Source organism: Phormidium tenue FACHB-1052 (assembly GCF_014696675.1).
Taxonomy (GTDB): Bacteria; Cyanobacteriota; Cyanobacteriia; order Phormidesmidales; family Phormidesmidaceae; genus Nodosilinea; species Nodosilinea tenuis_A.
In genome coordinates this window covers 113,648-170,272 of sequence record NZ_JACJQN010000015.1, presented here as the reverse complement: position 1 = coordinate 170,272, position 56,625 = coordinate 113,648, and the positions used below count along the sequence as shown (strand labels likewise).

Here is a 56,625-nt window from a genome sequence, read left to right as displayed (position 1 = left end):
AATGAGGTCAAAGCTCTGGGGGTGAAGATGGGCACACCGCTGTTTGAACTGCGATCGCTTATTCAAGAGCACCAGATTCAGGTGTTTTCCAGCAACTACGCGCTCTATGGCGACCTGTCGCGACGGGTGATGGAGGTGCTTGGACAGTTTACCTCCGAGGTTGAGGTGTACTCCATTGACGAGGCGTTCTTGGGTCTCGCAGGACAGTCCTGTGAGATAGTGGCCCACCACATACGACTGACGGTGAAGCAGTGGACGGGCATTCCGGTTTCGGTCGGGGTGGCCACGACCAAAACGCTGGCCAAGATCGCCAATCATCAGGCTAATCAGCAGGGTGGTGTCTGTGTGCTGCAAGAGCCTGAGCCGGTGCTGGCTCAATTGCCGGTGTCGGACGTGTGGGGCATTGGGCGGCGGCTGACTCAACGTCTGGAGACTCACGGCATTACTACGGCCCTGCACCTGCAACAGGCTGACCTGGCTCTGGTTCGGCAGCTGCTGGGCATCGTTGGGGTCAGGACTGTTCTAGAGCTGCGCGGTTTGGCCTGCCTGCCCCTGGAGCTATGTCCTCAACCGCGTAAGAGCTGTTGTGTCTCTCGCGGCTTTGGGCGGCCTGTGGCGTCTCTGGCGGAGCTGAAGCAGGCGATCGCTTCCTATTCAGCTACAGCAGCGGCTAAGCTCAGGCGCGATCACCGGGTGGCTCAGACCATGCAGGTGTTCATCACCACCAACCGCTTTCACCCCCAGGAGCCGCAGTATGCCAATTCAGAGACGTTGGTGTTGCCTGACCCCACTAATGACACTCTGACGATCGTACAGGCAGCGCTGGGGGCCACTGAGCGGTTATATCGGCCTGGGTACTGCTATCACAAGGCGGGGGTGATGCTGTTGGATCTCAGCGACGGGGCGATCGCGCAGGGCAGTTTGTTTGTGGATGAGACGAAGAGAGAAAGGGCGGGGCGGTTGATGGTGGCGGTGGATTCGCTCAATCGACAGTTTGGGGCCGGAACCGTGCATTGGGCCGCTGAGGGCTTACAGCAGGGGTGGAAGATGCGGGCGGAATGGCGATCGCCCAGGTTCACAACTCGGTGGGATGAACTAGTGGTGGTGAGGTAGATGGCGGGGATTGAGGGCGATGGCCCCTTGGGCCGGTCTTTGACCATCGCAACATTGTTGCCGATGTAATTCGCCTGACCTGGGGGAATTTGAGCCGTAAAAAGCCCCCGGCACAGACCAGGGGCTGAGGTGAAATTCTATGGGGCTATTCTACCCATCACCCATGGCCATGTCCTCCTCCAGTCCGATCCACTCCTAATCCTCACCTAGCAAAAACCCCAGGTTGACCGATATAGATTTATTGACTGCTATAATTAAACCTTGTAGATGATGCCGCTCACTAACGTACCGTTCCGACAACAGCTATGGCCTCTCTATCCCAAACCTTCGACACCACCCGAGCCGAAATCATCGCGGCGATGGAGGCGCGCATTGAGAAGGGCGATCGCACGAAGTTGACCAAGAAAGAACTGGAGGAGTTGATCTCGATCCTCGTCGCCAAGCTGGTGGAGATGAATACCCTCGGTACCGACACCAAGGCGGCAATCGATCGTCTCTGTGCAGCAGAGCAGGCGCTTTTGGAGCGGGCTTATCCCCGTAGCAGTATCAATTCGGTCTATTTCCCTCGCTACACAAAAGCTATAAAAGCTGCGATTGAGGCGGGACGCATTACCCTCAATGGCAAAAATTCGTACCCTCGACGGTGGACGAAGCGCAATCCGCTGCCAGGGGAGCCCAGCAGTGGCTCTGAGGAACGACACTACGCTTTAGACGGGTTCACCTACCCGATTGAGGTGCAGTCGCAGCTCAGAGCCGCTACCACCCAAAATGCCAATGCTCGTCAGGACGATCGCCAACCGGTTGATCTCGATGCCTATATGGGCAAAATCAACGTTCTATTGGCCTCCAATGACCCCATCGACTTGATCATCGCGATCGCTGCCGTCACCGGAAGGCGGCACACAGAGGTCGTTAGCCTCGGGCAGCTTCAACCCCATGTGGGCGAGATGGCGCAGCTCATTCCCCAGGGCCATCCCTACCTGCTGCACTTTACCGGGCAGCAGAAGGCCGCGAAGCCTGCCTACGATTTGCTGACCCTGGTGCCTGCCCAGGATGTCTTGCTGGCGATTGAAAAACTCAGGGCCACCGCTGACATTCATGACCTGGATGGGGTCGCCTCGGAGGATCCCAGGATGGAGGCGCTGAACGCTCGGGTGAATCGTCGGGTGGTCAAGGTGCTCGGTGAGGTGCTGCCGACACCTCAAGGGTTTACCAATATCTCGATCCATCGCTGCCGCGCGGTCTATGTGCCGATCGCGCTCCACTACTTCTGCCCTCCCAATATGGCGGAACAGCGCCTGGCTCAGCATCTCCTCGGCCATGTGCTACTCGATGACACGACTACGGGTAATGCGTCGGTGACGGGGCATTACTACCAGTATTATTTGACTCGTAATGGGAAGCCACTCACGGCACGGGGGGTGAAGCTAGCGGCGAGTGGCCCCATTCCTCTGCCGCCTGATGAGCTGGATGCACCTATTGAACAACCTTTTACAGACACCGAAGGAGCACTGATTGTGGCTGATTCTCTTCCTGCAAAAACAACGTCTAGTCCGCAGGTGAATGGGGCTGGGGAGGGTGACCCGGTGTGGGCGACGATCTCTTCTCAGGCGGCGACGATCTCGACTCAGGCCCAAACCATCTCGGCTCAGGCGGCAACCATCGATCGCCTCGCTCGCTCTGGCGGCGGGCAGGGTGACGACTCGGAATTCAAGGCGTTGAAGGTTGAACATGCACGACTGGTGGCAATGCTGGATGAGTTGAGGGCGATCGCTGATGACCCTAATCAGCTCCAGGCTGCGCAGCGCTTCTTTGCTTTCAACTTTGACCGGGAAGGCGATGCGCTCGATGGCGAGGGGAGTGTGCCAGCGGCGGCACCCGTGGCACCGGCTGCGCCTAGAGCAGCTCGGGATGAGGATGAGGATGAGGACAATGGCCACGACAAGGCGCAAGGCACGAAACCCTATCAGCGCGGGGTGCGGCTCCTTGAACTCGCTCAGCTGTGGGCTCAGGAACATCCTGATGCGACGGTTAAGTTCTCCGGGGCCTTACTCAAGGCAGTGGGGGTTCATGCGGCGGCGATTAAAGCCATCACCACTGACCTTGAGGATGACATTGAGGCCTTCAACAGGTCTCTGGGTGATGATTCCCTCAAAACCCACAACAAGGGGAAAACCGAGCCTTTCCTCAAATTCGCTAAAGATAAACTTCAATCAGAAGGGCTATATCAACCTAGAAGCTAAGACGGAACGGAATAAAGGCTCGCTATCCAATCAGGCGTCGTCTTCATTGCCCTCATCGTCAAGTTTAACCAAGTGAATGTGTTTATAGCCCAGCTTAATTTTGAACTCATCGCCCGTCTTCAGACCCATCTCTTGCGTATAGGCCGCACCAATCACAATCTGTCCATTCTTGTGGACAGTTAGGGTGTAAGATGCTTCCCGACCCCGGCCATCTGCACTCTTTTGGGGTTCAAGCTGAATGCCTTTGGCCGCTAGTAACGCATCGTAGAACTCGGCTAGAGCGACACGGGTCTGTCCATCTTTGCTGACGGTGCAATACCCACATTCCCGAGCTAGTTCTCGCTTGCTCAGGCCATCATTCTCTTTCACCTTGGCCAGAAGCGCTTTGCCTGTCAGTGCTTCTCTTTCTTGTACTGCCATATCTTAGAACGCCCAAAAAATATAGGTCAAAATGCTAAACAATCCACAAGAAAATTATTCTAGAGTTGCTTAAAATTCCTTTCCTACTTTATCTAAAAATTTGAATAAAGGACAGAGACTTTCATCTGATTTCCACATATGATATAGATCGCAAATGCCTCCAGAAATCGTCTTGCTGACTCAATTGATCGGCTCATCCTCTACTATCCCCAGCCAAATTTCAATTCGCTCTAGACGGCGATCTACCGTTCCGCCACTGGCGCGGACTTCGGTAAGGGCTGACTGAAACCCGCTGCCTTGGAAAATCAGGTACTGAAGCACTCCCATCACCGCTGTACCCATCAACAACCACACCACCGCCGCTCTCCATTGCGCGAGTTCAGTCCAAATCGACGTTCCGCTTCCGCTTCTTTGGCTGGAGCTGCGCTGAATCGAGCGACGCAGCGCCTGCAAATCCGCCTTGACCTCGGTTGTGATCTGCGGAGCGTTCACCTGGCTCCCGAGTTTCTCCAGTTCCGATATCAAGTTGGGCAGCGATGTGGCTAAGGTCGTGAAGGGCCCTTCCGCCCGCTTCAACATCACTTCTGATGACACCAAGTATTGACTGAACCTGACCAAGTGTTCTCCGAGTGTCCTGTAGCCGCTGCTCACCTCCGCTGTCTCTTGGGTGCGCACCTCCAGCAGCCGCGATAGGCTTTGGGTGATCTCCTGCCATTGGTCTAAACTCACACGAATGTGGGCAACGTCCTGCTGGTGAACTCGCTCTAGGGCCTCCATCCGCAGCAGCAGCTCATGCAGAACGGTTTCAATGCTGGCAATATCCTCAACGCTTAGCGCTCCCATTTACGCCACTCCTGCTACAGGAACCGGTAGCCCGAGAAACTGTCCGGCTGTCTCTATTTGGGCACTACCACGTCGAACAAACGACCGCGCCAGCAGCTTATCGCCTAAGGGCAGGCTGTCGAGTGCAGTAAATGCGGTGTAGTTGGCTTGCATGGCCTTAAAGGTGGTATCAGCCAATCGTGGCAGCTCAATCTCGACTCCCCCATACTTCTTGACTCGCTTTCGTTCCTTTGACTCGTCCCATAACGAGAATGAGTCTTTCTGGCCGTCAGCAGCAAAATACTGGTTCTTAACCACCACCCAGCGAACTGCGTCGCCGCAGAAGTCTAGCATTCGGCTAATCGACTCTATCGGCGCGTAGCTGGTGCTAATCACGCTAATGATCGTCACGCCATATCCCATCTCTCCACAGGCTGGGATCAGGTCAAAGACATCAATTTGCTCCCGTAATCGGGTGCTTGAGGCAGCGGGCATATCCAAAATCACCACGTCAGCGGGGCAACGACGGGCCAACGCTGGAAGCCGACTAGCAACTGAAGTCGCTACCTCACCCGACAGCATTGTCACCAAGTTTTTACCGCCATCCAACGACAGGCAATCCATCGTCGGCACCGCAAAGCGCTCTGGGTCGGCGTGGAACGATGAAAATTCTGGGTTCTCTTGATCTGAGTCAATACCAATTACTTTCGACCCAGTTTGATCTAAGGTCGCGTAGAGCAACCGGGCAAACAGTGTTTTACCCGTTCCACCCTTCGCACCATTAATGATATTGACAGTTTTATTCGCCATGGGACAATCCCTCTAAACGGCACGTTGAACATCTAGCTTTGTCTAACCATCCCAGTGAGTGGGTGGTCTAATACCAGGTCGTCGTGGCACCTGAAACCCCGAATCTCTTCCATTAGCCGCTTTTTTTCGGCCTCTACCGGGGGTGGGAGTTGAATCTTTTGGCATGACAGCAGTAGCCTGTGATTTACCCTCATCAGCACCAACCTCCTCACCTACCTCAACAGGCTCAACCTCAATCGACGTCCTGTCTACATTAGACTTACTCTTACTCTTGCTCTTCTTCTTTTTCTTGCTGCTAGAGCTAGCCTTAATTGCATAGTAGTAACACCTCAGAGTAGATGAACTAATAGAAATTTTTTGACCTGTAACAGCCTCAAATGAACTCATCACTTGCTTTGCAGTAACAGCCCAATCCTTCTCTTTTGCCCTAAAAAGGGTAATCGAATCAAAACATGAATTAACAACATCATAGGCCGTTATAGACTCACTTCTGACTATTGACACCTGCGGAGAATGGGCAGCAATATGATCGCTGATTTTGTCTCCAAGAGACTTGTCTATAGACATAAAGAACTACCTTAGATTACTTGAGAATCATTCAAGCTTCCTATCGACTCTCCTAGTCTTTCCCTATTGACTCCTCTTATCGACTCTCCCAGACCTCTCCCATCGACTCCGTTTAAACTTCTCTTATTGACTTTCTTGGACTCCTCCTAGACTTTTCATGTTGACTCCTCTTATAGACTCTCCTATTGACTTCTCCTATCGACTTTTCTAGATTTTTCTCATTGACGCCTCTTATTGACTCTCCCTTAGACTTCTCTTATTGAATTTCTCTAGACTTTCACATTAACTCCTCTTATCGATTCCCCTATCGACCTTCATAGACTTCTTTTATAGACTTTTTCATTGACTCCCTCTAGGCTTCTACTGTCGACTTTTCTAGACTTTTTTAAGGTCTTCTTATCGACTCTCATGACAGCATTTTTTCTTTGGCAAGTTGTGGCTACCCTAGCACCTTGTCATTGACTTATACTGGCAACTACAACAGAGAAGTTTTCCTATATTCTTCCTGCTTACGACCTGGGGGCCACCCCTCTAAAGTCACCTTGGATAGTAGCTTTCGAATATCTCCCCCATGTCGCAAATCGACCTTTTGGGGCAAAGAATTGTTAAGCATTTCCTGAGTCAATCATGACTACCTCACGTAATACCCGCATCGTGGTCAACGTTTCTGAGGCTGAGGCTAGAGCCATTCAGCGGGCGGCCAATCCAGCACACCCGGCCACCTTCCTCCGCAACCTGGGACTATGCCCGCCACCGGCTACGGTCACGCATCGAGAGGTGTATGCCCATCTCAGCCAGTGGAATCAAAAAGTGGATGACCTGGGGCGACGTTACGCCACGGCAGCACCCCCCTCTCTACTCCAAGAATTGAGAGACCTGCGGCAGTCGATCTTAGAAACACAGCGCAGCTTAATCACACCTGTCCCCGAGGGCGATCATGCTGATCAAGATCGTTAAAGGCAGCAACGCCCACGGGCTCTGTTCTTATCTACTGAACCCGGCCAAGCAAACGGCAGTCAGTAGCGTTAACCCAATCATTGCCACCAATATGGCGTGGAGTAATCCAGAGGGCTTGGCTCATGAATTTGACTGGGTAACCTCTCGCCCTCGGCAACGTCTTGTGAAGCACACCATCGCTCACCTGATGGTTAGCCTCTCACCAGGAGAGCACGTTGCTCCAACTCAGATGGCTGACATCTCCCTGAAAATTTTAGACAGCATGGGCTACGGGGATTGCCCTTTCTTTGTCACCCAGCATCATGACAAAGCGTCTGCTAATGGGGTGCAGCATTGGCACATTGCTACCACCACCATTGATGTAGAAGGTGCTTGGGTCAAGGACAGCTTTAGCAAACTCAAACTTCAACATCTGGCTCGACAGCTAGAGCACGATATGGCCCTCACGCCCCTCTCTATTGCCCCACCAAGCCAGCGCCATAATCTCACCACTGGCGAATATCGACGCAAAGAACGCACCGGAGAAACGTTGCCAAAAGAAACGCTTTGGGATGAGATTGACCGTGCTACAAATGACAATCCTACGTTGTCTATGCTGGTAACCCGGCTCAAATCTAGCGGGATTGAGGTTCACCTGCGCCAAGCTTCAGACCCTGGGGATGGGCCTGCCTTTATCGGTATTTCCTATGCTGTTGATGGCCATTCGTTTGCCGGTCGCCGTCTGGGGCCTGCTTACTCTATCAACGGTCTTCAGAAGCACCGACAGATTGAGTATCGTCCTGACCAAGATGCCGTGCTGACTCAATTAATGGCGATGAATCAGGCCCAGTGTCAGCAGCATCTCACCGATTATGAGGCGCTTCAGCAGCTTTGGAGGGAACGCTACGCGCTTTATGCCAGAGCCGTCCAAGGCGGCTCTGGTGAGCCCCAGGGGGGACAATTAGATGTCGCTGTTGCCCGGCTTGCTGTCTCAGATGGAGAACCCACAAAAGACGTTGTGGGCATCCTCCGGCAGGGGCCAACGGCGCAAGCCCAACGCCTGAACCAGGGGCACTATGCAGCGCTGGAGTACTGCCAAGCCATCGCTCATCCACTGTCCCACCGCCAGAGTGTCCCCGGTCTTCAGTCAACACGAAAATCTCTAGAAATTGAGCTTTAGCTAAAGCTTCGATGGCTGCCAGTACGCTGCCGAGCTTTCCCATTCCGAGACTTTGGCCATGAGCACTTATACTCTGTGCCAGTTGCGCTCAAAAGTGGACTAGCTTTAGACTAGACTGCCTTGTGCCAGTTGTCTCAATGCCTGGTTTTCCCGTTCTTCCTAAACGTTGCAGCTAAAGCTCTCGATTGGCCTGGATGCCTTGCGTAGAAAGAACTTTCGCATAAGATGCAGCTGCGGAGGGGTTGCGGCGCGGAGCAGCTATCCAGACATATACAAAGGAACTAAATTGTCCCAAATCTCAGCTGCGCCGCTTTAGGGCCTGATAACCCATCCTATTATCGTCCGAATTGCATCAACGGCCACGTTGAAGCGTTGTAAACTCTTCGCTGCATCCTTCTACAGGCTCGAAGGCAATGGGGAGAACGCCTAGGGAAACGGCATGGATCGCTCGCCCATGGAGCAATTGAGCCTAGCCTATCGCTGGTGCAGCTGCTGATCTCGGCTGGGGGCAGGAGGGGCTTGCCAACGATCCATCACATCTTTGACCAGCACTTCTTGCAGCCAAATCTGCACCACGATCAGTAGTGGAACCGCCAAAAATAGCCCCAGCAACCCAAACAATGACGCAAATACTACGACCGAAAGCAGCGTAAACAGGGGCATGAGGGATACAGCCCGTTTCATGAGTATCGGCATTAAAGCCAGGCTTTCAAACTGCTGGATCAAGAAGTACAGGATCAGCACGGCAAACCCTTTCCAGGGAGCATCTAGCAGGGCTAGTAGGATCGGTGGAACAGCACTAATAATGGGACCGACGTTAGGAACAATCTCTAGCAGCCCGGCGAGAATAGCGTTGACCAGGGGCAGCGGTACCCCCAAAATTAGCAGCCCAATGTAACTCAGGGTACCAATCGTAACCATGCCCGCCAGGGTGCCTTGAAACCAGCCCACTAGGGAATGTTCGCACTTGTTTAAAATCTCGTTCACGCGATCGCGGTAAAAGACAGGAAAGGCAGCGATGACGGTGCGCCGGTAGGAGCCAGGATTGACTAGCAGCATGACGGTAGCCGCTAGCACGAGAAATAGGTTGACTACCGCATTGATCGACGAGTTGAGGATGAGGAAAAAATTGCCAAATGTGCTAGATATCAGCGCCTGGACTTGATCTAGCAGGCGGTCTACCCCCTGGTTTTCTCCTAGAGCCATGCCAGGAATGCGGCCCTGAAACCATTCGTAACTGGTACTTAGGCGTTCGAGTGCCGCTGGCAGTAGCCCACTCAAATTTTGAAGTTGGTCAATAAATCGGGGCAGAATAATGGCAAAGAGGCCAAAGACGGTAAGCAACAGTAGGGCAATGGTGATCGCGATCGCAAGTCCCCGTTTAATTCGCAGCCGCCGTAAGACTCGCACCACCCGGTTTAACACGGTCGCTATCACGACTGCTGCAAACAATAGCAGCAGCACCTGACGAATTTCCCAAAGAAAATAGATAGAGACCCCCAAAGCCAGCAGGCCGACCCATTTTCCTAGCTGCATAGGTCTGTCTCCAGTAGTCCATAGGTGAGGCTTGTGAGCTACCTCGGATGACAAGTCACTACCCCCCTAAACGGTGCTCACTTGGCCGATAGTAAGCGGTTTGAGTCAGCCTCGCTTCTGTTTAAGGGAACAGTTGTGGAGCATCAATCTGTAGCTTTTGCTCGTTTTGGCCCGTGCGATCGCGGCTGGATTTAGAGGGTTGGTCATGCTGAGTTTTTCAGCGTTGCTGATTTTAGGTATGAACCGGTTGTTGTAGCTACTGGAAGCTCGTTCAAATTTCTGCAAGTCATATCGCTATTCAGCAACGCCTAAAAAGAGCTGGCCTACTGAAGGATCTCCCCAAGGGCACCTGCCTAGGCATGGTCAGCGTTAGCACCGACATTTTGCGGGCAGCGGTGATTAGCTACAGCCTGCGGGGCGACGAATTTTTGCTGATGTCGGCCCAAACCGATGAATCCTACAAGCTCAACGCTGTGAGCCACGGCGCTCGGACCATTGTGGTGTTTGACGAGGCAAGCTTGCCCGTGGTGAAGGATGCGATCGCCACTGCCCGCGAAGATCTGATTTGTCCGCCCAATCTGGTGGTCTGCGACAACTACATCGGCGAAAAATCTATTCTCTTGCTCAAGCGCGAGTTAGGGCTAGACTAACGATCGAGGTACGGCTCCCTGCTGCCCCCAGGCTGAAAACATTTATGAGTCAAGATCGCAAAAGCCTGAAGCCTATTGAAGGTGCCAATCGTGCCCTGCGCCGCCGGCTGAATCTGAGGGGAGAACTCGCCCTAGCGATCGCCCCAACGGCGGTGGTTTTAGCAGTTTTAGCCCTGGTCGAAGCGCTCAGCCAGCAGCGGCTGCTGTTTGCCTCCTTGGCCTCCAGCGCCTTTTTGATCTACCTTGACCCGCAGCACGGCACTAACTCGGTGCGCACGCTACTGATCTCGCAGCTGATGGCGGCGGGCTTGGGCTTTATCACCTACACAATGGTAGGACCGGGCTACCTGTCGGGCGGCTTGGCAATGGTGATCACCATCGTGTTGATGATTGTGCTGGACGTGGTTCACCCGCCTGCGGTGGCGACATCGTTGAGCTTTGCGCTGCGATCGGGCGATCAGAGCAACCTGCTTTTGTTTGCCCTGGCGGTGGGCATTACCGCCACGCTGGTCATGCTCGAAAAGCTGTCATTGTGGGTGCTGGCCCGCCACAGTTCTTAGAGTGTCATCGACCCCGATTGTTTGGGATGCTGCCACCTTGCTTAGCTGTCTTGTCGGGTAAACGGTCAAGGTTCTAGGTTTCAGGTTTATGGACTGCCTTGAACCTTGAACCCGATTAACCTATCCCCTTTGGTCTAGTAGACTACTGGTCCTTCAGGCGATGTTATGGCCGCCACCCATACCGAGGATAGAGAGCGTGTTGAAACGATTTCTACCCGTGGATTGCCATGCGCCAACTGTTGATTCAAGTGCCCTGGGGCAGCGGACAGATTGTGCTGCAAAAGGCCCAAGCTTGCCAAGGCACCAACCTGGCTCAGTGGCAGACTATGGGTGATACCCCCCAGGATATGGTGCTGGTGCATGTCTCCAATCAGCAGGTAGAGCCGCTGCTAGAGGCGCTTCAAGACCTATCCGACCTAAAGATTACGCTGGTGCCCACCGGGGTAATGGCCTTGCATCCCCCAGCCGATCAGGCAGCGGAGCAGGTCACTCAGGTGGAGGAGCGCAGCCCGATCGAGATTTTTTTGGCCGGGTTGCAGAGTGTGGGCTCGTGGAAGGGGTTTTTGGGCTATGCCGCGATCGCAGGCGTCATTGTTTGGATTGGGCTGTTTACCAACACCAACTACCTGCTGGTAGCGGCGATGCTAATTGCCCCCTTTGCTGGGCCAGCCATGAATACAGCGATCGCTTCGGCTCGGGGCGATCGCCACTTAATGGGTCGCAGTGTGCTGCGCTACTTCACTGCCCTTCTGCTCACGATTGGGGTAGCGGCCCTGCTCAGCCTGGTGTTTCGGCAGCAGATTGCTACACCGTCGATGCTCGATAACAGTCAGGTTTCTGTGGTGGCAGTGCTGCTGCCCCTGGCAGCGGGGGCAGCGGGGGCCGTCAACCTGGTGCAGTCGGAGCGCAGCAGTCTGGTTTCGGGCACAGCTACTGGCATGCTGGTGGCGGCCTCGCTGGCTCCTCCAGCGGGCATTATCGGCATGTCGATGGCCATTGGCCGCTGGGATCTGGTCGTCAATGGGGTGTTTTTGCTGCTGTTACAGCTCAGTGGCATCAACCTGTCAGCGGCGATTTTGTTTCGCAGCTTTGGGCTATCGACTAAGGGTGCGCGCTATCGGCGGGGGCAGCGCGGGGTGTTTCCGGTGGCGCTGGGGGTGAGTGCGATCGCGATCGCCGCCCTGCTCACCTGGCAGTTGTCAAACCCGCCCAGTTTAGAGCGCTCCAGTCGCGCCCAGCGGGTCAATGCCGAAGTGCAAACTGTCATTCAGCGGTTTCCCCAGGTCAAGTTGGTGGAGTCGACGGCGCGGTTTACGCGATCCACCATCGCGGGCCAAAACACGCTGCTGTCGGAGATTTATGTGCAGCGCCAGCCCGGCCATGATGATTCCGACGCAGTAATTCAAGCGGAGTTAACTCAGGCGATTCAGGCTCACCTGCTCGACCTGGAGTTTAATGTGACGCCGCTAGTCAGCATCAGCGTTTTAGAAGCCCCACCTTCAAAAAATGATTCACCAGGGCTATAACCCACTAGAGATAAAGGTTAAAGCTGCCACTTGTCTATAGGCTGGCAGAGATATTATGTGCTAATTCTTGATGAATTTTGACTATTCTCCCATTTGGGGAAAGTTCAGGCGATGGCCGACGGTTTTCTGGCGTTACTGCCGATTATTGTTTTGGCTATTGTCCTAAGCTGCGTCTGATAAAGCGTGAAACCTGCTACCTGAGAGTATAGGTAAATCGCTCAATGTAAATTGTCTTACCAGCGATCCAGTGCCATCTACGATGTGCACATTTTGGTAGACTTCGCAAGTACCGATATAGATGAATAAATGACCTACCGTTTTATAGATAACTGTAGCTTCAAAAATAATTAGAACAAGTGTGAACGGAATTCCCAGAGTGGAATCCACAAGCTACCGCTTGAACAATACTCCGGCCAGGAACCTTCTATTCCCTGATGTATGAGAAGAATAATCTCATATGGCAGTTGTTCACGGTAGTTGTACTGAAGAATTTGGAGCCTATTATGGCTAAGCTAACAACCAACAAAAGACAAAATAAACTTTTTCAAAGCACTCTTGCAATCGGTCTAATTGCCGGGTTAGTGGGCGCTTGTGGTACCCAAGACGCACCCGTAACTCAGACTCCTTCTGGTACAACCAATGTGCAAGCTGACGATGTTGCTGACGACGCTGAGAATTATATTGGCCAAGTCGTTACCGTTCGGAGTGAACCTCTGGAAGTTGTGGGCGATAGCTCCTTCACCATCGGTGATGAACAGTTTTTTGGCACCGAACCCATTCTAGTGATCAATACTTCGGGTGAACCTCTGCTGCTGCCAAAAGACGGTGTTGAGGTGCAGGTTACTGGGGAAGTTCGCAACTTTGTGATTGCAGACGTTGAACGAGAGTTTGGTCTAACCCTAGACCAAACTCTTTATGTAGATTATGAAGAGCAACCTGCCATCATTGCTCAATCTATTGCGTTGGCCCCTGACCCAGGCGAAATTACCAGCAATCCTGAACAATACTATGGCGAAACACTAGCCGTTACTGGTGAAGTCGAAGATATTCAGAGTGGTTTTGCCTTTTCGCTGGATGAAGAGCAGCTGATAGGGGCAGAAGATTTACTGGTTATCTATGCCCCACCTACGGGCACCGATCAATCTGAGGCTCAGGCCCCGCCTGTTGCCGTGACCGATGGTGAAAAGGTTGCGGTTACCGGCACACTACGTGCCTTTGTGGTCAGCGAGTTTGAGCGCGACTATGACATGGGATGGGATCTAGAACTGCAGGAACAGCTAGAAGCCGAATACAGCAACAAGCCGGTACTAGTGGCGACTGACGTTTATGCCTCGGCTATCCCCGAAGACTGATGGAATCAGCTAGCAACAGCGAGACACGACAGTCTTACTTAGGCCATTATCTAGTCCACATCTGATCCTTGGTGGGTGAGCGCAGCCGCCCCCAAGGATTGCTAGGTCGACATGGCAAGAACGCGCCTGAAACCATCGCCTCGCCCTCGTCCTGCCGTTTTGTCGGCGCCCTAAGAGCAACGTACACCATGAGTGGTTCTCAACCAGCGCGATCGCCCAATCAAACCAGTACCAAACAAACCAGCGCTAATCAGTCTCAGCAGATACCTCAATCACCGGAGGGCAAAGACTGGCTCAAATGGCTTGGCCCCAGTTTTATCTGGATGCTGTCGGCAGCTGGTTCAGGGGAGTTACTTTTTACCCCACGAATTGCGGCTCTCTATGGCTACGCCCTGCTGTGGGCACTGGTGGCGGCGGTTGTGCTTAAGTGGTTTATCAACCGTGAAGTTGGGCGCTTTACCGTTTGCACAGGCATAACCATTTTAGAAGGTTTCAAACGGTTACCCGGCCCTAAAAACTGGGCGATCTGGCTAATTTTAGTGCCCCAGTTTGTGGTGGCTATCTCAACCGTGGCGGGCATGGCTGGCGCGGCGGCCACGGCCCTAATCCTCATGACCGGTGGCACTGTTCAGATGTGGACGGTGATTATCGTCTTAGTCACGGCCGCCATTGTATTTTTGGGACAGTACGACGGTGTCGAAACCGTTTCGTCTTATATCGGCATTGGTCGCACACTGGCCGTTGTGGCAGCGGCCATTTTTGTTTTTCCCAATCTAGGCAGCCTCAGCAGTGGGCTAGTGCCGCAGATTCCAAGCGAGGTTCAATACCAAGAAGTTTTGCCCTGGCTGGGGTTTATGCTGGCAGGGGCCGCTGGGCTAATGTGGTACTCCTACTGGGTAGGGGCTAGGGGGTATGGCGCGGCAACCGCCCACCGAGATACTCCGGTTGACTTTGAGCAAATCGATGACGACCAACAGCAACGACTGCGGGGCTGGCTCAAGCTAATGACGTTTTCTAATACGCTGGCTGTAATTGGAGCTTTGCTGGCTGCGCTGGCCTTTTTAATTTTAGGGGCCGAGCTATTGCAGCCCCAAGGGTTAGTGCCCCAAGAAAACCAGGTTGCCGAAACCTTAGGTAGTCTCCTGGGCAACCTGTGGGGACCGTTTGGCTTTTGGTTTATGGTGGCGATTGTCTTTGTCACCTTTTGCAGTACAGCTATGTCGGTGCAGGACGGGTTTGGCCGCATGTTTGCCGACGGCACCCAAATTTTGGTGCAAGGTTTTGGCGGTAGCGGTCGGTGGGCCAACGAAAATTTTCTCCGCAAATTCTATATTGTTACGCTGCTGGCCGGTCTTCCCATTGCCGTTTACCTGAGATTTGGCGAACCCGTCGCTTTGCTAAAAATGGCGGGAGGCATTGAAGCCGCTCACATTCCAGTTATAACTGGACTCACCCTCTACATTAATCACCGCATGTTGCCGCGATCGCTGAAGCCTTCTGCGCTGACTTTTTGGGCAACAGTGCTGGCCGGCGTCTTTTTTGCGGTCTTTGCTGTAATCTATCTTGTCCAGCTAATGAGTGGGGGCGAGTAGTCCGTATCTGTTGCACTCCATCCCCTTGTCAGATCTCATCTGCCAGTGGAAACTCTGTCATTGAGAAGTGTTGGGGCTGGTTGAAAAGCCAGATTCGAAAGGCTCTTCCCCATCGTCGTGGGGAAGGCTGCCATTGAGGTCGTTCTCAAGCAAGCTGCGTTTTAACCTGAGTGGCTGTAGCTGCTGTAGCTATAGCACTCAAACCCAATAACAACTCTATTTTTAGCGCGGTTTCTATGCTATAGGTACGTTGCCACCCGTTAAGAAATGATGGGCTACCTATGAGGAGCAAACAGTGTTTGCCCTGCTCAATCTGGGTTGTCTAGGCTGGATCTAGTATTACTGCGATCGCGGTAACCGGCTAAAACCGCGACTCATACTCAACCGTGAAAATGTTGTCCCCGGCAAAGTTGGTGGTACCTCTAGCCCGAATCTGGTCGGTGATGCTGTAGGACAACCCATACTAAGGCGATTTGCTGTTGCCAACTCGTTTCAATGCAGTCTCTAAGGAGTACACGAGCTATTCTCCAAGCTCTTTGGGCAGTACCTCTTTAGCTAGCAAAAAGGTGGCCAGCTGAGATCCTTAGAAGGGAACAGTTGAAGGAGAGATTACCCGATCTTGGTTAGAACTTGAACAACTCGAGTACTGAATTAAGGCTAAGTCATCATTTCCTCGGGGAAGCAATTGCTCCCTGAACTATGACATTCAATTATCGTGATGCAACCCTTGAATCGAGTCGAAAAGAAAGCAATAGAACACGAGCAACAGCAAATCTTGCAGCAACTTGAAGATTGGCTGGAAATGCCAATGCTCGTGTTGAGTTTTACTTGGCTCGGTCTATTTGTGGTGGAACTGATTTGGGAACGAGTTCCTCTTTTAGATGCAGTTGGCATCCTCATTTGGGGCGTGTTTATTCTGGAATTTATTCTTAGAATATCGCTTGCCCCCCGCAAGGCTGCTTATCTTAAAACAAATTGGATTTCAGCTATTGCATTACTTTTACCCGCCTTGCGCGTGTTGCGGTTTATGCGTGTGATGCGAATCTTACAAACCACGCGAGCAGTTCGAGGTTTGCGGCTGTTACGTGTGATGACTCGCACCAATCGCAGTATGCGATCACTCTCAGCCACCTTTGCGCGGCGTGGCTTTGGCTATGTGGTGATGATGACAGCAATTATCACACTGGTTGGAGCTGCGGGAATGTATGCGTTTGAGCAAGATGCTCCAGATTTGCCGGGATTTGATAGCTACGGCACTGCACTTTGGTGGACAGCAATGCTGATGACCACAATGGGCTCAGACTACTTTCCCAAAACGGTAGAAGGTCGCATCCTCTGCTTTCTGCTGGCGCTGTATGCATTTGCCGTATTCGGTTATGTAACAGCAACGTTAGCTACGTTCTTTATCGGACAAGATGCTGACGATGACGAAGCAGAGATTGTCGGAGCAAAATCGATCGATGCCCTAAGAGACGAAATTACAGCTCTGCGAACTGAGATTCAAAGCTTGAGGCAGGAGAATTAACAACCTCAGAGAGAAGTTGGTCTTCCTGACTTCTACTAATATACAAGTGCTTTCTATGACAGTTGGGTGATGAGTGAAGAAATGTCAACTCTCCTAGACAGGATGCAGGCAATAGTGAATGGCATCATCATTTTGTTGCCAAACGTAGTGCTGGCATTAATTGTCTTTGCGATCTTTTTCTTCGTTGCTAGAGCGATCAAGAAAATAGTTAGAAACTTAACGCGCGATCGCCGTCAAGCTCGCAACTTGGGAATGGTGCTGGGACGGTTGGCACAAGGCACAACTATTTTAGTGGGCTTGTTCATTGCGCTGATTATCGTGATTCCATCGCTTAAAGCCAGTGACTTAGTGCAGCTACTTGGAATCAGTGGTGTCGCGATCGGCTTTGCGTTTCGAGATATTTTGCAAAACTTTCTAGCGGGTATTTTAATACTGCTGACTGAACCCTTTCAAATCGACGATCAAATCGTGTTTAAAGATTTTGAAGGTACTGTAGAGAATATTGAAACTCGTGCCACCACCATTAGAACTTATGATGGACGGCGAATTGTAATCCCAAATTCTGAGTTGTTTACAAATTCTGTCACAGTCAATACTGCGTTTGAAAATCGCCGCCTAGAGTACGATATTGGCATTGGTTACGGTGATGACATTGACGAAGCACGACGGCTCATTCTAGAGGCAATGCATGAAACAGGCGGGGTATTAAAAACTCCTACTCCTGATGCGATTGTGGTTGAATTAGCAGGCAGCACTGTTAATATTCGCGCTCGCTGGTGGGTGCAACCCCCTCGTCGTGCAGATGTGCTAGACCTACAAGATCGAGTGTTGACTAACATTAAAAATAAGCTAACAGCAAATGGTATTGATTTGCCCTTCCCGACACAGCAAATCCTATTTCATGACCAGACTGAAGCAACGGATGGCGATCGAGCTGGTCAACGCGAAGGCTGGCCCGCCGGGAAAGGTCAAGTGCCACAGCCACGCAGCATTAGTAGATCGCTCAATCGCCTTGCCGAGCTTAAAATTCAAGGAAATGGGTCAAGCCGCACGAAGACTGCTCCACCAGCAGAGGAATAGCAAATGGGAACCAAGTTTGGCAAGCTTTTGGACTCATTGCACTCTAGCTTCTGGTTCATCCCGACCCTAATGGTTGTGCTAGCGATTGGGCTTTCATTAATCACTATTGGCATTGACCAAAAGCTAGAAGCCGACATTATTAGTAATTTAGGTTGGGCGTATGCACTGGGTCCCAATGGTTCACGAGCCATTCTCTCTGCGATTGCAGGTTCAATGGTGACTGTTGCCACGACTGCATTCTCTATCACCATTGTGGCGCTTCAGCTAGCGTCTTCGCAGTTTGGTCCGCGCCTGCTGCGTAACTTTATGCAAGATACCGGTAACCAAATTGTACTAGGAACTTTCATCTCCACCTTTGTTTACAGTCTAATGGTGCTCCGAACCATCAACGGTGTTGCCGAGAATGAGTTTGTGCCACATATTGCAGTCACCTGCGGGATTGGACTGGCGATCGCCAGTATTGGCGTTCTAATCTACTTTATTCACCATTCCGCTACTTCCATCCAGGTTGATCATGTCATTTCTAGGGTGGGATGTGAGCTAGATGAAGTAATTGATCGGCTCTTTCCCCAACAGGTAGGACGCGGCACATCGGAGCATCGGGCAGAACCGCTTTCCTCAGAGATTCCACCTAATTTTGATCACGAGGCAACTGCCATTCAAGCGACTAGCAGTAACTATGTGCAAGCAATTGATACAAAGCAGCTAATGCAAATTGCAACAGAAACCAATATCCTGCTTCAGCTTCAGCGTCGTCCTGGAGACTTTGTGGTTAAGGGAAGTCCACTGGCACTTGCTTATCCGGCAGAATCGGGTAGCAAAAAGCTAGTTAAACAAATCAATGGTGCCTTTGTCTTAGGTTCGCAGCGCACCGATCAGCAAGATGTTGAGTTTTCGATTAACCAACTGGTTGAGATTGCAGTCCGTGCCCTCTCACCCGGCATTAATGACCCGTTCACAGCCATTCGCTGTATTGATCAACTCAGCGCGGCGCTTTGTCACTTGGCACAAAAAGAGATTCCCTCTGCCTATCGTTATGATGACCAAGATAAGCTGCGCGTCATTGCAGCACCCGTAACGTTTGCAGATGTTACGGATGCTGCTTTTAATCAGATTCGGCAGTATGGGCAAACAAGCGTAGCAGTCACGATGCGGTTGCTAGAAGCGATCGCCGTCATTGCCCTTTTTACCTATACCAAAGCTGACCGAGCTGCACTGTTGCGTCATGCCAATATGATTGAGCACGGCAGCCAGGAAGGAATCCCCGAAGAGTTAGATCGCCAGGACGTCAAAGAGCGTTATCTAGCCGCCGTGAAAGCGATTAGGCAAGCTTGATATATGGAGAAAAGATAGTGTCTATCAACTGGAAAGGGTACCGCTTTGCTGCCTGGATCGGGCAAACGCTACTTGGAATCGCTGTTCTTACCACTACTATTCAGGGAAAATGGCAAGATGCGATCGCCCTAGCTCTTTTTCTAATCGTCTCTCTTGTGTTTGTGGTGAAAGATGACAGACTACCAACCCTGTTTGATTTTCTGTTTGTCCTCGCAGCTTTACTCAACGCCGGAGGTTGGGTGTGGGGATGGTTTTATGCCCCTGGACTTTATGACGAGCTAGTTCATGGGTTCACCATGTTTTCAATTACACTAGCTCTGAGTTTTTTGGTGTACGGTCCCATGCTACCGATTTTTCGTCAACACAAACTGCTATATCTAGTAGCAATTACTAGCTTTGGTATTGCAATCGGAGCTTTGTGGGAAATCGCTGAATGGTTAGCAGGTAAGATTTTGGCAGTCGATGTGATTGGCAACGTCGATGATACGGTCACTGACATGATCATGGACACATTAGGATCAGGATTGGCAGCCATTACCAGCCTTTGGGCATTGCAAAAGTGGACAGATTTAAGTGTAGAGAAAGAGGCAGGAAGAAGTCATTTGAGTCATCATAAATAACGAGTTAATAGTCACTTTGTGATTAACATTGATACTGTTGAGAGAAAACAATGAAACACATATTTTCTATTTTTTTGACCGCTGTTCTAGTTAATATATTTGGTCTATTGCCAAGTTCGCCAGCAACCGCTCAATCTGGCTACTGCGCTGATCCGGGCCCAATTTCAGCGGCTGAAACTACCCGAGAATTGGAGCTACCCCAGTTTGGCGTGACACTCACAATTCCTTCTAATTTCAGAGCAATTCTTCGCAATAACGGCGCAGTTGAGATTGTAAATCCTGGAACTTATCAAGTTCTTACCTGTGTTGCCCAAGGTGGACAAGCATTAGGGCGGGGATATGCCTCCATCATTGTTCGCTCAGTCAATAATTCTGAGAATCTTGAGTTGCAGAAATTCGTTGAGCAGAATACCCACTTTCAAGGGCAGATTTCTCCTTACGCTTTAGACGATCAACTAGGATATTTAGTGCAATCACGCTCAGATAGCAGCGCTCAATTCTGGCTACAATTAGTAGATCGCTCAGACGTTGTTGTAATTTCAGCAGGCTGTAGCTGTAGAGGGATGCGCGAGCACTTAATTTCAATTTTAGATCAGTCTAGCCTGACTACGTCCAGATAACTCTTTATCTCCAGAGAATGCCTTCCCGTTAAATAAGCAGACTCCAAGTTTTTAGAAGCAATTGTGGTTATGTTGCTCGCTGCGATTGCCGATCGGATCACGAGTCTGCTAATCGTTTTGGGCTTAGTACTTTTAACAGCAAAACCTGGGCGAGAACAAGACAATTTACGTCTCAAGGTAGATGTCAGTGAACCCTGGCTTTGAGATTCTGGATGTGCAATGTAACTGTTTATACTAGTGCCACATGTTTTGCTGATAGACGACGAAGCCCCACTCTGTGAAAGTCTTGCTTACTCACTGAGAAAAGAAGGTTATGAGGTCACTACAGCATCAGATGGACAAAGCGCAATCAAACAATTCCATAAACAAGTACCCGATGTCATTCTGCTCGATCTGATGATGCCAGAAGTTGATGGCATGGAAGTTTGTTGGCGTATTCGAGCTTTTTCTGATGTCCCTATTCTGATGCTAACGGCTAAAGACCAAGACATCGATAAGGTTCGGGGCCTAGAGGCAGGGGCAGATGATTATGTGACCAAACCTTTCAATACGAGTGAGTTGCTCGCACGGATTAAAGCTGTGCTGCGCCGCCATCATGGAGAATCTGCATAAAAGCGGTTAAAGCATCACGCAGGGGGTAATGGCTCGGCTGGCTCAAGCCATAAAAACTGTTGCGCCAGGTTAGATCACTTGCGACAGACGCGCCATTAACCCGAGCCTTATTCGAACCGATGAAACTGTTTCCCCAAGATTCCTTCACGAGCAGATGGTTAGCGTCCCTTCGGTGGAATTCCATCCATATGAAGCTTTTGTCTACCTACCTGCTCCTGATCGTCTCGGGAACCTCGCTCATGTCCGGTTATATCCTGTGGACGTTTTATGCCTTTTTCATGCAGTCTCGTCAGACGGATCTAGAAAACTGGTCAACGGCACTGAGCGAGAGCGTTACAGATGTCCTCGAAGCAAAAGATACGCAAGGGGTGCAGAGCATTGTGCAGCGCTATGGGGCACCTGCCAACATCACACTCCGCGTCTTTGATGCCCAAGGTTCATTGCTAGCTACCTCTGACCCTCAAACGGATCGACAAGTCACCAATTGGCTGTCGATCCCTGGCGTTTCAGAAGCACTACGCGGTCATGAGGCGCAAGGCGTTGCTAAAGGGGTTTTATCAACGAGCGATCGCATCTATATTGCCAAACCGATAACTCACAATGGTCAGTTATTAGGAATATTGCGCATCTCGATTACCTTAGAACAGTTTCAGAAACAGTTTGCCAGCGTGACCTGGACAATTTTAGCCGCCCTTGTCCTTACCATTTTTCTTTGTGCCTTAGTCAGCGATCGCTTAGCTCGAAGTCTCTCTAAACCCATTGAGGTGATGCGAAGCTTTGCGATTCGCGTGGGTGGCGGTCAGTTTGATGACAGACTTACGATTCGTCAAAGCAATGAACTAGACCAGCTGGCGACGGAACTGAATCGCATGAGTGCACGATTGAAATCATTGGATGAGGAGCGCAGAGTTTTTCTCGCTAATGTTTCCCATGAACTGCGAACCCCTGTGAGTAATGTTCAGGTCACTATCGAGGCGTTGGAGCGTGGCGCTGTGGATGAGCTAGAACTGCGCGATCGCTTCTTTCAAACCATCAAAGAGGAGACGAAGCGACTTTCGGGCTTGATTCATGATTTGCTAGACTTGGGACGCTTAGAAGCGGGCATCACGCTATTAGAAATCCAAGCCATTACCATAAAAAGTGTGATTAGCCGTTCGCTCAGAGCCATGGAAGTTCGCATGCAGGCTAAAAACATGACTGTGCAAGTCGATGTTGAGGATCTTCGAGTGATGGGCGATTCGGAACGCTTATTACAGGCGTTTCTAAATCTTCTAGACAATGCAATTAAGTACTCTACCCCCAATGCTTGTATTTTCATTACGGCCTCTCGTAACAAGCAACAGGCCCTGATTTCAATTCAGGACCAGGGAAGTGGCATTCCTGAAATCAATTTACCTCGCGTCTTTGAACAGTTTTACACCACAAGCCACTCTACTAAGCACAGTGGGGTTGGTCTAGGGCTGGCGATCGCCAAACGCATTATTGAAGCCCATGGCGGCAACATTACAGCCAATAGCAAACCTGGTCAAGGGGCTGTATTCACGCTTTCGCTGCCTTTAGAATCATAAGTCGTTGATCCCGTTCTGCCTCGCTTATCTATCTTCACCTTCTGCTGTCTGCTGCAAAAAAGGTGAAAGTTCTCGGGTAAGTTGCCCTGCCCGAACAAACTCAGCGTAGGTTTCTGCTTCAATTGCTTGCAATTCTAGTCGCACTTGGTTCATAACAAAGTTTTGCAGATCAGGATGTTCATTTACAAGTTGATCAAGTTCTGTTTGGAGAGAAGCCAATTCACCTTGCACCAGTGCTGTTTGATATCGATAAAACTCTGGGTCAACGCCCGGACGAGTTTCGATCTTATCCAGATACTGCATCACTCGCTGGAGGGCAGTCTGACGAGCAAGTGCCTCTGGATAGCGTTGGCGTAACGATTGGTTGCCCAACAGATTTAACATCTTCAAGAGCGGCTGAATGGTTAAGCCTTGCACCAGTAGCGTGAACAAAACTACGCCAAACACGGTGGCAATAATTTCTTCTCGTTCTGGTAAAATCACAGGCATACTCAACGCTAGCGCGATCGAAACTGAACCTCGTAAACCACCCCACCACAAGATTGTTTGATCTGGGACAGGAATGTCAGAGTGGACAACGCGATTGCTGATAAAACTCAACCCGTAGATGGCGATCGCTCGTGTCACAATCATCGCGCCAACCGTGAGGGCGATCGTGTCTAAATTCTCACCCAAAATGGCGAACCTGATTTGATCACCAATCAGTAAGAACACGATCGAGTTAACAAAAAATGACAGAAACTCCCAAAATTCGCTGACGATTGTCCGAGTCCGGGGATTCATGCCGATGCGAGAACCAAAGTTACCGAGAATTAGTCCTGTTGTGACGACCCCAATCACGCCTGATCCGCCCAGATCTTCGGTAATTAGGTAGGTTCCGTAAGCCGAAACCAGCGTCAGAGACTGTTCAACTAGGGGTAAATCAAAGCGTTGAGTTAGGTAAGAAATGCCAAACCCTATTAAACAACCAACGCCGATGCCAATACCGACTACTTGCAAGAACTGAAGCAGAATCGGCTGAACTGCCAGTTCACCTGTGCCAAGGGAAAACGCGACCAGAAAACCAAAGGCAACAACTGCTACGCCATCGTTGAATAAGCTTTCTCCCTCCATCAAAACAGATAGGCGCTTCTCCACGCCTAGTTCTCGAAACAAAGCCGTTACAGAAACAGGATCAGTGGCAGATAGGCTTGCACCCACTAGAAGCGCCGTCGTGAGGGATAACCCTGACAGTTGGTATAGCCCAAACGTTACCCCAGCGATGGAGATCAGTACGCCTACAATCGCAAATAGGCAGATAGGAATCAGATCGTGTTTCAGTTTTGACCACTGCAAATTCCAAGCCGCTTCAAACAGCAGCGGCGGTAGAAAAATCGATAAAATCAACCCCGGTGAAAGGTTGACCAGCCGCACATCTACGAAGGCTAATCCTAGCCCGACGATCACTAGCAGCAGCGTATAAGGAATGTGGCGAAACCAGCTAAAAATTTGAGGTAAGGTTGCCACACTTAACGAAACCGAGAGTACCAGCAGAAACTGCTTGAGATTGGTTTCGATCGCGACTTCACTCAATGAGGATTCAACTGCCATAGTGTCAAAAGTGAATTATTTTCATAGAGAAATTGCATTTAAACTTAGTCTATTTCTACATGACCGCTAGCTCTAGATGACCGTTAGAATCGCGGGTAGGATGTTGAGGATAAACGGGAACTTGAAGCTGAGAAGGAGAAGGATTTGCTAAATGACCTGCGTAGACGTTTCCGGCACTTTCGGCGCAAAGGGGCAGAACTAGTCCAGTTACAACAGCTTCAGTCCGACTTGCTGGCAGAAGCCACACTGGACTCATCCTACCTAGCTCTAATTATCGGTTCCTGTGCGATTGCTACCTTTGGCTTACTGGCAAACAGTGCTGCTGTGATTATTGGGGCAATGATCATTGCCCCGCTGATGCTGCCAATTCGAGGACTTGCCTTTGGTGCTTTGCAGGGAGAAATCACTCTATTTCGTAAAGGCATAATTGCCATCATCATTGGCACTCTATTAGCAGTCGCAATCGCGTTTAGTCTCGGGAAATTGGTCGGTATCCCTAGCTATGATAGCGAGGTGCTTGCTCGCTCAGCGCCTACCCTGCTGGATTTAGGCATTGCGATTGTGGCAGGTGGCATTAGTGGCTATGCCAAAGTGCAGCCTAAGATCTCGGGGAGTTTGGCCGGAACTGCGGTTGCGGTCGCTTTAATGCCACCTATTTGTGTCATTGGCTTAGGTCTGTCGCAGGCGAACTGGTCGCTGAGTTGGGGGGCCATGCTACTCTACCTCACAAACCTGCTGGGCATTACGCTGGCTTGTATGCTCGCGTTTTTGTTCACTGGCCATGCCTCGCTGCGACGCGCTCATCGGGCCTTGCTCTGGACACTGGCATTAACCGCCATGCTGTTTGTCCCGCTGGGTATTGGGTTTTTTCGCCTTGTGCGACAGGCACAGCTAGAAACGAGCTTGAAACAAGCACTGCTCAATCGCACTGTAACCTTTCAGCGCTTGGGGTTGTTAAAAATTCAAACCAATTGGTTAACGGATCCACCAGAAGTGTATTTAGATGTGCGTGCTCAAGACCCGATTACGCCCAAGCAAGTGTCTTTGCTGCAAGCCTTTGTCGAGCGCGAAACAAAACAATCCTTTACACTTATTTTCATCGTTGGTCAGGTGCAAGAAATCCGAGCAAACGATGTGTCACCTGTAGGTGAAAGCGAGGAAAACTATGCAGGCAAGACAAAGGCACTGGTCTCTTAAGAGGAGATAAGACGCTATAAGCCTTGCCATATAGGGGTTACAGCCAGTTGGCCTCAAAATCCCGAAAGTAATTACCAAGCAAGGCTTTCGGCCATTTGTCACCGATTAGCAGACCAGTGCCAAGACAAACAGCGGAAGTCGACTAAACATCAAATCTTTATCCGATTAGATCGTTTGCAATACAGGTTGAGAGGCAAAGCTGTAAAAAACTGCTTGCTACACAAAAAACGATTAGGCATTGAGCCAAGAGGAGTAGTTGCCTGCGCGCGCAGCTAGCCGTTCTGGCTGACCACCCCACATCTGTACCCATGGCTGACTTAGCTGAGTGGAAACTGTCCAGCACAGTGTTGGACAAATTTTGGAACGTTTCACGAAAGAGCTGCAAAGAGAGATTGTGACGCTGCTCTGTGGCGCGTGGACAACTACTCCATGACGTCTTTCATCCATTCAGCTCGCACTGCTTATAGTTTTGCCAGCGAGCATAGGACGGCGCTGACGTTGCCCAGAACTCATTAGCTTTTCCCCAGTAGTTCATGAGCTTTGAGAAAAGCTGTGCATCGGTCAAACCTGTAACTTTAGTCAATGCTTGGTATAGACCTTTTCAAATGAGCTTGCAAGCTTAAATTCTCTTTGCTTTATATCCCTTACCCCCGGATTGTTGATTAGAGCAGGCGGTGGTAGCCTCAAAAGTCGTGAAACCCCTCCTGCTGCTCAGGATGCTTGATTAAGGCATAGAGGGCAACTCATTCTGAAAATTGATAGGTGCAGCTATGGCGTTAAGTCTTAAAGTGCCGGCCTGGTCTATGGGGGTGCTCCTACTGGGGCCAATTCTGGCCGGGTGTGCTTCAAACTCAACTGGGTCAAGTGCTTCTGCGCCAGCCTCCAATGCTTCTGCAGAGCAGATAGTCCTGGCGATTGGAGGAGAGAGCGAGGAAGGGTATGACCCTACATTAGGCTGGGGCCGCTACGGTTCACCTCTGTTTCAGAGCACCTTGCTGCAGCGCGATGAAAACCTTGAGATCGTCAATGACTTAGCGACCAACTACACCGTTAGCGAAGACGGCAAAACTTGGACGGTGACGATTCGCCAGGATGCTCAGTTTTCTGATGGGGAACCGCTAACGGCAGCCGATGTCGCCTACACCTTCAACAAAGCAGCAGAGAGCGGTGGCCTGACCGATGTGACGGTGCTAGAGGAAGCTGTCGCCACCGACGATTACACAGTAGAGCTGCGGCTGAAGCAGCCCCAAAGCACTTTCGTCAACCGCCTGATCACCGTGGGCATTGTGCCGGAGCACGCCCACGGTCCTGACTATGCTCGCAACCCCATTGGCTCTGGCCCCTATCAACTTGTCCAGTGGGACGAGGGGCAGCAGCTGATTGTCGAAGCCAACCCCAACTATTACGGCGAAGCTCCCGGCATTGGGCGACTTGTTTTTCTGTTTACTGAAGAAGACGCGGCCTTTGCGGCCGCCCAAGCTGGGCAGGCTCAGGTGGTCAGCGTGCCTCAGTCGCTGGCGGTGCAGAGCATTGAGGGCATGAAACTCTATGACGTCGCCAGCGTGGACAACCGGGGGCTGATGTTTCCCTTTCCTGACGAGGGAAGTAAGACTACGCCAGACGGTAAGCCCGTAGGCAATGCCGTCACGTCGGATCTGGCGATTCGGCAGGCGGTGAACTACGCCGTGGATCGGGAGGCGCTGGTAGATGGCGTGCTGGAGGGCTACGGATCGCCCGCATACGGTCCGGTTAGTGGTTTGGCCTGGGAGGAACCGAGCGCCAATATTGAGGATGCTGACCCAGAGCGTGCTCGCCAGATCCTGGCGGAGGGGGGCTGGCGCGACAGCAACAGCGACGGAATTGTTGAGAAGGATGGCCTGAAAGCTGAATTTACCCTGCTCTACCCGGCTAGCGACAGCACCCGCCAGGCGCTAGCTCTGTCGGTGGCAGAAATGCTCAAGCCCGTGGGCATTCAGGTCAACGTTGAGGGCAAGAGCTGGGATGAAATTACTCCCCTGGCGCATAGCAACGTGGTGCTGTTTGGCTGGGGCAGCCACGACCAGACGGAGATGTACAACCTCTACCACAGCAAAGCGGCTCAGGGGGATTTTTACAATGCGGGCTACTACGCCAATCAGGCCATTGACCAAACGCTAGATCTGGCGATGGGTGCCCCTTCAGAGGCAGAAGCGATCGCATTTTGGCGCGCCGCTCAGTGGGATGGTCAGCAAGGCTTTACCGCCAAGGGCGATGCCGCCTGGGCCTGGCTAGTCAACCTCGATCACACTTATTTTGTCGACGAGTGTCTAGACATCGGCCAGCCCCAGGTTGAGCCCCACGGCCACGGCTGGCCCGTTACTGCCAACATCGCTAGCTGGACGTGGACATGCAACTAAAGCCAATCCTGCTGTTTTTCAGCTACAAGCTGGTGCGGCTGGCACTGCTGCTGGTCGCCGTAGCGGTGCTGACCTTTGGACTGATGAGCCTGTCACCCATTGACCCGGTGCAGGCCTATGTTGGGGCCGACATGCTGCAGGTCAGTGCTGCCCAGCGAGAGCTGATCGCCCAGCGCTGGGGCCTGGATCAGCCGATGATGGTGCGCTTTTGGGACTGGTTTGGGCAGATCATTCAGGGCAACTGGGGCACCTCAATGGTGTTTAACCAGCCGGTTTTGCAGGTAATCGGCCAGCGGTTTCAGGTGTCGCTGCAGCTGCTTGCGATCGCATGGCTCCTGTCTGGTCTGCTGGGGCTAGGGCTGGGCGTGCTGGCCGGAGCCTTTGAGGGCACCTGGATTGACCGGGGCATTCGTCTCTATGCCTACACCCTGGCGTCGTCGCCAACGTTTTGGGTGGCGCTGCTGCTGCTGATTTTCTTTTCGGTGTCACTGCGGCTTACCCCAATTTGCTGTGCTGCTCCGCCTGGTGTGCTGGCTCAAAACGTTACCTTCTGGCAGCATCTGCACCACCTGCTGCTGCCCGCCCTCGCCCTGAGCATCATCGGTATTGCCAGCATTGCCCTACACACCCGCCAGAAGCTAATCGATGTGCTGCACAGCGACTATGTGCTGTTTGCCCGCGCTCAGGGCGAGAGCCTCTGGGGTATCTTGCGGCACCACGGACTGAGGAACATCCTGCTGCCCGCGTTAACCCTGCAATTTGCTTCTCTCAGTGAGCTGTTTGGCGGCTCGGTGCTGGTAGAGCAGGTGTTTGCCTATCCGGGGCTGGGGCAGGCGACCGTGCAGGCAGCGTTGCGCAGCGATGTGCCGCTGCTGGTGGGCATCGTTTTTTTCAGCGCCCTGTTTGTTTACACCGGCAATACCCTGGCCGATCTGTCCTACCAGGTAATTGACCCGCGCATCCGCATTGGCGGCAGGAGGACCGCATGACCACCCTTGCACCTCCCCAAATCCGCGCTCCCAAGCAGCAGAGCAATCGGCGGCAGCAGACCCTTTGGACCATTGGGCTGTGCGCCTTCTTTTTGGCGGCCATTATCCTCAGCACCTGGGTGATTGGCGATGCCGGACTGAGCCCGGTGTTGATCCAACGCAACCAGCCTCCCTCCCTGGCCCATCCCTTCGGCACCGACTGGCTGGGGCGAGACATGCTGACGCGATCGCTCCACGGTATGTCCCTTAGCCTGCGGGTGGGTTTGCTGGCCGCCACCGCCAGCGCGCTGATTGCCACCCTGCTAGGGTTGGCCGCAGGCACGCTAGGCGGCTGGGTTGATGCCGTCATCTGCTGGATTATCGACGTGTGCTTTAGCCTGCCCCACCTGGTGCTGCTGATTATGGTTGCCTTTGCCGTTGGAGGCGGCACCCGGGGCGTAATCATCGCCGTAGCGCTGACCCACTGGCCTAGTCTGGCCCGCGTCATTCGGGCAGAGGTGCTGCAGGTCAACAGCTCCGACTATGTGCAGCTCTCCTACCGGCTGGGCCACTCCCCCGCCTGGATTGCCCGCCACCACATGGTGCCCCACGTTGTGCCGCAGCTACTGGTGGGGCTGATTCTGCTGTTTCCCCACGCCATCTTGCACGAGGCGGCGCTGTCGTTCATTGGCATTGGCATCTCGCCGCATCTACCTGCCATTGGCATCATTCTGGCTGAGTCGATGCGGCACCTGTCCACTGGCTATTGGTGGCTGGGGGTAATGCCTGGGCTACTGCTGCTGCTGTCGGTCAAAGCATTCGACTGGCTGGGCGAAAATCTGCGCGCTTTGCTCGATCCACGCACGAGTCAGGGGTAGCTATGTTGTCAGTCTCAAACCTCAGCGTCACCTTCAAACAGTATGAGAAAGGGCTGCGCCGCAAACAGCTCACAGTTATCACCGAACTGGATCTGGAGGTCAAGGCCGGGGAAGTAGTGGCGGTGGTGGGCGCTAGCGGGTCGGGCAAAAGCCTGCTGGCCCACGCCATTCTGGGCATTCTGCCGGAAAATGCCACCGTTGGCGGCACCCTGCTGTTTCAGGGTCAGCCGCTGACGCCCCAGCGGTGCCAGCAGCTGCGCGGTAAGGCCATTGCTCTCATTCCTCAGTCGGTCGGCTATCTCGATCCGTTGATGCGGGTGGGCCAACAGGTGCAGCGGGTGGCCCAGCTCAACGGGCTTTCTAAACCAGCGGCGCGAACGGCGGTGAAGCGCACCTTCCAGCGGTATGACCTGCTGCCTCAGGCAGAGCGCTGCTATCCATTTCAGGTGTCGGGGGGCATGGCGCGGCGGGTGCTGGTCTCTACGGCGGTCGTCAGCCAGGCCGAATTAATCATCGCTGATGAACCCACCCCTGGCCTGCACCCTGACGTGGTGGTCGAAACACTGAACCACCTGCGGGAGCTGGCTCAGGAAGGGCGCGGCGTGATTTTGATTACCCATGACATCGAAGCGGCGCTGCTGGTGGCCGATCGGGTAGCGGTGTTTTACGCCGGCACGACGGCAGAGATCGCCTCGGCTCAAGACTTTGCCACTGGGAACTTGCGCCACCCCTACACCCAGGCGCTCTGGCAATCGCTGCCGCAAAACGATTTCACGCCAGTGCCAGGTAACCAGCCCAACCCTGAGGCGCTACCCATGGGATGTTTGTTTAGCGAGCGCTGTCCCAAAACGACAGAGGCATGTCTGCCCGAGCGACCGGCACTGCGGGCAGTGCGAGGTGGTTTAGTGAGGTGTATTCATGCTGACCGGTAAAGAACTTTGGTTTCGCTACGCGTCTCAAATGCCTTGGGTGGTGCAAGACCAGACAATTTCCGTAGCACCGGGCGAAGTGGTTGGGCTGATGGCTCCTTCGGGCTTTGGCAAAACCACCCTGGTCAAACTCTTAGCAGGCTATTTAATTCCTACCAAAGGCCAAGTAAGCGTGGACGGCCAGTCCCTACCTAGGCGGTGCTACTGCCCAGTGCAGCTTGTCTTTCAAAATCCGGAGCTGTCAGTTAATCCGCGCTGGCGCATCGACCAAATTTTGCGCGAAGGTCATCCCCCCCAAATGCACCAGCTCGATGCCCTAGGTATTCACGCGGGCTGGCTCACCCGCTACCCCCATGAGCTGAGCGGTGGTGAGCTACAGCGGATTGCGATCGCCCGCACCCTCAATTCCCAAACCCGCTATCTGATTGCCGACGAAATGACGGCCATGCTCGATGCCAACACCCAGGCGCTGATCTGGCAGGCCGTTTTAGACTACACCCGCGCCCACCAGATCGGGGTTTTGGTGGTTAGCCACGATTGGCCGTTGGTGAGGCGGCTGTGCGATCGCATCCTCGATTTGGCCGCCACGCAAGACCACCGCACCTTAATTTCTCAGTAGCCGCAGCCCGCTTAGCGTCACCATGTACCGTTGCTCCTTCGTGCCCCAGCACCTCACCGCAGGTCAGTGCACTGGTAGGTGAGGTCAAACAATTACTTTTTGAAGTGGTTGTAATATTTGACTGCCTGTCTTTTGACTTTATTTAGGTCTATGGGACACGGTTATCAGGTCCATTCTTTTAGCTAAAAACTGCTGGCATGACCAGATCTGTACAGACTCCGGATCACCTATCAGGTGGGGAATCTCCTGGCAATCGCTTTTATCGAACGGTTTGGCGCTGGCACTTCTATGCTGGCCTGTTTGTCATCCCGTTCATGCTCATCCTGGCAGCTACGGGTATCATCTACCTCTTCAAGCCGCAGCTAGACGCGGCCATGTATCCTAACCTGATGTTTGTGCAGCCAAGTACCAGCTTGGTGCCTTACACGCAGCAGGTGCAGGCTGCTCAAAAGGCCTATCCTGATGCCACTGTCACTCAAATTACGCCAAGTGCAGCTTCTAATCGCAGCACAGAAGTGCTGCTAACGACTTCAGATAAGCATAATCTGATGGTCTTTGTGGACCCGTACACGGGGCAGGTGCTGGGGGAGCGCGATGAGGACAACAACCTACAAGCGATCGCCCGTAAGATCCATGGAGAGCTGCTCATTGGCAAGCTTGGAGATTACCTGGTTGAACTGGCTGCTTGTTGGGCTCTGGTGCTGCTTGCTACAGGACTTTATCTATGGCTACCGCGTAAACGATTCTCCCTCTGGGGCACATTGATCCCGCGGTTGTGGAGCAAAAATAAGCGGGTGTTTTGGCGGGATTTGCACGCGGTTCCAGGGTTTTACGGCATTCTTCTGATTGGCTTTTTGATTCTTACGGGTCTGCCATGGACGGGTTTTTGGGGAGAAACGTTTGCTCAGGTTTATGGCAAGTTTCCGCCTCAGATGTGGGATGAGGTGCCGCAATCAACCGTGTTGACAGGTTCTCTTAATCAACAGCGAGGTCAGGCGGTCCCTTGGGCGGTTGAGCAGTTACCAATCCCTCAATCCACTCCATCTGGGCACGAAAATCATTCTGGTCAGAGCCACACAGACAGCTCAGAATTACAAAATAGCAATGCCCAAGTTGACCTGAACGCTGTCGTTGCCCTAGCTCAGGCGAAAGGGGCACCTCCTGGCTTTAACGTAACGCTACCAGAGAGTGAAACAGGAGTTTATACCGTCTCAGCGTTTCCCCCTGACCCCACTCAAGAAGTCACCCTGCACGTTGATCAGTACAGCGGCCAAGTGTTAGCAGATGTGCGTTGGAAAGATTATGGTCTTGTTCCCAAGGCAGTAGAGATGGGAACTGCAATCCCTATGGGGAGGTACTTTGGGTTCGCTAACCAACTCCTTATGCTGGTTGCCGCGTTAATCGTCATGCTGCTCTCAGTGACAGGAGCTGTGATGTGGTGGCAACGTCGTCCTCGGGAAGCAGGGCTATTGGGTGCTCCAGCAATGCCACCCTTTGCACAGAACTGGCGCGTTCCCTTAGCAATAGTGGCTGTGTTGGGGTTAGCGTTTCCTCTGGTAGGGCTTTCCTTGGTGTTGGTTCTGTTGCTGGACTACGTTGTGCTTTCTCGCATTCCTGGGCTCAAGCGGGTTGTTAACTAGGATATGAAACATGGGCGCAAGTCCAATGCTTCCTTGCAAATGACGCTATGCGCTCTTTACTACTTAGTAGTTCGCTACGTGGCACTGATGAGCGTCCCTGCCCTAGGCTAGGCAAAGCCTTGACGCTCTCTTCCGCTAAAGCAATGTCGCTCTGAAGATGGGTGACTATGGCCAGCCGTCATAACTGATTTGCGTCAGCCTGCAGCGCTATTTTAGGCCTAAGGCGATCGCTCTGGCTATCAGCAAACTCTATGCTTCATGCAGCAGGGGAGCGAGCAAACCCCGCGAGGCCAACACTCTCATCACTGAACAGTTGTTCAGTGGTAACGATTCTCAGTATCATAGAGAAAAAGCCAGGAAAGAATCGATGGCTAGTTCTCGCTCTACAGAGAAACCCCTCATTCAGGCGGCTGACGCCCCTACCTGTGACGAGTCGCTGGTGCATTTAGACAACGTGCGCCAGGTGAAGCCCGAGGTGCTCAGCACCGCTAAGGCTCAGCGGATGGCAGAGTTTTTTAGCGCTCTTTCTGACCCTCACCGGCTTAAGCTGCTGTCGGCCCTGGCTCGACAAGAACTCTGTGTGTGCGATCTGGCCGCTGCGGTGCAGATGGGTGAATCAGCGGTGTCCCATCAACTGCGGGTGCTGCGATCGCAGCGTCTAGTCACCTACCGCCGCCAGGGCCGCAACGTTTACTACGGCCTGGCTGACGACCATATTATGGTCCTTTATCGAGAAGTGGCTGACCATCTGGATGAGTAACGTGATTCTTTTGGATTAGGTAGTAGACCGCCATCAGCCTTCCATGCATCTTAGGTGTCTGGCGATGGGCTGGGACACTAGCTTAGGGCAACCCCTTGACAGGCATACTGTATTATCTGAATAGATCTTCACATATTCAGTAGCTCGTTAAAGGTGTCTCCATGGCAAGCTCTCACTCTCACTCTTGTTGCGATAGCCATGAGGCACCGATTAATCCACCATCTAAGATTCAATCGGCCAGTGATGATGACTGCTGCGGGGCTGACCATGGTCACGGCCATGATTCAGCAGAGTTTAACCTGTGGCAAGAGTTAACGCCGATTGCGATCGCTGCCGTTCTCTTCCTCACCGGGCTAATTTTCAATCAGCGGCTGCACAACACCCCTTACGCGATCGCCGAATATGCCGTGCTGATTCCCGCATATTTAATCAGCGGCTGGACGGTGCTGACCACAGCGGGGCGCAACATTTTGCGGGGGCGCATCTTTGACGAAAACTTTCTGATGACGATTGCAACTCTGGGGGCGATCGCCATCCACGAAATTCCCGAAGCCGTAGCGGTAATGCTGTTCTTTCAGGTGGGAGAACTGTTTCAGGGATACTCGGTGGGGCGATCGCGCCGCTCGATCAAAGCTCTGCTAGAGGTACGGCCTGACACCGCTAACCTCAGCGTCGACGGCGACATCCGTGCTGTTGCTCCCCAGACCGTGGGGGTTGGAGATGTAATTGTGGTGCGTCCCGGCGAAAAGGTGCCCCTAGATGGCGACATTCTGGAGGGCAAATCCCTAGTCGATACCTCCGCCTTAACGGGCGAATCAGTGCCCCGCACCGTTGCCCCTGGGCAAACCGTGATGGCCGGGATGATCAACCAGTCTGGGCTGCTCACGGTACGGGTGACCAAACCCTTTGGCGAGTCCTCGATCGCCAGAATTTTGGAACTGGTTGAAAACGCCAGCAGCAAAAAAGCTGACACTGAGAAATTCATCACCCGTTTTGCGCGGTATTACACCCCAGTGGTGGTGTTTCTGTCCCTGGCGGTGGCGATTCTGCCGCCCTTGTTCATTGAGGGGGCGACCCAGGCCCAGTGGACCTATCGTGCCCTGGTGCTGCTGGTGATCTCCTGCCCCTGCGGGTTAGTGATTAGCATTCCCCTCGGCTACTTTGGCGGGGTGGGCGGTGCTGCTAAGCGCGGCATTTTGGTCAAAGGTTCAACCTATTTAGACACCCTGGCCCAGGTGAAAACGGTTGTGTTCGACAAAACCGGCACCCTCACCCAGGGCAACTTTTGGGTTACCGATGTGGTGACCCAAAACGGCCTGAATCAGCATCAGCTGCTGGAGCTCGCTGCCCTAGTCGAGTCGCAGTCGAACCATCCGGTCGCCCAGTCGATTCGCCAGGCCCACGGGCAGACTGTCGATGCCTCTGCTGTGGAAGACTACGAAGAAATTGCTGGCCACGGCATTCGCGCCACGGTGAATGGTCGGGTAGTCTTGGCGGGCAATGACCGCCTCCTGCATCGGGAAGCGATTCCCCACGATGTCTGTGTAGTAGACGGCACCGTGGCCCACTTGGCCGTGGATGGCGAATACAGTGGCCGCATCTTGATCGCTGATGAGCTAAAGGAGGATGCTGTCGAAGCTATTCGGGCACTCCGTGCTCAGGGCATTCAAACCGCGATGCTGACCGGCGACAGCCAATCCGTGGCCGACAACATTGCCCAAAAACTGGGCCTCAACCAGTACCGGGCCGAGCTGCTGCCCGAAGATAAAGTGGCAGCGCTGGAAGACTTCTTGCGGCGCGCCGGTCGTGGCAAAGTGGCCTTTGTGGGTGACGGCATTAACGATGCGCCCGTCATTGCCCGAGCCGATGTGGGCATCGCCATGGGTGGGCTGGGCTCCGATGCGGCGATCGAAACCGCCGATGTGGTGATCATGACCGATGCACCCTCAAAGGTAGCTGAGGCGATTCAAATCGCCCACAAGACCCGGCGGGTGGTCTGGCAAAACATCATTTTTGCCATGGTGGCAAAGGCTATTTTTATTGTCCTTGGCACGTTGGGCATTGCCACGCTCTGGGAAGCGGTATTTGCCGATGTGGGCGTGGCTTTACTGGCCATCTTGAATGCGGGGCGAATCATTCGGAATCCTCGGTAGTGGGGGGCGGCAGGCAGGCAAAGCCTCCTATGCGCTCTACAACCCAGGGACTGATAAGGTTTATTTTCAAGCAGGTTCAGGACAGCATGGCGAAGGGGGTTGGGGCCTTAAAGGGGCTGTCCATCGCTGAAAATCAGTAGTGCCCTAGCCACACCAAAATCTATGTGTTAAGATTTGCAACATAAGCTTGAACGACTAAAGCTTTTACACATTCGGAGATTGGCGATTATGGAAAGCAGCGAAAGCAAGTTCGGGTTTGTTGATTTTGCAGAAACCTGGAACGGTCGCCTGGCTATGTTGGGTTTTGTGATTGGCGTGGCTACTGAGCTTCTGACCGGCCAAGGCATTTTGTCTCAAGTCGGCCTGATGTAAGTATTTGAGTCTAGTTAAGATTTCTTGGCCGGGATGTGCAGTCATTGTGCATCCCGGCTTTATACGTGCCTAGTCGTTGACCAAGCTGATGGTGCCAGCGGCATGAACCCCACTCACTGGTCATCTTTAACTTGATAGTCCGCTTGGGTGTACCGATCGTATTACTTAGGTACGTCTACCACCACCGTCGATTCAATCGCCTGACCGTTATGAGTAAAGGCTTCGTGGCCATTGGCATTGAGGCTGACGGTAATTTCGTTGCGGCCAGGGGGCAGATGGGGCAAGTGCAGCCAGGGGCCGTAGACCCGCGAGATGCTTTCGCCATTGATCGACAGGTGACCGTGGCCCACGTTGGGCTGGTTGGCCTGGTTGACCTGCTCCGGCGCAAACCGAAAGTTCGTGGTTTGAATTTCTAAATTCCACCCCCGCACTGGGTCAGGGTGGGCCACCAGGGTAACCGTTGGCACCGGCTGCCCGGCGGGAATTTCAACCGTGCCGTGCCTGTGATGGTGGTCCCCTGCCTCTGAATGGCCAGAATCAGCCTGATCACTGGCGCCATGGCTGTGGGGTTGGCTATCGGCAATAGTGGGGCCGCCATCGGTGGCGTTGGGGGCTGGGCTGCTACAGCCGAGCGTCAGTCCCACGGTGAGCAGCGCGAGGAGAAGATTGGAGTTAGCGGTTAAAAATCGGCAAAAGGACATGGTTTTCTGTCGTAAATCGGGTCACATGGGTTGAGGTGAGCGTGTTGGTGATGGCCAAAGCGTCATCTGGATGGGCCAAAATCAGCCTGGAAAGGCAATCAGCCGCATCACCCCATCGTCGTCACAGGACTTTGCCACTCGTTGAGCAACGTCAAAATGTAGTGGTGTAAATGCTGTTCACCTTGGGACTGCGCGCAGTCTGCCGCCTGCTGTAAATCAGCCACCCCGCCCCCCTGGTCTCCCAGCGATCGCCGCAGCAAACCCCGCTTGAGGTAGGTGCGGGCATGGCCAGGGTCGAGTATCAGCACCTGGTTGAGATCTGTCAGGGCGTCGTTGAGACGCCCCATCTGGTGGCAGGCGCAGCCGTGGTTAAACAAAGCGCGAATATTCTGGCTATCGATGGCTAGAGCCTGGTCAAAATCCTGCAAAGCCTTCTGGGGCTGGGCTGCCATCAGCTTGGCCAAGCCGCGATCATCATAGATATCGATGAGTGGGGTTGGGTCTGAGGTGAGCGCTGCCGCCTGGTTAAAATCTTCGATCGCCGCCTCGAAGTGGTGCAGCGCTACTTGCACCAGCCCTCGGTTGTAGTAGCCCCGAAAATCGTCGGGATTCTGAACCAAGGCCTCAGTGTCATCAGCCAAAGCCTCAGCAAAATTCCCGGTGCGATAGAGGGCAATGCCTCGGTTGAGCCGATGTTCTGGCCTGCGGCCATCGAGCTGCATGGCCCGACTACAGTCGGCAATGGCCTCGTCGTAGCGCTCTAGCTGCACAGAGCTGAGGCAGCGATCGCCCCACGCTGCCGCCCGGTCGGCAGAGCTGCTCAGAACCGCTTGACCGTCTACCAAGTGCGCCGTAGTAGAGGCCATGGGTGCGGCTGTGGTCAGCCCCGGCCAGCCCAACCACAGCACCAGCGCCAGGCAAAGGCCAACAATTTTGGATGAGCCCACGGTGATGCCTCCTAGGCAAACGAGAAATAAAAAGCCCCAACCCTTTGCAGAACTGGGGCGATTGAACTGGAAACCAGTGGAAAAACTACCAACCCTGCTCCGCCTGACTGAGCACGTAGGCCGCCACATCGGCAATATCGTCATTGCTGAGCCGCCCCTTAAAGGCAGGCATGGCATTTTTGCCGTTGGTGACTTGGCTCGTAATGGCTTCTATCGACGCCATCTCGTACTTTTCTAGGTCGGCCTGCTTCAGAGTTTTAGCTCCGTTGACCACGTTACTGCCGCCGATGTGGCAAGCCGCACAGTTGTTGCCAAAGAGCTGGCCACCGTGATCCAGATCTGCCGCCTGAGCCACTGGAGCCATCCACAGGGTGAGGACGGTTACGACCGCCGCTATTGCTAAAGCAAGTTTTCGCATAGGTTCTATCGACAAAATTTCCCTCGCGAAGCATTGTCTGGGGAAGGCTCTTGGGAGTCAAAAGACAGCCTGTCAACTATTGCAGAGTGCAACGCTAACGCCGATCCTGGGATAGAAAAAAGGAGTGTAAAGTATCAAGAAACAGGCCCCTCACTTCATCACCTATCACCCATGGCCCCCCTCCCTCGCCATCGACCTCGTCAACTTTCTCTTGGGCCGCTAGAGGCCGAAATCCTGGCCATCATCTGGGCTAAGGGCAGCGCTACGGTGAAAGAGATTCACGACCACATCCTGGCCGACCCGGACCGCGACTTGACCCAGGCTTCGGTGACCACAGTGCTCCAGCGGCTGGCTAAAAAAGGCTGGCTCCGCCGCGAGGCGAAACCCCAAGGCGAAGAGGGGCGCACCCGCCGGGTCTATTGCTGGCAGCCCATCGTGTCTCAGCAGGATGCTAATGTGTTGGCGGCTCACCAGCAACTTCAGAGTTTTTTGGCGGTCGGTAGCCCTGACTTGGTAGCTGCCTTTGCCGATAGCCTCGACATCGCTGAGTTGGATCAGCTCGATGCGATCGCCGCCCGCCTGCGTGCCCTACGCCATGCTCAGCAGCCCAGCCGAGGGGAGGAGGAGTAATGCACGGCAGTCTACTATTGCTTACTGGATTAGTAGCGGTGGTGTGGCGGTGGCAGTGGCGCTCAACCGTTGGCCCCTGGACAGCTCGCTGGCAGTCGGCCCTCGTTGCTCTTTGTCTACCGCCGTTGATGGTTATGCTCTCCGCCGGAGCGGTGCTCTCCATGGGGCACCACGGCACCATGATGGGTTGGAGCGTTAGCCCCATAGGCTGCTGGGTCAGCCTGGGGGTGTTGGGTTTTGCCAGTGGCGTTGTAGCTCATACGCTGATTAGGACGGCTGCGACCCAGCTGCGGCTTAGACAATACCAGACCGTTACGTTGCCCACTGGCGGCCATGCCCGCTGTTTGGAGACTGACCTACCGGTTGCGGCCCAGGTTGGGCTGTGGCATTCGTCTCTGCTGGTGAGCCGGGGCTGGTTAGAGCATCTGACCCTTGCAGAGCAGCAAGCTATGGTCGCCCATGAGCAAGCCCATGCCGACTACCGCGACCCTCTCTGGTTTTTGGGTTTGGGTATGATCCGGCGATTTTCCAGTGGGCTGCCCAACACCCAAGCGCTTTGGGAAGAACTGTTGCTGCTGCGAGAAATTCGCGCCGACCATAGGGCAGCTAGCACGAGTGACCCACTGCTTCTGGCAGAGCTGCTGGTTAAGTTATCCCGGCAGATGACCCTAGCCACTCAGGGGTATTCGTCTGATATGGAGCTTTGTGTGGGGTTCCATGAATCCCTATCCCTCAGTCGTCTAGAGCAGCGAGTGAATGCTCTGCTAGAGCCTGGTTTAGTAGCGGAACCAGCTGTTCAAGCGCCGGGACGACTGATGTGGCTGATGGTTACTCTGCTCCCCTTGACTGCGACCTGGCTCCACTCTTGATGGACTTGGATTAGGAGTGGCAATTAGATTTTTGGCGCATCTGGTTTTCTAGGATTCAGTCCCTCCGCTGTCAGCTACCGCCTTGGGAGGTAGCGTCATACCAAATCCCCCTTGGTCACCCCCGATTTAGAAGAGCGAATGCGATTCACCCCTACAGTTTGGCTGTTTGAGAATCCGGGTTGTGCGATTCGGATTTAGTATCAGGCGTCAGCATGAAGGTTTTGCCCTGGTCTTTGGGGTGTACCCCGTTGTTACGGTACTAGGCATGGTGTTGGTTTTGAACTGTAGCAGGCAGCGAGCAAAATCGTTTTCTGCCGCAATCCTGGCCTAGAATCTCAGTGGCCATGCCTCCACAGGCCTAATCCTTGTGGTGCTGGGATTTTTGACGTTTTTTATTGATATGTAGTCATGCCGCGTACACAATCAGCTCCCTGGCTTCATCGCTATGCCCGCCCTCTAATGGCTGGCATAGCGGCGGTTGGCGCTGTTGTCACCGCTTACTTAACGATCAACAAGCTCACGGGCAGCGCCACAGCCTGTCCTACCAAGGGCTGTGACATCGTGCTCTCTAGCCCCTATGCCACGGTGTTTGGCCAGCCGCTGGCCCTATTTGGGTTTCTAGCCTACATGGGCATGGCGGTCATCGCGATCGCTCCCCTGCTGGTCAATGGGGCCGAGCAAAAAGACCTCAGAGATAAACTCATCCGATTGACCCAACCCCTGCTGCTGATCGGCGGCACCGCCATGATGGTCTTTAGCGGCTACCTCATGTATCTGCTCACCGCAGAAATCAAAGCTGTCTGCCTTTACTGCGTCGGCTCAGCGCTCCTCTCCACTAGCCTGTTTCTGCTTGCCCTCATCGGCCAAAATTGGTCTGATCTATCTCAACCCTTCTTTATCGGCGGCATCACAGCATTTCTGGTGGTGGTGGGCACCCTCGGCGTCTATGCCAATGTCAACAACCCAGTCGCTGCCGACGGCTCGGGCGATCAGCTAGGGCCTGCCATCACCACCCAGTCTGGCCCGGCTGAAATAGCCCTGGCCCAGCACCTGGCTGACACCGGTGCTATTTTTTACGGAGCCTGGTGGTGTCCCCATTGCCACGAGCAAAAGCAGCTTTTTGGCCAGGAAGCCAGCCAGGTTATGCCCTACGTAGAGTGCGCCACACCTGAGGGGCAAGAGCAAACCCCCGAATGCCAGGAAGCCGACATTGCTGGCTATCCCACCTGGGAAATTAACGGTGAACGCCTGTCGGGGAGACAAACCCTGGAGGAACTTGCCCAGATCTCAGGCTATACCGGTCCCACTACATTTCAAAATTCGATTTAGCGCAAGGAGAACCAACCCCCTTGAGACCTATAGATATAGAGAATGTCTTGGCTCCCAAAACGCGAGTGCGCGCCTAATTTTCAATAGTCGCCTACATCCGAATTTAGTACTGAGCTCGCCATCTTCCATCCAGACATTGCGTGATTTCAAGCATATTTGTCCGAGATAGACAAAACAGGCTGAAATCACACGACCTGTACTAGCGATAGTGAGAGTTGAATAGTTACCTGCGCGCACAACTAGCCGGTGCTAATTTTTAGCCCCAAGCTCCATAGCCGATCGCACCTCTCCCCGCGATCACACCCTGAAATCGGGGAACCCTAGTGGACGAGAGCGCTACCGACGGCGGTAGAGACACAACTTGGTATAACCCCTACAGGCCCTGATGCCCCGTGGGGGTTTTGTTTTGGGTCGGTGTGACGCCATTTACCGCCAAGGCGCTTTGCCTCTACCTCCCTGGACGTTATAGGGCGACACCGAGCGCTGAATGGCGCAGCAGCCCCAGCCGCGAGAGTGGCTACGATTTCGAACCATTCATACCCTGCGCCATCGGTAATAGGCCAGAACCCTCCTAAACCCTATCCATAAAGTGGTTTACCGCGTTATGGGTGGCACCAACAAAATGCCCCCAGCGCGATTCCCCTTCGGGGACACGGTGTGAACGTCAGGGGCAAAGGTGAAATTCCATTGGGGTTATTGTGCCTCAAATATTACCCTGGCCTTGGTTTCTGCCGGTGCCAGCTAGTTGCTTGGGCTGTTCCGTCCATTTGCAAAATCGCATGAACTTCGGCACCTGAATCGCGCCAACTATTAGGCTGGAACAAGGCTCCTGCAATATCTTTCTAAAATCGACTAATCCAGCAATCCGCTCAGGCTGAAATCACACCAAACGCCAAAATGATCAGAAAGACGATGACCTGAAGAATGTTGTCTCGTTATCACTCCTCGATCTGTTGCATTGAGATGGGGAGAGGTCGCAATGTGGTCAATCGCTAGATAGCCATCCTCATCAGTCAAACCCTCCGTCCAAATCTTTGTGCCCACCAATGTCTTGCGCAGCAAGCTTTCCATCTGTACTGGCGATCGCTTGCGAGGCAACTGCTGGTTATAGTCTCCCAACACCACCAGAGGCTGCCCAGATTGATGCATAACCGGGTCTGACGACAGTGCTCGGAGATAGGCCTCATGGTCTTCCCATGGAGCCTTGTTCTTTAGCCCCGTGCGAACGTGCGCGTCTTTCCAGGGGATGCAAACGCCATAGACCAGCACCTTACTTACTGAAGTGTTAGTTATTCCTGCGACAAAGCGGCCAGGGGGCATTTGAGGCGGCCCTTCACCTCTTACCGATTCCCAGGGCGCTCGGCTCCATAACAGCACTTTACGACGGCCAGTCGCGGATTGGTAGCCCCAGTCCTGGCCTCCAGTGATGGTGTAGCCACCTAGCTGCTCTAGAAAATTCAGGTGAGTTTCGGTAAGGCAAACGACTTCGGGTTGCAGGTTAAAGATTGCCTCCCGTATAAGCTGTGCACGAGTGCTTATAGGCGATGCCCACTCTACATTCCAGGTGGCTATCCGAACACGGGACATAGACAATATTGCTTATTGCTACCTTTATTTTCAGCAGCTCGCTCTAGAGTATCTAGCAACTCAGTTTGAGCCGGGTGTCCTCTATACCGAACGCGAGGTTAATGCTCTCCCCAACCAGCATCACACCTTTGGCGATCCAGCCTTACTGCGTCGAGAACTCTTTGAATGAGGTCTGGTGGATAGAGTCCCCAATGAGTCAGCTTACTGGCTTAACAAGTAAGGGCTTTAGCGGTAGTGCCATGCTACTAACTTGGGTCAAGCTGTTCCATACCCTCGTTTTCGTGGTGATGTTTGGGGCCATCCTGTTCTTGCTGTACTGCGGCCCAACGAATCAACTCACGGTCTGGACTGCGATCGCCTTTGGCCTCATCAGCATCGAGGTGGTGATCTACGCTGCCAACGGATTCCGCTGCCCCCTCAGAACCTGGGCTGAAACCCTCACCCCGCCAGGTCAAGCCATCCAAGACATCTACCTGCCGCCTTGGCTCTCGGCCCGTGTAGTAGCTATCTCTACTCCGCTGCTGGGGGTTGCCTGTCTGCTCCTGCTGGGGCGGTTGCTGTCGAGATAACAGCATTCACATAGGACAGCCGATTACTCCGCCCGAATAGAACGATGCTTGGCAATGATTTGGTGCATTTCTTCCCGAACTAAGCGATGAATTCTGGGATCCGCTTGAATCGGCTCTGAAAAGTCTGGGGCTACCAGGAATGCCTGCCCATCTTTGTCGAAGGTCAAACGCATCTCCTTCACGTCCACAAAAGGTTCTAAGTCCTTCAAGAGGTGATGGAAGGTATTAAAAATCTGTCCAACGTCCGATGAAGCCATAGGATGTTAAAGTTCCAGCCAACTCTCCCAGGTAAACACAAGACAGTCTCACGAGACAACGAGACAACCTCGCCCTAAGGCGAATAGCATGGACAAACCTCTCTCGCTTCCCCTATGGGCTTCCCCGTCCCCGGCGATGCTATCGAGCAAAGCCTAGACCTGAACCAACACCTGATCCACAACCCTGCCGCCACCTTCTTCATGCAGGTAAAGGGGGATATGGCGGCTGACCAGGAGGTGCAGCCGGAAGATCTGCTGGTGGTCGATCGCTCACAGGCTGCCCAGGATGGCTCTCTAGTGGTGGCGGCGATCGCAGGCTCTCTCCAAGTCCTCAGAGTCCAAAAGCACCACGGCAAGCTAGTCCCCACTACAGGATGGGAACCAGGGCAAACGCTAGAGATGGAAATTTGGGGTGTCGTTACTAACCTGATCCGCAAAGTTTAGGCGACAAAAAACCCCACTGTCGCCAGCGGGGTAGTCAGGAGTGTTGAGGTCGTTGTCTGTTGGGAGGAAAGCTGTTGTCTACCGGGTGTAGCGAACGCCGCGATAGGTCAGGTCTGCAGGCTGCTGGCGTTGAGTAACCGTGAACTGCTTGCGGGCGTAGGGACGGCCCATGAAGGTTGCCGTTTCGCCAGTAGAGATCTCATCAACAGCAGGGGCAGCGGTTTCGTAGGATTGACCGCGATAAGTGAGTTGCATAGCTGGGGGTTCCTCAGTGACGGGGGCTGAACTCGATGAATTCATAGTCGCCTGAATGCCCAATTGGCTGGGTGACAGCGGTAGTAATGCGCGGGTGATAGTTCTAGTGGTTGAGTGTGAGCGCACCTAGCTCTACGGCTGCATGAGATCACATCAGGCCCGAGGGATACGCCAAACAGCGCAATCTGGCCAACCTCTACGAATACCCCCCAAACCAAGGGCACCATAGGCCCACAGCGAGTTCCTGAGAGCGTCCTAGAGCGTAGATACACCCTGAGAGCAACCCCCACTGGTAGCGCTGGCCAGTGGGGGTTTGTTTTTAAAGCACAATGTCCTAGCGCGATCGCAGTGGCCCAAAGACGTTGGCCCATGCTGCCCTGGTGACGATAGGACAGTAACCACCGCAGAGGATAGTATAGGATTACTACTGCATCTATCTTCCCTACCTCCAATGCTGTAAACCCTTATTCTTTCTAGGGTCTAGCCATGTTCGCTTTGGTAGATTGCAACTCTTTTTTCGCATCCTGTGAGAAAGTCTTCCGGCCCGACCTGGAGGGCAAGCCAGTGGTGGTGCTCTCAAATAATGATGGGTGTGTCGTGGCGAGATCGCCCGAAGCAAAGCCGCTGGTGGCCATGCAGGCAACGCTGTACCCTATCCAAGACCTGGTGAACCGGGGCAAGATCCACGCCTTCTCATCAAACCCGGTGCTTTACAAAGACATGTCGCGGCGGGTCATTCAGACCCTTCAGCACTTCAGCCCCGAGGTCGAGCAATACTCTATCGACGAAGCTTTCTTGGGCCTGCACGGGTTCACCAAAGCTGACCTGGGGGACTACGGCCAGAAGATTCGCACCACCGTCAAGCAGTGGACGGGCATTCCGGTATCGGTGGGCATTGCCAAAACCAAGACCCTGGCCAAGCTAGCGGCCCATGAGGCCAAGCGCTACCCAAACCTGAATGGAGTACTCGACTTTGAATCCCTGGCCGATCCTGACGCTGTGCTGGCCAGCCTCGACGTGGGGGAGGTATGGGGCATTGGCAAGAATCTCAAGGCCAAGCTCAACGGCATGGGCATCAAAACGGTGCTCCAACTCAAGCAGGCTGACGAGCGAGTGATCAAGAAGAAATTTGGCGTACTGGGCCTGAGAACCCTTTTGGAGCTGCGCGGCACCCCCTGTTTCCCCATGGAGCCCGTAGCCGCCCCGGTCACCATGCGGATTGTCTCTCGCTCCTTTGGCCACCTGGTCACAGAACTATCGGACATCAAAGAGGCTGTGGCCACCTACACCACCCGCTGTGCCGAGAAGCTCAGGGCCGATGGCCTAGTGGCGGGTCACTTCACCGTCTCCATGCGTACCAGCTACTACCGCCCCGAGAACCAATATGGTGCCGCCCGCTCTGTGGCTCTCGACCCGCCCACTAACGATACCGCTGTGCTCATCCATGAGGCCATGACGCTAGCTGAAGCAGCATTTACACCGGGGTATGAGTACCTGAAGGCCAAAGTCATCGCCACTGAGCTAACCCCTGTGGGCGAGGTGCAAGGCAGCTTGTTTGCGGCCCCGGTGGATACTGAGAAGCGCGATCGCTTGATGGCAGCGATGGATAACCTCAACCGCAAGCTCAGCCCTGATGCTGTGAAGTTTGGCGCGATGGGCCTCAAGCCTACCTGGGCGATGCGGTCAGAGTATTTCTCCCAGCGCTATACGACTCACTGGGGGGAGATCCCAACTGTGAAAGCTTGGCAGGTCAGTCCTATAAGACAGCGGGACACCGCTCAGGCCAAACTGTAGAGACCAGCTACTAAAATTCTTACCTGTGTCCTCTACTTCCACTGACCCCGTTTCCTATACCGCCCAGATTGTGGCGGCTAAGCGGGCTATAGAGCAGTTTCTCCCTACCCCCCTATTCAATGACCCTTATGCAAAAGACTTGGCTGGTGATGAAGTTGAGCATTTATTAGCTAAATGGCGGGAAGTAGCAGACAGACAGGGGCGATCGCTCGCAGATATTATTGCCAAGCGCACCCGCTACATTGCCATCCGTACCCGGTTCTTTGATGACCTGCTGCTGGCCACGCTGCCCCAGTTCTCCAAGCCTCAAGTCGTCATCCTGGGTTCAGGACTCGATACCAGAGCCTATCGGTTACCCTGTCCACCTGCTACCACCCTCTATGAAGTCGATTTGCCAGGGGTTTTAGATTACAAGGCCAATGCCCTACGGAACATCAAACCGAACTGTCGCCACTATATGATTGCTGGGGACTTGGAAAATTTTCAGTCAGGGTGGATTGCTCGACTACTAGAGGCAGGTTTGAGGCAGGAAAGTCCTACTATCTGGCTCCTTGAAGGCGTTGTCATGTACCTGCCAGAACCTTCAGCTCACTCTCTACTGAGGACTATTGCGGCGTTGAGTTGCCCTGGTAGTGTGCTGGGCATGGATGCGGTAAAAAGCGGTTCTATACTGGCAGCTCACAACGCTGAGAACGCCGATCGGGGGCGAGTGGTACGCCACTGGCAATTTGGCTGCGACGAACCTCAGCAGCTATTGCAGGGCTATGGCTGGAGTGCTGAAGTAAGCAAACCTCAGGATATTGGACAGGCGCACGGTAGATACCCAAAGTCTATGCCAGTGACAGCAGAGGTGGGTGGTCACCAGCAGGAGAGAGGGGTTTGGCTGGTGAAGGCTAGGAAAGACCGATGACGATCCTCGATTCAGATAAGGCCACAGAGAGAACCTGCTGACTACCCACTACACCATGGCTATGGCATCGTAGCCTCGCCCACGGAGACTGAAATCTATGTGGTGCAGATGTTTAGCTTTCCAGCACAGTAGGCAAGGGTGAAGACTCACGCTTCCACTACCTGCTTCCATTCCGCTAGAGCCAATGCAACCAGATCTTCAACTGACTCAAACTGTGGTCTATAGCCCAGTAGCGGCTCACAGAGCTTGGCATAGCCCCCATAGGTGAAATGGTACTGGGTCAGCCCAGCACGACTTTTCCCCAGATAGAAGGTGACAGTCTTTTCTTCAAACCACAGTGAGATATTAGCCCAGGCCAACCCTTTCACCCTTTCTTGTTTGTATCTATGGCCTGGTGCCCCAAACTCTTTTTTGGGGTAAGGCAGCATTAGGTACAGTGCGGGTAGGTTGAAGCCTCCAGGGGGAAAGAACTCGGCGCACAGCTTGGTTTTGTAGACCTCCTTCTCGCCCTTGGCCAGACCATACTGGGTTCGACTCGATCGGCCTACTTCCCTCATGCGGTCGTCAAACTCAAGGATTTGGAGCCTCAAGGCTGAAGCCAGTTCGGCTCGTTCTGGGGTCATCTGCTCCAGCTGCGCCCGCAGAGACTTGGGTGGCCGCCCAATGACCCGCGCAGGCGTGGGCGCTGGCTCCCCATCAATGGGCTGAAGGAAAGGATGAAATCTGGCATCTATCTCAACTGCTGTTTCTGCTGCTGAGTCAGCGCTGGCAAGCTGAAAGCCGAAGCGATCGCCAGCGCCACTGATCGCGAATCGGCAAAACTCGAAGTCGAGGCGGCTATGCTCTCGATCAATGTGATTGTGGGCATGGAAGGTGGGGGCGATCGCCACCAGGCGGATGGGCAAGCTGTAGTCTACCTGGTCAGCAAAGGGCTGAGCCTGGCGCAAGCTGGCGTAGTACCGGGTGAGTTGCTGGACCACGTAGCGATCTTCGACATTCTTTAGTTCGAGGACGACCAGTTGGTGTTCTGGGGTGGTGGCCAGGATGTCGCAGATCTGGCCCTTGATGCCGTACTAGCGGGCCAGGGGCTTGAGGTTGAACAGTGGCTCTAAACTAGCCCAAATGAACTCTTCTAGGTCGAACTCACTGGTGAACACCCAATCTGTCATAGCTTCTCTTGATCGATGAGTAGTCAATCCCCAGACTTGCAGCGTACCCGCGAACCCTCACCGATCGCATTGGTGGGGTAGGTTTGAAACACTCGCTTTACCCCCTGCTCATAGCCCTCAAAGGTATAGGCTGGGGCGGTGGTCAGCAGCGCCTCGATCAACTTCTGGGTAAAGAAGGGCGACATGGTAAAGAACCGCAGCGCTTTGACTGTCATCCCCGGCCAGTCGGTCAAAATGACGATGATGCCAAGGCGGGCCTCTGGAATCGTCCTGAAGGCATCAAAGGGGGGCAGAGCCTCGGGGTGAAAGCGGGCTAGATGGAAGGGGCATTCATGCCAGGGCAACACCACCTTTCCCTGCTGTGGTCGGCCAAAACCCCGGTTACCCACCACCTCAAACACTCGAAAGCAGACAAAGGGCATAGACTCAACAACATTCAGCCCAAATTCAAACACCCCATGCTCAATCCCTCTGATTTCTGCTGGGCGTAGCTTGCTGAGGCTGATCAACAACTCACAAGAGTCATCGGCCCAGCTAAATCTTGCTCCCTCAGCCTCGTGGGGGCGATCTAAACGCTCTCCTACCGCAATATGCTCTAGCTGGTCAGCCATGGGGTTTTGGGGCTTACAGGGGTACTTAAAATTACAGTCTACGTTTGCCTGGGTGGCGACAAACTCAAAGTCTCTGGGCCTAGAAGGCGATCGCCTACCGTCAGGGCCAGAGCGGTAGAGACTGCTACCCTAGCTCCAGCGGAATTTCACTTCGGCCCCTGGCGTTCACACCGTGTCCCCGAAGGGGAATCGCATCGGGGGCTTTTGCTTTCCCGCCATCCCTAGCAATCCCGCCCATGCGATCGCTCCTCTGAAATCGGAAAAACCGCTTCCGATTTCACGCGCCTGACAGGAGAACGACCTGGGCTGAGCCTATTCCTAACCCGGCGAAAAACTCTAGATTGACCGACATAGATTTATTGACTGCCATAATAAACCTAGTAGACGATGCCGTTCACTAACGTACCGTTTAACCAACCGTGGCTATAGCCTCTCTATCCCAAACGTTCGACACGACCTGCAGCGAAATCATCACCACGATGGACAAGCCCATCGAAAACGGCGATCGCACCAAGCTGACTCGTAAGGAGTTGGAGGAGCTAATCTCCATCCTGATGGCTCAACTAGTAGCCATGAATGCCCTCGGAGTGGAATCTGCGCGCCTACATGGCTAGCTAGAGCAGTAATGCTGGTTCATCCGCGCAACATCCTCAGCAAATCTTGCACGCACCTCCTCTGGCCCTACGACAATGCAGTTGGCCCCATAGCGACGGACTTCGCGAAAGAACCAAAAGGTGTGATCGATCTGCCGCACAATGCGGCGGGCCTGTTGGTCAGGCAGCCACTCGTTCACCAGGTCAGCTTCGGTTTTGGAGCGATAGCTAAAGGCCAGACTGTTCAGTAGCCAGAACTCGACCTGAATGGTGCTGAGCTGAGGTTGCCAGTGCCCCTCTGCCGGGGATATGACGGCTTCGTCGGGGATACGGTCGAGGCGGAGGGACCAGTTGTGGAGCAGAGCATCAATGTCGCGGCTGCCTTCGGTCTCCTCGCACCAGCATTCCAAGTACTGGCGGTCTTCTTGGGTGACAATTTTGGCGTGGCGGATAGTGAAGTTCCACAGGCGACCGGCGGCGTCTTGGTAGGTGAGGCGAAAGGGACGCTGACGCAGGATACAGCGCTCGATCTCCATGCGCCAGGGAGTGCTAGGCCGATCCACAAAGGCTTGAATTTCTTGCCGCAGGGGTAGGTTGATCTCGCTGCGCTCTAGCAACAACTCGGCGATCGCCACGGCTTCGGCCAAATAGCCCAGGTCAACGCACAGGTTGCGGGCACGGTTGAGGGCATTGATGCGATCGCGCTCCCAGTCGTGGTTAGTAGCCAGGCGCAGCTCACTATTGGCAATGGCCTTGACCAGTTTTGAGACATTGGGGTTGTCGCCCCAAGTTTGGCCAAACGCCAGCGCCAGCTGCTCTAGCTGTGTTTTTTCTTGGTCTGAAACTGAGAGCGTCAGTGCGCGGCCCTTGCGAGTCATTTTGGTAATCACCCTAAGTGTACGGACACTTTACATGGATTAAGCCTTGAATATCTCTATTGTGATTGCCATGATGGGGAAAAGCAACAGCGCACGGACATTTTATGATGATTCGGCCCATGCCAATGAATGAGAGAACGCTCTTAGAGCGCATCACAGTAGACCCAACGTTATTTGGGGGTAGGCCCGTTATCCGAGGGCGAACCATAACCGTTGAGAGGGTGCTAGTGACTATGGTCGAGGGGGCATCTTTAGAAGGGGTTTTGGAGATTTATCCAGAACTAACACGAGACGACATTTTAGCTTGCCTTGAATATGCCCGCCGATTGATTGCTGTTATGCGATTAAAAGGTACGGATTTACTCTCTAAATAAGGGCAACTTACAGAACAAACGCTAACCGCCGAAGGAAAGACTTTATACTGTGACCTTCCTGTTAAGATATTCCCTCAAAAATTAGGCAAAGGTTGTATAAATTTTTCTATCATTTTTAGGGATTTTCAATGCACTTTCAGAAAAAGGTTTAAACCTATGGCTTTCTATACCTAAGATGATTTTGATGGTTAGCCTTCAAATGCTCCCAACTATCACTTCAAATGTTCAACCGCAAAGGCAAAAATAAGCTTGACTTCTCCAAGTCAGATGGCCAAGGGTTAGATCCCTATAATCAAGAAAGTGAAACGTTTAATCAGGATCACGTAATGCCAAATCAAAACGAAACAAACAGCAAGCTTGATGACCTTAAGGCCGACCTGCAGGCTATGGTTCAAAAGTTAGACATGGACAATAGCGTGAAGGAGGTATTTCTTCAGTCTATTATTTTTAAGATTGAAAGCAATGTAGGGCTAGCGACATTACAGGAGAAACTAAGTATCCTCTATGAATACGAGAAAAATTATCTAGAGTTGATAAAGAACTACAAGGAAGAGATAAAATTTGCGACAAGCTTGCAAGAGGAAGTGAGGAAGGAGCGCACAAAGTTTTTTGCCGAATCGCTTAAGGAAGTTTCCGAAACTCTTTCTACATCTCAAGTAGACAATAAAGTAGCCTCTGTATGGATAAAAGAACTTGTAGAAAGCTATACAAGAAGTCTGGATTTATCTGCCAGCCTCATTGAAGAGAATACTTTAGACATGGTTAGTGAAATCAAGCAAGAAGCCAGAAAAGAGATGGACAATGCGAAGATGAATTCAGGGTTAGGCAATGAATGAAAAATCAAGAAACCCTTGAAATACTAGCCTATCTTAAGAAATGTCGTCAAAATCTTCTTTCTGCATTTCTCAATGAAGAAAAAGAAGTCTTTATTCCTATGTTTGAGTTTGAGGATGACATTCTTTTGATGGAGCTTGCAATTGAGGATTTTTTTATTGGCTGGATAAATCATCATTTCCAGTTTTTGGATTGTGTTTCCAGCGCCCTTCCCGAGGGCACGGACGAGGTGCAAAAGCTTTTCTTAAACTCAATGTTGGCCTTTATTCAAAAATATATTGAATTCAAGGACTCAACCTTATCCAAAGAGAGTGGAGACTTTGTCTACAGTATTCTTGAAGACAAGCGACAATCTCTAAAGGCGATTCTCGATGTCAATAAGAGATCGAGTGAGAATTACAAGAAACTGCTTTATCTACATAGAAAAGACAAAGCCCTGTTTCAACGCCAATTAAAATCTCTAATGGAGGAAAGATAAGTGTCTATATTTGGAATGTTCGATAAGCTAGACGACATTGTTTATGCACCGATCAAGTTGATGACGGACTGGGCAAGTGAGCCTTTAAGAGCAGCAGAACATAAGAGAGATCTAGAAAAACAAGCTGCCTCGAAGAATATAGAGGCTCAGCTTAGGCGAGAAGAGAAAGAGCTAGAGGTCAATCTCTCGATCAAAAAGGAAACGGAAATAAAAAGAATTTTGGTGGAGATAGAACAATGCAAGAAAGATAGGGAGTTCGCAAGAATGACGGCTGTTTCTGAAGCCATCATGAAATATCAACAAGAACTAACTAAGCTGAACGTCAATGCTATTAACGCCATTGGTCACATGCAACTTGACTTGCGGGACAAAGCGCAAACTCTCGTATATGAAAGAACTATAAAATACAAAGAACTTCAGGATAGTGCATTTAATGAAGCCGCTGAAGACTTAAAAAAAATCGAAGAAAGATTTTCCGGCAATGCCATGGCTCAAGAGATTTTGATTAAAGCTGTGGATCAAAGGCTTGCAAATATAATCAATACGGCTCACAATTTTCTTCTTGAGTTGAATGCTGATATTAAACTATTGAACCAGAATATAAGCATTTTGGCGGACAAAGGTCAATTTTTTATAGAACAGCATCTCGACAAATTTCATGTAATTGATTCAACAGTCAAAGAAGCTAGAAGAATCGAGGGTGAACAGGTATCAAAGAATATTTAATGCGTAGCTAAAATGGCTGAGAAAGAGCGATAAGGGCGTCTAGAACTTTCGGGTCACTTGCCAGGAAAAGATATGGATAGTGTCAGAGTACTAGCCGAACCAAAACGGCCATTGAATCTTGGCTTGGGGCAAATTGTAAGAGTCCGGTCTCGTCAGTATCTCATCGAAGAAATAACCCCTGCCTCGGTGGCCACGGGCGATACCCTGGTGCGCCTGGCTTGCCTGGAAGATGATGCCCAGGGGGAAGCGCTAGAGGTGTTTTGGGAACGGGAGATCGACGCCCAGGTGATCGAAACCTCCTCCTGGGAGGCGGTGGCCCATAAGGGTTTTGATGACCCGCGCTATTTCTCTGCCTACCTCCACGCCCTGCGGTGGAACTGCGTCACCTCTACCGAGCCAAGGCTCTTTCAGGCCCCCTATCGGGCGGGGATTGAGGTCAAGGCCTACCAGCTAGAGCCGCTACGCAAAGCCCTACGGATGCCCAGGGTGAATCTGTTCATTGCCGACGATGTGGGGCTGGGCAAAACCATTGAGGCAGGGCTGATCCTGCGCGAGATGCTGATGCGGCAGAAGATTAAGCGGGTAGTGATCTCTTGCCCGCCGTCGGTGGTGCGCCAGTGGCAGGAGGAGATGGAGAGCCGCTTTGGCCTCACATTCATCGTGTTTGATCGCGAGTTTGTGGCCTCTAAACGGCGCGAGCGGGGCTATGGTATCAACCCCTGGAAGACTCACACCCGCTTCATTATTTCTCATGCCTTGCTGCGGGATGAAACCTATGCTGCCCCCCTGCGGGACTGGCTGGGCGATTTCTCCGCCGGGTCGATGCTGATTTTAGATGAGGCTCACAATGCCGCTCCGGCCAGTGCCTCGCGCTATGCCGTGGATTCGCAGTTGACAAAGGTGGTGCGCGAGCTGGCTCCCCGGTTTGAGCACCGGCTGTTTTTGTCGGCCACGCCCCACAATGGCCACTCCAATAGCTTTGCGGCCCTGCTCGAAATTCTTGACCCCCAGCGGTTTTGCCGGGGGGTGCCGGTACGCAGCAAAAAGCTGCTGGATGCGGTGATGGTGCGGCGGCTCAAGCAAGACTTGCGGGAAATCAACGAGCCCGACTTCCCCAAGCGGGAGATTGTGCCGGTGGTGATTGATAAGCTGCCGGAGGATGCGCCAGAGCTAAAGCTGGCTCGGTTACTGCAAACCTACCGCAAGCAACGGGAGCAGCGCCTGAAGGATGCCCCCCGCTCAACCCAGACCGCGGCCCTGCTGGTGCTCACCAACCTACAAAAGCGGCTGCTGTCGTCGATCGAAGCCTTTGCCCGCACCCTCAGCGTCCACCGTCGGGCGATTGAGCGGCAGGTTCAGCAACAGCAGAACGTGACCCAGGGCAGCCTGTCCCTCTTGCTAGAGAGTCCTGGATCTGACGATGACCGGGCCGACCTGCAAGAAGACGAGGTGCTGGCGGAGGAAGACCGGCAGATGGAGAAAGCCACCTACGCCGCCGGGGAGGCAATTTCTCAGGAGGAGCTGGCCCTGCTGGAAGAGATGACCCAACTGGCGGAGCAGGCCCGGCGACAGCCCGATAGCCGAATTGTGGAGTTGGAGAAATGGCTGCGCCAAAACCTCTGCCCCGACCTGGGGCAGCCCAGGGCCAAGTGGCTAAATCGGCGGGTGCTAATCTTTACGGAATACACCGACACCAAGCGCTATCTGGAGCAGCAGCTCAAGGCGATCATCGCGGGCAGCGATCGCGAGGATGATCGTATTGGCACCTTCCACGGCGGCATGGGCGACGATCGCCGCGAGGAAATCAAAGCCGCCTTCAACGCTGACCCGGCCCACAACCCCCTGCGAATTCTGATCGCCACCGATGCGGCGAGGGAGGGGGTGAATCTGCAAAACTTCTGCGCCGACCTATTTCACTTTGATGTGCCCTGGAACCCCAGCCGCATGGAGCAGCGCAACGGGCGGATTGACCGCAAATTGCAGCGATCGCCTATTGTTCGCTGCCACTACTTTGTCTTGCTCCAGCGGCCCGAAGATCGGGTGATTGATGTGCTGGTGAAAAAGACCCAGCGCATTCAGGAGGAACTGGGCAGCCTGTCACCAGTGGTGGAAAAGAATGTGACGAAACTGCTGGAGCAGGGCATCCGGGCTGAGCAGACCGAGGCGTTGAGCGGTGCCATTGATAATGCCGACCAGGCCGATGCCGAGTCTACCGGGCGGGGCACTGCGATTAAAGAAGAGCTGGAGGCGATTCGCCTCAGGCAAGACAAGCTGCGGCAGCAGCAGGTGGAGCTAGAGGGCATGTTGCGCGATTCGAAGGAGTGGTTGGGGCTGAGCGATCGCCACTTTCGCGATGCCCTGTCGGTGTCGTTGGAGATTATGGGGTCGGCGGCGCTAGCGCCCCTCTCGGCGGCAGAGGCGGTGGACAACGAAGAGCGCAGCCGCTGGACGGTGCCCGCCCTCGACCAGCAGGCCGGGGCCGACCCCTCCTGGGCCACAACCCTCGATACCCTGCGGGCACCTCGGCAGCGGGGCCAAAAGCTGTGGGACTGGCGCAAGGAAGCGCCGATTCGCCCGGTGGTGTTTCGCGATCCGGGGTCGCTGGATGGGGAGGTGGTGCACCTGCACTTGGAGCACCGTATGGTGCAGCGGCTGCTGGGGCGATTTCTCTCCCAGGGGTTTCTCTACGATGAGCTGACTCGGGCCTGTGTGTGCCGCACCGATGACCCGATACCGAGGGTGATTATTTTGGGGCGGCTGTCGCTCTATGGAGAGCGGGCGGCTCGGCTGCACGATGAGGTGGTGACGGTAGCGGCGGAGTGGCTAGACCCGGAGGCTAGGGGCAGGGGCAAGCTGCGCCCGCTGACGGAGGGGGAGAAAAAGGATGTGATGCAAATCTTGGAGGCCTCGCTGGCGAATCGGCGGCTCCAGGAGGTGCCGGAGACGCTGATGGAGCGGCTGAAGGGGTTTGTGGGCCGCGATGTGGAGGATTTGCTGCCGAACCTGGAGCGGCGGGCGACGGAGCTGACGGAACGGGCAAAGCGGAAGCTGGCCCAGCGGGGCGATCGCGAAGCAGCAGAGATGAAGACGCTGCTGGAGGAACAGCGGGACAGAATTCTGAAGCAGGAGCAGCAGTATGAGACGTTGCAGCTCGGGCTATTTAACCGCGACGAGATGCGACAGATCGAGGCGGATCGGCGGCACTGGCGCACTAGGGTGGAGCAACTGGCGGAGGAGATTGTGACGGAGCCGGAGCGGATTCAGCAGACCTATCAGGTCAAGGCTGAGCGCATTGAGCCGGTGGGAATTGTGTATTTATGGCCAGTATCGAGCTAAGGAGGCAGACGCAATGGAAAGCATGAGACTACGGGATTGTAAACAGGCTTTATGTAGCCATTTTGGTGTGGCTACCTCTAGGGAACTGCGAAAAAATCAAGTATGGCTGGAGTTTGCTGAAGAGAACAGATTACCAGCCCTTCATGGGTGCGATGCTTGGAAGCAAGCTTATGAAGCCGTGTTCGACTTACCCCAAACGGAAGACAGCGAAACTCAAGTCCCTGATTTAGAAGGGGTTGTCAATCAGGGCCTGAAAAGCTTTCAAACTTTTACTAAATCAGTATGGCCCTCAAAGGAGGTTACAGAAGCGGTTGATAATCTTCAAGGCGGAGTCACTGACATGGGAGATGTTGTCGAAGATGCGATCGCAAATGGTTTGACAAACATCCAGGACTTCACCGACAACGCTTTGGGAGCCATGTTCTCCGTTTTTCAGAGTCCGAAGCGTGAGAGTGAGACCAAAGCTGAGGAAACCGCCAGTGAAGACGAGGAACTGGCCTCAGCCGAAAACGGCTCGGTAGAAGAGATTGTTCTAAAGGTAATCAGTCATCAGGGTTGGGATGTTGAGGCTTACCAACCCGTATCAGAGGAAACTGCTTCGTTTACAGAACTGCAAGATCCAGCTGGTAATACGGTTGGGGCACTACTGCAATATTCTCCTGAGCAAAGCCAGCAGCTCATAGACCATTTTCGGGGCTTAAGCTTACATAGCCCAAATGCTTGGCATCAAGGCAGATTGAACTCAGC

56 protein-coding genes (2 of these 56 only partly in view) are annotated in these 56,625 nt (G+C 53.2%); 41 read left to right on the top strand and 15 right to left on the bottom strand.

All coding sequences use genetic code 11. The features are described from left to right. Together H6G07_RS19670 and H6G07_RS19665 are read left to right on the top strand one after the other, a co-directional pair. A protein-coding gene (locus H6G07_RS19670; RefSeq protein WP_073609834.1) for a Y-family DNA polymerase crosses the window boundary here: on the top strand, nucleotides 1–1,113 show its 3' portion. 123 nt of this gene lie to the left of the window's left edge; the window shows 1,113 of its 1,236 coding nt (coding positions 124–1,236); the start codon falls outside the window, past its left edge; the stop codon is at nucleotides 1,111–1,113. A gap of 305 nt (nucleotides 1,114–1,418) precedes the next feature. Continuing rightward, entirely contained in the window at nucleotides 1,419–3,356 is a 1,938-nt protein-coding gene (locus H6G07_RS19665; RefSeq protein ID WP_073609833.1) for a protelomerase family protein, read from the top strand. A gap of 30 nt (nucleotides 3,357–3,386) precedes the next feature. On the opposite strand, the gene H6G07_RS19660 is transcribed toward H6G07_RS19665, so the two are convergent. The 4 genes from H6G07_RS19660 to H6G07_RS19645 form a co-directional block, all read right to left on the bottom strand. After that, nucleotides 3,387–3,776, bottom strand: a complete 390-nt coding sequence (locus tag H6G07_RS19660; RefSeq protein ID WP_073609832.1) for an AbrB/MazE/SpoVT family DNA-binding domain-containing protein — start codon at nucleotides 3,774–3,776, stop codon at nucleotides 3,387–3,389. Between the two features lie 180 nt (nucleotides 3,777–3,956). Continuing rightward, the gene (locus H6G07_RS19655; protein ID WP_073609831.1) at nucleotides 3,957–4,619 is read right to left on the bottom strand and encodes a hypothetical protein; all 663 of its coding nucleotides are present in this window, start codon (nucleotides 4,617–4,619) and stop codon (nucleotides 3,957–3,959) included. Then, on the bottom strand, nucleotides 4,620–5,408 hold the full coding sequence (locus H6G07_RS19650; RefSeq protein ID WP_073609830.1) for a nucleotide-binding protein: 789 nt from the start codon (nucleotides 5,406–5,408) through the stop codon (nucleotides 4,620–4,622). Nucleotides 5,409–5,450: 42 nt separating this feature from the next. Beyond that, nucleotides 5,451–5,975 carry a hypothetical protein gene (locus tag H6G07_RS19645; RefSeq protein ID WP_073609829.1) on the bottom strand — a complete coding sequence of 175 codons (525 nt, stop codon included), beginning with the start codon at nucleotides 5,973–5,975 and terminating at the stop codon, nucleotides 5,451–5,453. Nucleotides 5,976–6,602: 627 nt separating this feature from the next. On the opposite strand from H6G07_RS19645, the gene H6G07_RS19640 reads away from it, so the two are divergent. Next, nucleotides 6,603–6,932 carry a DUF412 domain-containing protein gene (locus H6G07_RS19640; protein WP_139297120.1) on the top strand — a complete coding sequence of 110 codons (330 nt, stop codon included), beginning with the start codon at nucleotides 6,603–6,605 and terminating at the stop codon, nucleotides 6,930–6,932. Next, a complete protein-coding gene (locus H6G07_RS19635; RefSeq protein ID WP_073609828.1) occupies nucleotides 6,913–8,091 on the top strand; it encodes a relaxase/mobilization nuclease domain-containing protein in 1,179 nt (392 codons plus the stop codon). Before H6G07_RS19640 ends, H6G07_RS19635 begins: the two co-directional genes overlap by 20 nt. 474 nt (nucleotides 8,092–8,565) lie before the next feature. On the opposite strand, the gene H6G07_RS19630 is transcribed toward H6G07_RS19635, so the two are convergent. Continuing rightward, nucleotides 8,566–9,627 carry an AI-2E family transporter gene (locus tag H6G07_RS19630; RefSeq protein WP_073609827.1) on the bottom strand — a complete coding sequence of 354 codons (1,062 nt, stop codon included), beginning with the start codon at nucleotides 9,625–9,627 and terminating at the stop codon, nucleotides 8,566–8,568. A gap of 275 nt (nucleotides 9,628–9,902) precedes the next feature. Here H6G07_RS19630 and H6G07_RS19625 point away from each other — a divergent pair, with 275 nt between their 5' ends. The 12 genes from H6G07_RS19625 to H6G07_RS19570 all read left to right on the top strand — a co-directional run bounded on the left by H6G07_RS19625 (nucleotide 9,903) and on the right by H6G07_RS19570 (nucleotide 22,667). Further along, nucleotides 9,903–10,277: a hypothetical protein gene (locus tag H6G07_RS19625; RefSeq protein ID WP_518518784.1), complete on the top strand. Its 375-nt coding sequence runs from the start codon at nucleotides 9,903–9,905 to the stop codon at nucleotides 10,275–10,277. 44 nt (nucleotides 10,278–10,321) lie between these two features. Continuing rightward, on the top strand, nucleotides 10,322–10,837 hold the full coding sequence (locus tag H6G07_RS19620) for an HPP family protein (protein WP_073609826.1): 516 nt from the start codon (nucleotides 10,322–10,324) through the stop codon (nucleotides 10,835–10,837). A gap of 227 nt (nucleotides 10,838–11,064) precedes the next feature. Then, complete coding sequence (locus H6G07_RS19615) at nucleotides 11,065–12,363, top strand: DUF389 domain-containing protein (protein WP_073609825.1); 1,299 nt, start codon at nucleotides 11,065–11,067, stop codon at nucleotides 12,361–12,363. 503 nt (nucleotides 12,364–12,866) lie between these two features. Next, nucleotides 12,867–13,715 carry a hypothetical protein gene (locus H6G07_RS19610; protein WP_073609824.1) on the top strand — a complete coding sequence of 283 codons (849 nt, stop codon included), beginning with the start codon at nucleotides 12,867–12,869 and terminating at the stop codon, nucleotides 13,713–13,715. Between the two features lie 188 nt (nucleotides 13,716–13,903). After that, entirely contained in the window at nucleotides 13,904–15,307 is a 1,404-nt protein-coding gene (locus H6G07_RS19605) for an Nramp family divalent metal transporter (protein WP_073609823.1), read from the top strand. A 718-nt stretch (nucleotides 15,308–16,025) separates the two neighbouring features. Further along, a complete protein-coding gene (locus H6G07_RS19600; protein WP_073609822.1) occupies nucleotides 16,026–16,832 on the top strand; it encodes an ion transporter in 807 nt (268 codons plus the stop codon). A gap of 69 nt (nucleotides 16,833–16,901) precedes the next feature. After that, a complete protein-coding gene (locus tag H6G07_RS19595) occupies nucleotides 16,902–17,912 on the top strand; it encodes a mechanosensitive ion channel family protein (protein WP_073609821.1) in 1,011 nt (336 codons plus the stop codon). Between the two features lie 3 nt (nucleotides 17,913–17,915). Then, on the top strand, nucleotides 17,916–19,247 hold the full coding sequence (locus tag H6G07_RS19590; protein WP_073609820.1) for a DUF2254 domain-containing protein: 1,332 nt from the start codon (nucleotides 17,916–17,918) through the stop codon (nucleotides 19,245–19,247). A 17-nt stretch (nucleotides 19,248–19,264) separates the two neighbouring features. Further along, entirely contained in the window at nucleotides 19,265–19,867 is a 603-nt protein-coding gene (locus H6G07_RS19585; RefSeq protein ID WP_244901946.1) for a DUF2238 domain-containing protein, read from the top strand. Nucleotides 19,868–19,917: 50 nt separating this feature from the next. Then, nucleotides 19,918–20,487 carry a hypothetical protein gene (locus H6G07_RS19580; RefSeq protein WP_139297119.1) on the top strand — a complete coding sequence of 190 codons (570 nt, stop codon included), beginning with the start codon at nucleotides 19,918–19,920 and terminating at the stop codon, nucleotides 20,485–20,487. 249 nt (nucleotides 20,488–20,736) lie between these two features. Next, on the top strand, nucleotides 20,737–21,099 hold the full coding sequence (locus tag H6G07_RS19575; RefSeq protein ID WP_242026876.1) for a response regulator transcription factor: 363 nt from the start codon (nucleotides 20,737–20,739) through the stop codon (nucleotides 21,097–21,099). 188 nt (nucleotides 21,100–21,287) lie between these two features. Further along, a complete protein-coding gene (locus H6G07_RS19570) occupies nucleotides 21,288–22,667 on the top strand; it encodes a sensor histidine kinase (protein ID WP_242026875.1) in 1,380 nt (459 codons plus the stop codon). Nucleotides 22,668–22,691: 24 nt separating this feature from the next. Here H6G07_RS19570 and H6G07_RS19565 read toward each other — a convergent pair whose 3' ends face one another. Next, complete coding sequence (locus H6G07_RS19565) at nucleotides 22,692–24,257, bottom strand: cation:proton antiporter (RefSeq protein ID WP_073609817.1); 1,566 nt, start codon at nucleotides 24,255–24,257, stop codon at nucleotides 22,692–22,694. Between the two features lie 228 nt (nucleotides 24,258–24,485). On the opposite strand from H6G07_RS19565, the gene H6G07_RS19560 reads away from it, so the two are divergent. The 10 genes from H6G07_RS19560 to H6G07_RS19515 all read left to right on the top strand — a co-directional run bounded on the left by H6G07_RS19560 (nucleotide 24,486) and on the right by H6G07_RS19515 (nucleotide 36,169). Beyond that, the gene (locus H6G07_RS19560) at nucleotides 24,486–25,454 is read left to right on the top strand and encodes a DUF389 domain-containing protein (protein ID WP_242026874.1); all 969 of its coding nucleotides are present in this window, start codon (nucleotides 24,486–24,488) and stop codon (nucleotides 25,452–25,454) included. 992 nt (nucleotides 25,455–26,446) lie between these two features. Next, nucleotides 26,447–27,850, top strand: coding sequence for an ABC transporter substrate-binding protein (locus H6G07_RS19555; protein ID WP_199312260.1), 1,404 nt, complete (start codon nucleotides 26,447–26,449; stop codon nucleotides 27,848–27,850). Next, nucleotides 27,841–28,839, top strand: coding sequence for an ABC transporter permease (locus H6G07_RS19550; protein ID WP_171973061.1), 999 nt, complete (start codon nucleotides 27,841–27,843; stop codon nucleotides 28,837–28,839). Before H6G07_RS19555 ends, H6G07_RS19550 begins: the two co-directional genes overlap by 10 nt. After that, nucleotides 28,836–29,696 carry an ABC transporter permease gene (locus H6G07_RS19545; protein ID WP_073609813.1) on the top strand — a complete coding sequence of 287 codons (861 nt, stop codon included), beginning with the start codon at nucleotides 28,836–28,838 and terminating at the stop codon, nucleotides 29,694–29,696. The genes H6G07_RS19550 and H6G07_RS19545 overlap by 4 nt, the downstream gene beginning before the upstream one ends. Nucleotides 29,697–29,698: 2 nt before the next feature. Beyond that, complete coding sequence (locus H6G07_RS19540) at nucleotides 29,699–30,628, top strand: ABC transporter ATP-binding protein (protein ID WP_073609812.1); 930 nt, start codon at nucleotides 29,699–29,701, stop codon at nucleotides 30,626–30,628. Continuing rightward, the gene (locus tag H6G07_RS19535) at nucleotides 30,615–31,244 is read left to right on the top strand and encodes an ABC transporter ATP-binding protein (RefSeq protein WP_073609811.1); all 630 of its coding nucleotides are present in this window, start codon (nucleotides 30,615–30,617) and stop codon (nucleotides 31,242–31,244) included. The genes H6G07_RS19540 and H6G07_RS19535 overlap by 14 nt, the downstream gene beginning before the upstream one ends. Before the next feature lie 197 nt (nucleotides 31,245–31,441). Then, nucleotides 31,442–32,884, top strand: a complete 1,443-nt coding sequence (locus H6G07_RS19530; protein WP_073609810.1) for a PepSY-associated TM helix domain-containing protein — start codon at nucleotides 31,442–31,444, stop codon at nucleotides 32,882–32,884. A 367-nt stretch (nucleotides 32,885–33,251) separates the two neighbouring features. Further along, complete coding sequence (locus H6G07_RS19525) at nucleotides 33,252–33,644, top strand: ArsR/SmtB family transcription factor (protein ID WP_073609809.1); 393 nt, start codon at nucleotides 33,252–33,254, stop codon at nucleotides 33,642–33,644. A gap of 161 nt (nucleotides 33,645–33,805) precedes the next feature. Then, nucleotides 33,806–35,797: a heavy metal translocating P-type ATPase gene (locus H6G07_RS19520; RefSeq protein WP_084173375.1), complete on the top strand. Its 1,992-nt coding sequence runs from the start codon at nucleotides 33,806–33,808 to the stop codon at nucleotides 35,795–35,797. A 228-nt stretch (nucleotides 35,798–36,025) separates the two neighbouring features. Beyond that, nucleotides 36,026–36,169, top strand: coding sequence for a CAB/ELIP/HLIP family chlorophyll-binding protein (locus H6G07_RS19515; protein WP_073609808.1), 144 nt, complete (start codon nucleotides 36,026–36,028; stop codon nucleotides 36,167–36,169). 161 nt (nucleotides 36,170–36,330) lie between these two features. Here H6G07_RS19515 and H6G07_RS19510 read toward each other — a convergent pair whose 3' ends face one another. The 3 genes from H6G07_RS19510 to petJ form a co-directional block, all read right to left on the bottom strand. Beyond that, nucleotides 36,331–36,813 (bottom strand): hypothetical protein, encoded by a 483-nt coding sequence (locus H6G07_RS19510; protein ID WP_199312258.1) that lies wholly within the window; start codon nucleotides 36,811–36,813, stop codon nucleotides 36,331–36,333. A gap of 164 nt (nucleotides 36,814–36,977) precedes the next feature. After that, a complete protein-coding gene (locus tag H6G07_RS19505; protein ID WP_073609806.1) occupies nucleotides 36,978–37,817 on the bottom strand; it encodes a tetratricopeptide repeat protein in 840 nt (279 codons plus the stop codon). A gap of 85 nt (nucleotides 37,818–37,902) precedes the next feature. Beyond that, complete coding sequence (gene petJ / locus H6G07_RS19500) at nucleotides 37,903–38,235, bottom strand: cytochrome c6 PetJ (RefSeq protein WP_073609805.1); 333 nt, start codon at nucleotides 38,233–38,235, stop codon at nucleotides 37,903–37,905. Nucleotides 38,236–38,406: 171 nt separating this feature from the next. On the opposite strand from petJ, the gene H6G07_RS19495 reads away from it, so the two are divergent. The 3 genes from H6G07_RS19495 to H6G07_RS19485 all read left to right on the top strand — a co-directional run bounded on the left by H6G07_RS19495 (nucleotide 38,407) and on the right by H6G07_RS19485 (nucleotide 41,063). Beyond that, nucleotides 38,407–38,865 (top strand): BlaI/MecI/CopY family transcriptional regulator, encoded by a 459-nt coding sequence (locus H6G07_RS19495; protein ID WP_073609804.1) that lies wholly within the window; start codon nucleotides 38,407–38,409, stop codon nucleotides 38,863–38,865. Continuing rightward, a complete protein-coding gene (locus H6G07_RS19490) occupies nucleotides 38,865–39,734 on the top strand; it encodes a M56 family metallopeptidase (RefSeq protein WP_073609803.1) in 870 nt (289 codons plus the stop codon). The genes H6G07_RS19495 and H6G07_RS19490 overlap by 1 nt, the downstream gene beginning before the upstream one ends. Before the next feature lie 408 nt (nucleotides 39,735–40,142). Beyond that, complete coding sequence (locus tag H6G07_RS19485) at nucleotides 40,143–41,063, top strand: vitamin K epoxide reductase family protein (protein WP_073609802.1); 921 nt, start codon at nucleotides 40,143–40,145, stop codon at nucleotides 41,061–41,063. A gap of 852 nt (nucleotides 41,064–41,915) precedes the next feature. Here H6G07_RS19485 and H6G07_RS19480 read toward each other — a convergent pair. Continuing rightward, the gene (locus tag H6G07_RS19480) at nucleotides 41,916–42,650 is read right to left on the bottom strand and encodes an endonuclease/exonuclease/phosphatase family protein (protein WP_073609801.1); all 735 of its coding nucleotides are present in this window, start codon (nucleotides 42,648–42,650) and stop codon (nucleotides 41,916–41,918) included. On the opposite strand from H6G07_RS19480, the gene H6G07_RS27150 reads away from it, so the two are divergent. Both H6G07_RS27150 and H6G07_RS19470 read left to right on the top strand, forming a co-directional pair. Then, on the top strand, nucleotides 42,595–42,819 hold the full coding sequence (locus H6G07_RS27150) for a DUF2087 domain-containing protein (RefSeq protein WP_084173371.1): 225 nt from the start codon (nucleotides 42,595–42,597) through the stop codon (nucleotides 42,817–42,819). The two genes, H6G07_RS19480 and H6G07_RS27150, sit on opposite strands and share 56 nt — an antisense overlap. A 70-nt stretch (nucleotides 42,820–42,889) precedes the next feature. Next, complete coding sequence (locus H6G07_RS19470) at nucleotides 42,890–43,219, top strand: hypothetical protein (RefSeq protein WP_073609799.1); 330 nt, start codon at nucleotides 42,890–42,892, stop codon at nucleotides 43,217–43,219. Nucleotides 43,220–43,242: 23 nt separating this feature from the next. Here H6G07_RS19470 and H6G07_RS19465 read toward each other — a convergent pair whose 3' ends face one another. Beyond that, nucleotides 43,243–43,476 carry a hypothetical protein gene (locus H6G07_RS19465; RefSeq protein WP_073609798.1) on the bottom strand — a complete coding sequence of 78 codons (234 nt, stop codon included), beginning with the start codon at nucleotides 43,474–43,476 and terminating at the stop codon, nucleotides 43,243–43,245. A gap of 114 nt (nucleotides 43,477–43,590) precedes the next feature. Here H6G07_RS19465 and H6G07_RS19460 point away from each other — a divergent pair, with 114 nt between their 5' ends. Then, entirely contained in the window at nucleotides 43,591–43,920 is a 330-nt protein-coding gene (locus tag H6G07_RS19460; RefSeq protein WP_073609797.1) for a S24 family peptidase, read from the top strand. Nucleotides 43,921–43,998: 78 nt separating this feature from the next. On the opposite strand, the gene H6G07_RS19455 is transcribed toward H6G07_RS19460, so the two are convergent. Beyond that, complete coding sequence (locus H6G07_RS19455) at nucleotides 43,999–44,175, bottom strand: DUF4278 domain-containing protein (RefSeq protein ID WP_073609796.1); 177 nt, start codon at nucleotides 44,173–44,175, stop codon at nucleotides 43,999–44,001. 486 nt (nucleotides 44,176–44,661) lie between these two features. Between H6G07_RS19455 and H6G07_RS19450 the strand changes: the two genes are divergently transcribed. Further along, entirely contained in the window at nucleotides 44,662–45,969 is a 1,308-nt protein-coding gene (locus H6G07_RS19450) for a Y-family DNA polymerase (RefSeq protein ID WP_073609795.1), read from the top strand. A gap of 25 nt (nucleotides 45,970–45,994) precedes the next feature. Beyond that, complete coding sequence (locus H6G07_RS19445; RefSeq protein ID WP_073609794.1) at nucleotides 45,995–46,879, top strand: SAM-dependent methyltransferase; 885 nt, start codon at nucleotides 45,995–45,997, stop codon at nucleotides 46,877–46,879. 146 nt (nucleotides 46,880–47,025) lie between these two features. Here the strand turns inward: H6G07_RS19445 and H6G07_RS19440 are convergent, their stop codons facing one another. Together H6G07_RS19440 and H6G07_RS19435 are read right to left on the bottom strand one after the other, a co-directional pair. After that, on the bottom strand, nucleotides 47,026–47,859 hold the full coding sequence (locus H6G07_RS19440) for a hypothetical protein (protein WP_084173369.1): 834 nt from the start codon (nucleotides 47,857–47,859) through the stop codon (nucleotides 47,026–47,028). 212 nt (nucleotides 47,860–48,071) lie between these two features. Beyond that, a complete protein-coding gene (locus H6G07_RS19435) occupies nucleotides 48,072–48,659 on the bottom strand; it encodes a hypothetical protein (protein WP_073609793.1) in 588 nt (195 codons plus the stop codon). Between the two features lie 419 nt (nucleotides 48,660–49,078). Here H6G07_RS19435 and H6G07_RS19430 point away from each other — a divergent pair, with 419 nt between their 5' ends. Beyond that, a complete protein-coding gene (locus H6G07_RS19430) occupies nucleotides 49,079–49,273 on the top strand; it encodes a hypothetical protein (RefSeq protein WP_073609792.1) in 195 nt (64 codons plus the stop codon). On the opposite strand, the gene H6G07_RS19425 is transcribed toward H6G07_RS19430, so the two are convergent. Further along, the gene (locus H6G07_RS19425; RefSeq protein WP_073609791.1) at nucleotides 49,270–50,130 is read right to left on the bottom strand and encodes a WYL domain-containing protein; all 861 of its coding nucleotides are present in this window, start codon (nucleotides 50,128–50,130) and stop codon (nucleotides 49,270–49,272) included. The two genes, H6G07_RS19430 and H6G07_RS19425, sit on opposite strands and share 4 nt — an antisense overlap. Nucleotides 50,131–50,234: 104 nt before the next feature. Here H6G07_RS19425 and H6G07_RS19420 point away from each other — a divergent pair, with 104 nt between their 5' ends. From H6G07_RS19420 to H6G07_RS19395, 6 genes are all read left to right on the top strand, one after another. Next, nucleotides 50,235–50,504 (top strand): DUF433 domain-containing protein, encoded by a 270-nt coding sequence (locus H6G07_RS19420; protein WP_338420717.1) that lies wholly within the window; start codon nucleotides 50,235–50,237, stop codon nucleotides 50,502–50,504. Nucleotides 50,505–50,725: 221 nt separating this feature from the next. Continuing rightward, the gene (locus tag H6G07_RS19415; protein WP_199312256.1) at nucleotides 50,726–51,340 is read left to right on the top strand and encodes a hypothetical protein; all 615 of its coding nucleotides are present in this window, start codon (nucleotides 50,726–50,728) and stop codon (nucleotides 51,338–51,340) included. Then, the gene (locus tag H6G07_RS19410; RefSeq protein ID WP_073609790.1) at nucleotides 51,337–51,816 is read left to right on the top strand and encodes a hypothetical protein; all 480 of its coding nucleotides are present in this window, start codon (nucleotides 51,337–51,339) and stop codon (nucleotides 51,814–51,816) included. The genes H6G07_RS19415 and H6G07_RS19410 overlap by 4 nt, the downstream gene beginning before the upstream one ends. Then, entirely contained in the window at nucleotides 51,817–52,542 is a 726-nt protein-coding gene (locus H6G07_RS19405; RefSeq protein WP_199312254.1) for a hypothetical protein, read from the top strand. It abuts the gene before it with no gap. Between the two features lie 123 nt (nucleotides 52,543–52,665). After that, the gene (drmD, locus tag H6G07_RS19400; protein ID WP_242026873.1) at nucleotides 52,666–55,878 is read left to right on the top strand and encodes a DISARM system SNF2-like helicase DrmD; all 3,213 of its coding nucleotides are present in this window, start codon (nucleotides 52,666–52,668) and stop codon (nucleotides 55,876–55,878) included. Nucleotides 55,879–55,891: 13 nt separating this feature from the next. Next, nucleotides 55,892–56,625, top strand: partial view of a hypothetical protein gene (locus tag H6G07_RS19395; protein ID WP_073609788.1) — the start only. Its footprint extends 1,252 nt past the window's final position; 734 of the gene's 1,986 nt are visible here — the first part of the coding sequence; its start codon is at nucleotides 55,892–55,894; its stop codon lies beyond the right edge, outside the window.

What these genes read in the sequence shown, in the direction of transcription:
- H6G07_RS19665 (WP_073609833.1), top strand. Translation starts at nt 1,419, where the DNA reads ATGGCCTCTCTATCCCAAACCTTCGACACCACCCGAGCCGAAATCATC.
- H6G07_RS19660 (WP_073609832.1), bottom strand. Translation starts at nt 3,776, where the DNA reads ATGGCAGTACAAGAAAGAGAAGCACTGACAGGCAAAGCGCTTCTGGCC.
- H6G07_RS19655 (WP_073609831.1), bottom strand. Translation starts at nt 4,619, where the DNA reads ATGGGAGCGCTAAGCGTTGAGGATATTGCCAGCATTGAAACCGTTCTG.
- H6G07_RS19650 (WP_073609830.1), bottom strand. Translation starts at nt 5,408, where the DNA reads ATGGCGAATAAAACTGTCAATATCATTAATGGTGCGAAGGGTGGAACG.
- H6G07_RS19645 (WP_073609829.1), bottom strand. Translation starts at nt 5,975, where the DNA reads ATGTCTATAGACAAGTCTCTTGGAGACAAAATCAGCGATCATATTGCT.
- H6G07_RS19640 (WP_139297120.1), top strand. Translation starts at nt 6,603, where the DNA reads ATGACTACCTCACGTAATACCCGCATCGTGGTCAACGTTTCTGAGGCT.
- H6G07_RS19635 (WP_073609828.1), top strand. Translation starts at nt 6,913, where the DNA reads ATGCTGATCAAGATCGTTAAAGGCAGCAACGCCCACGGGCTCTGTTCT.
- H6G07_RS19630 (WP_073609827.1), bottom strand. Translation starts at nt 9,627, where the DNA reads ATGCAGCTAGGAAAATGGGTCGGCCTGCTGGCTTTGGGGGTCTCTATC.
- H6G07_RS19620 (WP_073609826.1), top strand. Translation starts at nt 10,322, where the DNA reads ATGAGTCAAGATCGCAAAAGCCTGAAGCCTATTGAAGGTGCCAATCGT.
- H6G07_RS19615 (WP_073609825.1), top strand. Translation starts at nt 11,065, where the DNA reads ATGCGCCAACTGTTGATTCAAGTGCCCTGGGGCAGCGGACAGATTGTG.
- H6G07_RS19610 (WP_073609824.1), top strand. Translation starts at nt 12,867, where the DNA reads ATGGCTAAGCTAACAACCAACAAAAGACAAAATAAACTTTTTCAAAGC.
- H6G07_RS19605 (WP_073609823.1), top strand. Translation starts at nt 13,904, where the DNA reads ATGAGTGGTTCTCAACCAGCGCGATCGCCCAATCAAACCAGTACCAAA.
- H6G07_RS19600 (WP_073609822.1), top strand. Translation starts at nt 16,026, where the DNA reads ATGCAACCCTTGAATCGAGTCGAAAAGAAAGCAATAGAACACGAGCAA.
- H6G07_RS19595 (WP_073609821.1), top strand. Translation starts at nt 16,902, where the DNA reads ATGAGTGAAGAAATGTCAACTCTCCTAGACAGGATGCAGGCAATAGTG.
- H6G07_RS19590 (WP_073609820.1), top strand. Translation starts at nt 17,916, where the DNA reads ATGGGAACCAAGTTTGGCAAGCTTTTGGACTCATTGCACTCTAGCTTC.
- H6G07_RS19580 (WP_139297119.1), top strand. Translation starts at nt 19,918, where the DNA reads ATGAAACACATATTTTCTATTTTTTTGACCGCTGTTCTAGTTAATATA.
- H6G07_RS19570 (WP_242026875.1), top strand. Translation starts at nt 21,288, where the DNA reads ATGAAGCTTTTGTCTACCTACCTGCTCCTGATCGTCTCGGGAACCTCG.
- H6G07_RS19565 (WP_073609817.1), bottom strand. Translation starts at nt 24,257, where the DNA reads ATGGCAGTTGAATCCTCATTGAGTGAAGTCGCGATCGAAACCAATCTC.
- H6G07_RS19550 (WP_171973061.1), top strand. Translation starts at nt 27,841, where the DNA reads ATGCAACTAAAGCCAATCCTGCTGTTTTTCAGCTACAAGCTGGTGCGG.
- H6G07_RS19545 (WP_073609813.1), top strand. Translation starts at nt 28,836, where the DNA reads ATGACCACCCTTGCACCTCCCCAAATCCGCGCTCCCAAGCAGCAGAGC.
- H6G07_RS19540 (WP_073609812.1), top strand. Translation starts at nt 29,699, where the DNA reads ATGTTGTCAGTCTCAAACCTCAGCGTCACCTTCAAACAGTATGAGAAA.
- H6G07_RS19535 (WP_073609811.1), top strand. Translation starts at nt 30,615, where the DNA reads ATGCTGACCGGTAAAGAACTTTGGTTTCGCTACGCGTCTCAAATGCCT.
- H6G07_RS19530 (WP_073609810.1), top strand. Translation starts at nt 31,442, where the DNA reads ATGACCAGATCTGTACAGACTCCGGATCACCTATCAGGTGGGGAATCT.
- H6G07_RS19525 (WP_073609809.1), top strand. Translation starts at nt 33,252, where the DNA reads ATGGCTAGTTCTCGCTCTACAGAGAAACCCCTCATTCAGGCGGCTGAC.
- H6G07_RS19520 (WP_084173375.1), top strand. Translation starts at nt 33,806, where the DNA reads ATGGCAAGCTCTCACTCTCACTCTTGTTGCGATAGCCATGAGGCACCG.
- H6G07_RS19515 (WP_073609808.1), top strand. Translation starts at nt 36,026, where the DNA reads ATGGAAAGCAGCGAAAGCAAGTTCGGGTTTGTTGATTTTGCAGAAACC.
- petJ (WP_073609805.1), bottom strand. Translation starts at nt 38,235, where the DNA reads ATGCGAAAACTTGCTTTAGCAATAGCGGCGGTCGTAACCGTCCTCACC.
- H6G07_RS19495 (WP_073609804.1), top strand. Translation starts at nt 38,407, where the DNA reads ATGGCCCCCCTCCCTCGCCATCGACCTCGTCAACTTTCTCTTGGGCCG.
- H6G07_RS19490 (WP_073609803.1), top strand. Translation starts at nt 38,865, where the DNA reads ATGCACGGCAGTCTACTATTGCTTACTGGATTAGTAGCGGTGGTGTGG.
- H6G07_RS19485 (WP_073609802.1), top strand. Translation starts at nt 40,143, where the DNA reads ATGCCGCGTACACAATCAGCTCCCTGGCTTCATCGCTATGCCCGCCCT.
- H6G07_RS19480 (WP_073609801.1), bottom strand. Translation starts at nt 42,650, where the DNA reads ATGTCCCGTGTTCGGATAGCCACCTGGAATGTAGAGTGGGCATCGCCT.
- H6G07_RS19470 (WP_073609799.1), top strand. Translation starts at nt 42,890, where the DNA reads ATGCTACTAACTTGGGTCAAGCTGTTCCATACCCTCGTTTTCGTGGTG.
- H6G07_RS19465 (WP_073609798.1), bottom strand. Translation starts at nt 43,476, where the DNA reads ATGGCTTCATCGGACGTTGGACAGATTTTTAATACCTTCCATCACCTC.
- H6G07_RS19460 (WP_073609797.1), top strand. Translation starts at nt 43,591, where the DNA reads ATGGGCTTCCCCGTCCCCGGCGATGCTATCGAGCAAAGCCTAGACCTG.
- H6G07_RS19455 (WP_073609796.1), bottom strand. Translation starts at nt 44,175, where the DNA reads ATGCAACTCACTTATCGCGGTCAATCCTACGAAACCGCTGCCCCTGCT.
- H6G07_RS19450 (WP_073609795.1), top strand. Translation starts at nt 44,662, where the DNA reads ATGTTCGCTTTGGTAGATTGCAACTCTTTTTTCGCATCCTGTGAGAAA.
- H6G07_RS19435 (WP_073609793.1), bottom strand. Translation starts at nt 48,659, where the DNA reads ATGGCTGACCAGCTAGAGCATATTGCGGTAGGAGAGCGTTTAGATCGC.
- H6G07_RS19425 (WP_073609791.1), bottom strand. Translation starts at nt 50,130, where the DNA reads ATGACTCGCAAGGGCCGCGCACTGACGCTCTCAGTTTCAGACCAAGAA.
- H6G07_RS19420 (WP_338420717.1), top strand. Translation starts at nt 50,235, where the DNA reads ATGATGATTCGGCCCATGCCAATGAATGAGAGAACGCTCTTAGAGCGC.
- H6G07_RS19415 (WP_199312256.1), top strand. Translation starts at nt 50,726, where the DNA reads ATGTTCAACCGCAAAGGCAAAAATAAGCTTGACTTCTCCAAGTCAGAT.
- H6G07_RS19410 (WP_073609790.1), top strand. Translation starts at nt 51,337, where the DNA reads ATGAAAAATCAAGAAACCCTTGAAATACTAGCCTATCTTAAGAAATGT.